Consider the following 57,671-nt stretch of genomic DNA (forward strand, 5'->3'; position numbering starts at 1 on the left):
CGGGTGCGGGGGTTCGCCGCCACGGGCTTCACCCACAACCCCCCCACCACAACCCACCGTTTGGTCGTGCTGCGCCCCTCACTGGTGCGGTGGGGGACGTCCGCTGTCCCCCTCCGCGCCACCCCCGCACCCTTCCTGACCGCGCAAAGGAGTTCGTCATGGCAGCAGCCCCCGTCGGCCTGGAACTGACTTTCCTCGGCCACCAGACCTGGCACATCACCGACGGCCTCTCCTCCGTCCTCCTCGACCCGATCCTCGCGCCCGCCTTCGGCGCCGGGAGCCTGGAGTTCGAGATCTGGCCGCCCCGCGCCGTGGACGCCCAGGGCATGCCCACCCCCAACGCGGTGATCCTCAGCCACGAGCACCTGGACCACTTCCACCTCCCCTCGCTCGACCTCCTCGCCCGCACGGTGCCCGTCTACACCGGCACCACCACCCCGGCCGCCGTCACCGACGCCATCGAAGCCCTGGGCTTCACCGTGCACCGCGTGGACCACACCCAGCCGCTGAACGTCGGAGACATCGAGATCACCCTCTACCCCGCCGGCGCCCGCACCCTCTTCTGGGAGAAGCGCGTCTCCCAGCCCCTGGTCCGCCTGTCCGGCACCACCGGCAACGACGTCTTCATCGGCGTCGACGCCGACGTCTCCGACCTCTACATCGAGCAGCTTGCCCAGGGCACCCTCACCCCGCCCCGGCTCGCCGTGGTCTCCAACAACGCCCAGACCGTCCCGTACGGAGCGCTCGGCGCGGACAACAACCTGCTGCCCGGCATGGACGGACCCCGCAACCGCACCACCGGCCTCCAGATCCTCAACGGCCTGCTCATCGACTACCTCAAACCCCTGGACGGCGTACGGGACGTCGCCCTGTGCGGCAACGGCTTCACCGCGCCCCGCAGCCCCCACGGCCCGTTCCTCTATGCCGACCACAAGGCCCTGGCCGCGACCGCGAACGAGCTCCAGCACCTCTTCCGCGTCCACGGCCCCCGCCCCGGCGACCGCCTCACCGTCCCGTCGGGCGACGGTCCTGTCACCACCTCCCGCGTCCCCTGGGTCACCCCCGACCCCGTGGCGGAGAAGTCCGCGCTCGCCGCACTCGCTGACTTCCTCGACTCCCCGCAGCGTGTCGAGCCCACCCCGGTCACCCCGGCCCTGGCCGAAGAGGAGTGGGAGAAGGCCGACGCCCTGGTGGCCGAGGAGCTGCCCCGGCTCGCCCGAGAGCTCATCGCCACCCGCACCGGCGCCCTGGCCACCAGCATCCACGACTACCTCGCCGGCCCCCTCGGAGCCCACCGCGCCGTCCTGCGCCTCCTCGACCCGCCAGGCCGCCCCGGCGAGATCGACTCCTACGCCTGGAACATCACCGGCCCCACCTGGGACAAGATCGCCACCACCAGCCGGGAAGAGGCCATGGCCGCCCACCCCTTCGGCATCGAGATCTACTTCCAGGACTTCGCCGCCGTCTTCCTCGGCCGCGCCCAGATCTGGGACGTCGTCGGAGGCTCGTACCAGGGCTGGCACATCGGCGAGAACCTCGACTCCCCGGTCTACGCCCTCTTCGCGATCTACGGCGAGCACCAGCGGCCCGACCTCGCCGCCCGCTGCTACGCCCACAGCCTGGCCACCCTGGGCATCCCCCAGGAGACCGCGGCATGACCACCGCCCCCGCCGGGCCGCTGGACGGCGCCGCCCGCACACGGCCCGACGGGTGGCTGGCCAACCCGCTCACCACCGACCCCGCCACAGCCGAGCGCCAGGCCTACGTGATCCTCGCTCGCCACCACGCGGGCGAGCCGGGACCGGTGCGCTGCCTGACCGCCCGCTACCGCACCGCCGTCTTCGCCCTCGGCGCCCCTCCCCGCCGGGTCCTGAAGCGCCACGCGGACGAGGCCGGCTACCTCGGCGAAGTCCTCGCATACGAACTCCTGGCCGACGAGAACGTCCTGCCGGACCTCCACCGCGCCTGTGACACCTCCCGCACGCTGCTGGTCGACCACCTCGACGAGGAGGTCACCCTCTCGGGCACCGACGCCTTCGACGAGCTGGTCCGCTCGGTCGCCCTCATCCACACCGCCTCCGCCCGCTGGCAGCCCGAGGTCGCCACAACCATGGCCCTCTGGCACATCACAGCCGCCCTGGAGGCCCCGTCCCCGGACTGGATCACCCGCCCCGACGACTGGCACCGACTCCTCCAGCTCGTCACCGATGCCCACGGACCCGACCACGTACCGCTCGGCCACCTGGACCTCAAGCCGGAACACGTCCGCCGCCGCGCTGACGGGCACCTCGCCCTCATCGACGCAGAAACTCTCCGCCCGGACATCACCGGCCTGCCCGACCTGATCACCCTCGCCCACATGGCTGACCAGCAAGGGCACCCGTCCCCGCGCTGGGTACGCCACGCCTACCTGCACCACGCACGCGAACTCGGCACACAGTGGAACGACCAGGAGCTCATACGCGCCCTGGCGGCGTTCGCCGCTGCCACCGGCCTCCGTTCCCTGCACGGCGCCCACGAGTGACCACCCCAGCGGTACCGTGCCACTTTCCCGACGCAAGGAGAATCCCAAGTGCGTGGTATCCGCACCGTCATGGTCTTCGTCGACGACCCCGAAGCCGCCGCCCGCTGGTGGGGCGAGATCTTCGAAACCGAGGTCAAGCTCGACATCAACGGCACCGCCGTCTACGCCTGGCTCGACCTCGACGGACTCGAGTTCGGCTTCCACCAGGCATCCCCCAAAGCCAACGCCCACGGACGAAGCACCGTCCCGTACTGGTCCGTCGAGGACCTCGACACCGAACGCAAGCGCCTCCTGAAAGCGGGCTGCACCCACCACCGCGGCCCCCTCGACGTGGAGCCCGGCCGGCGCATCTGCCAGCTCATCGACCCGTTCGGCACCGTCTTCGGACTCGACGGGCCCTGAACCCTCGGAGCCCACCCATGCGCCACTGGCCCCTCACCGCCCTACAGCTCACCACCGCCGACCTCGTCCTGCGACTCCCCTCGGACGACGATCTCGATGCGCTCGCCCAGGTGGCCGCCGACGGGGTCGTCCCCGACGGCGCCGTGTACTTCCCGCAGCCCTGGGCCTCCGCCCCGCCAGCCGAGCGGGCCAAGAACGTCGTACAGAACCACTGGTGGGCGCGAGGCGACTGGACCCGCGAGAACTGGCGCCTGCTCCTGGCCGTCTTCCACGACGGCCAGGTCATCGGCCAGCAGAACCTCTCCGCACACGACTTCGCCATCACCGGCGAGGCCCGGACCGGCTTCTGGCTCGGCCGCCGCTTCCAAGGCCAGGGCTACGGCACCCAGATGCGCGCCGCAGCCCTGGCCCTCGCCTTCGACGGCCTCGGCGCCGCCCGCGTCACCTCCACCGCCTTCGCCGACAACGCCGCCTCCCGGGCGGTCTCCCGAAAGTTCGGCTACCGCCCAAACGGCGTCCACCGAATCTCCGTCGACGGCCGCCCCTACGACGCCCACGAGGAGGCCATAGAGGCGGCCGACTGGCAGGGTTGCGCGAGCGTGGTGCCTGTCGGAATAGCCGGGCTGCCTGACTGCATCACGCTCTTCCACTGACTGGCGCGCTGGGCGTCGATACGATCTTCCGGCCCATCCCGGCCCCCCGGAGGAGTAGACGTGACGCAGCAAAGCGCTGAGGAGCGACCGGGCATCGCCGCGGCCATCGTGGTGCACGAAGGCCGCGTGCTGATGGTCCGGCGGCGGGTCAGCGAGGGCCAGCTCTCCTGGCAGTTCCCGGCCGGCGAGGTCGAGCCCAACGAAGCCCTCGAGGACGCCGCCGTACGGGAGACCCAGGAGGAGACGGGGCTTGCCGTGAAGGCGGTGAAGCTGCTCGGCGAGCGGATCCACCCGGCCACCGGCCGTCGGATGTCGTATACCGCCTGCGAGGTGGTCGGCGGTAGTGCGCACGTGGCGGACACCGACGAGCTCGTCGAGCTGGCGTGGGTCGCCCATCCAGAGATCTCGCGGTATATCCCCTACGGCCTGTTCGAGCCGGTGCAGGAACACCTCGACTCGGCGTTGAACCGCTGAAGGGGCCTGTCGACGCACAACACCTCTGGGGGCCGACGCGTCTCGGAGTTGGCCCCCAGAATGCTCATGGGGCTGGGAGTAGGAAGTGCCCGATCGAGTCGTGAGGTCGTGGACGGTAGTCCAGTTCTCGGCGATGAGCTGGAGGGCCTGCACGCGCGGAGGATGGCGTCATGCCGGTGGTGCGGTGCTCCTCAGCGCGCTGAGCCGCCTGGTCCCAGGTGTCGGCAGGTCCCGGGGCTCGTCTGTCAGGCGTCCCGTCGCTCCTCGTGCCGGGCCAGCTGCGCTCGCAGCCGTTCCGCCTCGGCCTCGGCCTGGCGAAGTCGGCGCTCCAAGACAGCGCGAGCCGGCGGCGGGTTTTCGGGCTTGGGCGCCTCATTGCGTGGAATGAGCCAGCCCACGTGCTGATACGCGACAATCGCGCGAGCGTGGGGACAGGTATGGCAACACCGTTCCGGCATTGGACGCGGCCAGCCTGCCGCCAGCATCCGGCGGGTGTGTTCACGTTCGGCTTCAGGTTGAAGCATCGGGTCTGAGGCCCAGGCCTGCTCGAATTCCTCGATCATCTGTTTCACCCTTGTGGCCTCGGCCAAGCGCGGCCCGTCATCGGGTTTCCAGTCGAGGGTTGGCGCTACGACCTCTTCGACGTGTCCGCAGGCCAGCGTTACCTTCCAGAAGGCCGACGTGTGTGCTTCATGATGGCGGATCACGGCCCACACGTCGGCTTCGGCCCATTCGGGTGGCTCCACCGGATCGGCGGGAAAGCTCACCTCTCGCCGTTCTCCCCACTCAATGATGTCGCGGTAGGGGGCATCGACGGAATCGTCGTGCCGGCAGTACACCTGTCCCTGCGGCAATGCTTCACCCTCCCCAAGGCCCCGCCACTGCCTCTCGCTCGGCGGGGTGCGGTCGTCCGGTGTCAGCAGCTCCTTGATGCAAGCGCAATCCAGCTGGACCCGCCATCGGTAGTACCGGTCCGGGTCCGGCGCGAGGAACGGCCACAGGACCGCAGGAATCCCCCTGCGGCGATCAGAGTTGAATTCCTCGTACTCGCGCAGGACGTCCATGCGCCGCTTTGCCCGGCCGGGAAGCCGGCGCGCTACAGCGGGTGGGCGCACACCTGCGGCAGGGTCGGTCACGTTCGAGTCCTCTCGCCCAGCGAAACACTGCTGCCGACGCTAGAAACTCTGAGGTCGAAACGCTGCCGAAATAGCGATCGCTTCGCCTGAACGAAGGAGACGAGGCTGTCGCTGCCCTCGTCGTCCCGTGCATGACCGCACCCGCGTCGCTGGCGAGGACGGCCGAGCGCGGCCTCAACGACGTCACGCTCCACGTGACAGAGGCCGTCACGACGCACCGACAAGCCCCCTGCGCCAGCAACGTGCGCGACTGTCGGTGGCTGTGCTTCCGTGATCAGCACCAGGGGCTGATGCTGACCGTTTGCTGACCAGAGCCCCGCCATCACGCCGCTGACCTGCGAAAACGTTCAGATGTCAGATGTAGGACTTGAACATGGTGCGCAGCAATTTGAGCTCCTAGAAAACGGCTCCCTGCCAGCTTTCTGCAGGTCAAGGGCGTTCTGCACTCTACACCGGTAGGCGTCGGGTCGGAGATCCAAAGGAAAATCCACTGCCTCGGACGAGAAGGCTCCTGGCCTGCACTTCCGCGGGCACCAGGCCGTCGTGACGCTGCCGGACCGGGCTTCGCGTCGGCCAGACTCTCCGGAACGTGGGGGACTGATGCTGACCAGATGCTGACTTATCTGACGGCAGGTCACTCAGACGTGTCGATCCCCCAGCTGCCGACCGCCAGGGCCTGCAGGACCGGTCCCTGTGCCTGCCTCCCCCTCAACCCGTACGAACGTCCCTGGCGTCTTCGCCGCCGGCGACGTCGTCGACCACACCCACCGCCAAAGCCATCACCGCAGCCGGTTCGGGCTGCGCAGCGGCCCTGGACGCCGAGCGCTGTCTCGACGCCATGAGCGACAGCAGCACGGACGCCGGCATGGCGCAGGTCAACGCCTGACTGGCTGGCCCCCGTACCAGGGTGGGGCCGACGCCGACGATGTGCGCGCTTACGCCCTTCATGCGCCCCTGCTCCCCCACGTAGCTTGCGACGTTGGCCTGTAACACCCGTACGAACGTAGGGGGAAGCAGCTTGAAGCGAGCAGACGTGCTGAGGGATCTCGCGCAGCCGTGGAACGTGGCCGTTCACTCGACATCGGACCTCGCGGGCAGCGATGCCAAGGCTGCGACCGCGGACGACAAGGCCAAGCGGGAGAAGAACCAGGCCCCTCTGCGCCGCAAACCAGAGCTTCGGCCGCTGCCCGTGAAGTCACTCGGTCTGTCGCTCCAACTGACTCCATGGGACGTACTCCACGCTCTGGGCCGGGCCAACGTCCTTGCTCGCCAAGGCGCAGGGCGAGGACTTGCCGAGCACTGGGCCAGTCTGAAGTACTGCCAGGCCCTCACCGGCAACGACGGTCGCTACATGGCACTGTCCACCGAGGGCCGTAACCCCAGGCGCCACTACGCAGCCACACAGTCGGGCGAGCTCGGCATCGGTTTCGCCCGGGCCCTCGCCCGGCGCGTACTCGCCGCTCAGTACCCGGGCCACTCGGTCTCGGTCATCGACGCCGAGATAGCCATGCGAGCCGGCTGGGAGCTGACCGGCAGGGAGGCCGGACGCAGCAGTGCCCCGCGCCGGCCGGGGTTCTTCCTGGAAGTATGGAAGCCGGGCGAGCCGTCGCGCGTCATCCCGGTCACCTGCAAGGGCACGCACGGCAACGCCGCCCAGGTCCACAAGCAACTGGCCACCGCCTCCGCCGACGTGGAAGGCATCCACATCGGCGCGTACAACGAGACACCGGCCTTCGTCTTCGGCACCACGCTCCCCAAGAAGAGCGAGAGCATCACCCTCTACCTGCTCCACACCCCAGGCGACGGCACCTTGGCGGATGCGAAGGACCTCCATCTCGACCCTTCCGTCGAGGACCGCAGCATCCGGCCCGGCATCGACGCCCCGACCGAACCGAACGAGGAACCACCGGTCGGCTACCACGTGCGTCCCGAGGAGTGCGGCTGGTTCGGCCGGGTCCTCGCCCAGGCGGATGCCGCCAGCCTGATGGCCTTCACCGGAGGTGGCGAACCCACCGCCCGCTACCTCACCAAGCGCCAGGGCAAAGGCCACTTCGAGACGTTCACCCACGCCGGCACCGGCATCGTCCAAGACGTCACCCACACCATCCACGGCAGGAAGTTCGTGGGCACCGATCATGTCTTCCGCCTCAACGGCGTCCGGGTAGAGGCCTTCTCCGGTCTGGCGGAGAACCTCTTCGACCACCTCCGGGACGGCAGGGTCGACCAGTACCGCCACGAGGCCCACGCCCTCCGCGACTCCTGGCCCACCGACCCCTGGGACGCCAAGTGGCGCGGTCCCGTCTCTCTCCACCCCGACGGCACCGTCATGGCCCTCCTGCGCGACCACAAGCTCTTCGAGACCGCTGCGGCCCGCGCAGGCGCGACAGCGATATGACCCGACCACAGTGGGTCACTACCGCCGCTTGACAACACCATTGGGGAATCAGTGGCCACGCTGAAAACGCTCACTGGATACCGCGGTGTAGGTGCGGTTGCGGGAGCCCCATGCCACCGGACTGGTATCCACCGGGGCGCCCGGCGGCTGCGAACTGCGCGCCTCGGGTGCCTTCTTCGGGTGGGTCTCGCACCCCTTCACGCCCTCCGACGAGCGGTACCTGCGGTTCAGCGTCGCCGCACTGGAGGACGCCAACTGGCGAACCGGGCGCACGATTACGGGGCCTTCGGGGAGGCGCGCGGGAGCGCATGACCCTGCGGCCGACAGTGTCCTCGCCCCCGGGAAGAGAAGGGGCCCGGCCCTCCCGAGTGGTCTCGGGAGGGCCGGGCCGTGTCATGCGCGGCCGATCGCCGCCGTTCTCACCAAGGGCTCCGCACCCTGACGCCGAGGGCCCGGACGCGGTCCTGGGCCTGCGGGTCGAGCTTCAGCAGCAGGTCCTCGCCGACGACTCCGTCGCGCCGCCAGATGGTGCAGAGGGTCTCCAGACCCGCTTCGGCGACCTCCGGCTCCGCGTCGGCCGAGGTCTGCACCAGGGCTTCGACGACCGGCCTGCCCTGCAGTCCCGCGACCGCCCGTGCCATCCGGGCCCGCTGCTCCGCAGGGACGGCCGGGTCGGCGAGCGAGCGCAGCACGTCCGCCGTGTCGCGGGCGTCCTGGCAGGGCAGCACCCACACCAGGTACACGAGCTGCGCGCCGAGCACGATCAGGTACTGCAGTGGCACGAGCAGGGCCACGGGCAGCAGCAGGACCAGAGGCAGCACGATCAGCCAGCCGCCCCGGATCCGCGAAGGACCGCCGGTCGGCGGCTCGAACCGCCGACCGGCCAGCAGGACGAGTACGACCATGGTCACGACCGTCAGGAGCGGCACCACGATCAGCCCCACTCCCAGCCCCGCGCCGAACGACGCCCAGAAGGGATCACCGCCCAGAACGGGCAGCACCAGGGCCGCGGCCACCCAGCCGAGAGCGGCGGTCATGACGTAGCGCTGTAGGCAGACCCACAGCCATCTTCCCGTACTCATAGCAGCTTCCTCAGCGCTCGCCCAGCACTTCGACGGGCTTGCCGGCCTCGGCCGCGGCTTTGAGTGCCTTCTCGCTCTCGCTCGCCGGCGCCTGGACCGTCGCGGCAGCGGCAGCCGTCGGCGCGTACCCGGGCGAGACACCCACGACGACTACCGCGCCCAGGGCGGTCGCTACGGCACGCCAAAGCCGCCGACCCCTGATTGCAGACATGATCCCCCATCACCCGCATGGCGCAGGTATCCCCGCTGCCACGCCAACCCGTGATCCAGATATTCAAGGCGTAAACGTAGGTGGCACTTCAACAGTGAGACAAGGAAATTCAGTTGGCGCATCTCAGACTGACGGGAACCCACCAGGTCGCAAACGGGACAGAGGGCGGCACGCCTTGCGATACTGAATGCCGGAATCGGCCAAATGGGCATCACGCCCTCCGTTTATCCGTGACAGTAAGTCAGGAAAGTCTGGCTCGAATTTCGGCGGAATATGGACAGAGCCCTGAGCCGGAGTCGAGTCCGTATCCAATCGGACCCGAGCGGTCCGGGTATGGGGCACGACCCCATCGGCCCGGAGGCAGGCCACGGTGCCCCAGGGGATCGGGGGCGTCGCCTCCTCCACCCTCACGGTGGAGACCCGACCGCGGTGCCATCACCCCAAACAGCGTTCTCCCAGCTCAGCCCTTCCCTCCAGACGAGCTACACCCTTCGGAGGTCGCCGCTGGCACTTGCGCTCGACAGGCAGGTTCCCGGGATGAACGCGAGCTGCGCGCCAGCTCAGGAACCCAAACGGAGCGGCGGAGACCTGCCGGCCCGTCCCAGGTGCCTCACCGACGACAGCGACGCCGCTCCCCACGCCCCTTGCCCCATCTCCGACCAAGCCGCCCCGAAGAAGCCGTCCCTGTGTCGACCTGGTTCACGCCGTGACACCGGCCTGCTTGGGCGGTGGAAGCTCGCGCGTCGTGGCTGAAGTCCGAGGGAAGCACCCAAAACGTGGCCGGCGGACCAAGGTCTCAAGCCAGGCGCCCTACCACCCGTACACCAAGACCCTGCTGTGACCAGCAGGGCAAGGGCCAAGTCTCCGGTGCAGGGCGGGAGGCCACCGACATTCACCCACTGCCGTCACCGAGGTCAGCAACGGCGGGACATGATCGGGACCGATGCTGACCATCTGCTGACCTGGACCCCGACAGAACGGCTATGACCTGCGGAAACGTCCAGATATCAGATGTAGGACTTGAACATGGTGCGCAGCAATTTGAGCTCCTAGAAAACGGCTCCCTGCCAGCTTTCTGCAGGTCAAGGGCGTTCTGCACTCTACACCGGTAGGCGTCGGGTCGGAGATCCAAAGGAAAATCCACTGCCTCGGACGAGAAGGCTCCTGGCCTGCACTTCCGCGGGCACCAGGCTGTTGTGACCCTGCCGACCAGCGTCACATCGAACACCCGCTTCGGAATGTGGGGGACCGATGCTGACCAAATGCCGACTTGCCTGACGGCACGTCACGCAGGTTGGGAGGGCTAAGGCCGACTCGCTTCCCCCGGGGGCACCGCAGACTTGCCCACTGGCCCACCGTGATCAAGCAAGCGGTCATCGCAAGGCCGGTCGCACCCTCGGCGTCCGCATTGCCGGCAAGGGAAGTTTCGCCGCATGCTTCGGGTCCGATTTGGGGAAACGGACGGATTTGTGGATGCGCTCGTGGAACACCTTGTAAGCGGATGCCAACCAAGCGGTGAAATCCATATGGCTCAGGGTGATGCGGGCGGCCGCTGCAGATCGACCGGCGGCGCCGGTCGAACAGCGCGTGACCGAGCCGGGGCACCGACGCCGCGCAGATCTCCCAGTAAGGCCCGAGGACGGCCTCCACCTGCGTCTCCCGGCGCTCCCGCCGGGACGGGTCGGCCAGCGGCCGACCGGGCGCGACGGTGACAGCGCCGGGGTCGAGCTGCAACGGGGGCAGCCGCCTCTGTGCCGGGGAGCCGACGGACCTGAGGACGCCGCTGCCCAACTCCGCGAAAGTGCTGGGGCGGCCAGTAGTCCCCCACCAACGGCCGAAGAGCGTCTGGTCGCCGATCCCCACCGCGTGGAGCCGGATCCCGAGCTCCGTGTGGAGTTCCTCCATCGTCGACACCGGGTCTTCCGGACCCACGACCGACTCGCCGCTGCGGTCCTCGCTCATCGGCGCCCAGTGCGCGCCGTCGCTCACGAGGACGATGAGCTTGTCGTCGTCGGGGACGCCGTGCCGGTGGAGCAGCTCCCCAGCCCGGTGCAGGGCCTTTCCGATGGCGGCGGGCTGGTCACCGTGTTCGAGCGGGGTTACGGCACCCCGTAACTGCTCCGGGCTCCGGTCGCCGGGAGCGGTCGTCACCTCGGCCGTGCCGTCCCGGCCGGGGAAAGGCACCGCAGTTCGTCGGCGATGGCATGGCCGATCGAGTCGGTCACCGGGTCGGGTTGCCACGCCCACTGTCCGTTGGGGTTGCACTCCAGGAAGTACCAGTCGCCGGCGGGCGTGACGGCGAAGTCGAAGGCGCCGAAGACCAGCCGGAAGGTGTTGAGGTACGCGGACACCGAGCGCGCGATCCGGGCGGGGACGGCGATCTGCGTGCACTCCATGAGGGACTGCCGTTGCCGCCAGTCCAGGTCCGGACTGTCGATGCGGACCGCGAACACCCGGCTGCCGACAGCTGTGAGTCGTACGTCGAACGCCTTCTCCACCTTGGCCTGGAACAGATGCGGGCAGACGGCCACGGCGGGCGTGATCTCGTGCGGGCGCACTTCGCGAACCCAAACCTGTTGCGCCCTGCCGTCGATCGCATAGGGCGTGTTCCACAACGGCTTGTAGACCACGGCACCGGAGTGCTGGGCGGCGAACTCGCGGGCATGTTCATGGTCGTTGGTGATCAGCGTGGACGGGACGGACAGGCCGCTGCGCTGTGCGGTGGCCAGCTGGGCCGGCTTGTACTCGGCCGCCCGGTTGCTCCACGGGTGGTTGACGTAGTGGGCTCCGGGAAGCGACGCCAGGATGCCGCCGACGCCCCACAGGGATTGAGAGGCGGCGAACCGGCGCTCTTGGCCGCCCAGTTCGGGCGGACCCTCGTAGGGGGAGGGCCGGCGCGTCCAGACGGAGCGCACCTCGGTGAGGTCGAGCTCGCGGGTCGGCGTCCGCAAGGTACCGCGTTGATCACCGGTGCGGTACGTGGCGGTGAGCGCGGCACCTGTGTGCAGGTCTGTGCCGGGGTCGAGACGGACCACCGGGACCTGGTGTTCCGCGAGGATGCGCAGGACCACGTCAGCGGTCACGTCGTGGAGGCTGGTCAGTACCAGTACCGGCCCGGTCGGGCGTGTCGTCATCAGTCGTGGTCGGAGTCCGACGAATCGTCCGAGTCATAGCTGTCGGCGCAGCTGGTACTCGTGGAGCTCGACGTGCCGCTGCCGGTCTGGTGGTGGAGCTCGACCGCCTGGCCGTGTTCGTCGATCACGACGGCGATCTGGGTCTCCGGGTCGATCACCGCGGTGAGCAGGGGAACCGGCCGCGTCTCGGCATACGGTGCCATGCGGGTGATGCCCCAGGGTGCTCCGGCGTCTCGCGTTGTCATCGTTCGTCTCCTTCGCTTTCGACTGTTCGGGGGGCTCGCTTCCTCCGCGGGGGAGGTCTCCGGGTTCGTGCTCACTCTCGGCGCATGAAGTCGATCTCGACCGACGCGAGGAACGGCTGCACGCTGACGCACTCCCAGCCGATCGGCTCCACGGCCGCGATGATCTTGTCGATCTCCTTGCGGATCGCCTTCATGGACACCCTGGCGCGGATGTCGATGTCGAACCCGGCGACGAAATGCGCGTCGCCTCTCCCATAGGCGGTTCTGGCGTCCGAAACGAGTTTCTGCATACGCCAGGCATGTAACAGCCCCATGTGGGTCCTCTTCGTTGTGGATGCAGGCGCGGCTCACACCGGTGAGCGATGGGTCCATGCTGGCAAGGGGCGTTGAAATGCGGATGAAATCCCGGTTCATCGGCCGGATGCGGCGGCGGTGCGGCAGGGGGATGCGGAACAGCCGTCCGTGACGGACGCGGGCTTACGCGAGTTCACCGGATGCGGTGCGGGAACGGGCGACGGCCCGTTCGAACCGGTCTCGCGCCTGGACGAGGTCTTCCGTCGCGGCCTGGTGCCAGCCCAACCGGTTGCGGATCTCGGCCTTCAGCCCGGCGCCGGGCCGTCCGCCGACCGCCGCGTGTGCCTCGGCGTGGGAGCGGGCCGCTCCGGCCGGGTTGCCCAGGCACTCCTCTGCGGCGGCGAGTCTGCCGAGGACCGCCGCGAAGAGGGGGGTGTCCCCCACGCGCTCGGCGAGATCGGCTGCCCTGGTCAGCGCGTCGGCGGCCTGCACGTGGTGCCCGCGGTCCAGCTGGAGCGTCCCCATGCGGAAGAGCGTCTTGCTCAGGATCCGGGGCCTGCCGATCCTCTCGGCGAGACCGACCGCTGCCGCGTAGCACTCGTGCGCCTTGTCGGTCTCTCCCACCTGATGGTGGACGGCGCCCACATTGGCCAGGTACATCACGGCGAGCCAGTCGTCCTCCACCGCCCGGGACAGGTCAGCGGACTCGGCCAGGAGCGCAATGGCCTCGGCCGGCTCCCCTGCCGCGTTCGCGAAGATGCCGAGGGAACCCAGAGCCCGTGCCTGCTCGAGGACGTCTCCGGTGCGGCGGCTGATCCGAAGCGCTTCGCCCAGCCAGCGGCGCGCCTGCCCGTAGTGCCCCTGCAGCCCGTACGCGATGCCCATGCAGGTGCGCAGTTGGGAGACCATGCGCTGGTCGGTGAGCTGCTCCGTGAGCGGCAGCACGAGCTCGACGGCGGCCCGGCACTCGTGGTACCGGCCCTGCCGGGTGAAGTAGTCGCACAATCCCTCGGCGAGCCGGCCAGCGTCGTCCACGTGGCCCACGGCCGCCGCCCGGGCGACCACGTCGACCAGTTCGCCGCCCGCCGCATCCAGCCATGCCGTCGCCTCCTCCCCGTGGGCGAAGGGCGCCGTATCGGCACTCGGGCCGGTGGGGAACGCGACGGGACCCCAGTCGCTCGCACGTCGGGCGGCGGCCACGTAGAGCCGGAAGACCCCGGCCCGCGCCGCGGCGACTTCTGCGGGGTGCTCGGCGGCGACGCGCCGGGCGTAGACCGCGACCAGGTCGTGCAGGCGGTAGCGTCCCGTGACGGCCTCCTGGACGAGACTCGCCTCGACCAGGCTCTCCAGGACGCGCTCGGCGGCGGACGGGGTGAGGCCGAGCAGGGCGGCCGGGGTCAGCCGGTCGAAACTCACGGTGGGCGAGAGGCCCAGTACGCGAAACGCCCGACGCTGCGCGTCGGGAAGCTGATCGTAGGAGACCTGGAAGGCCGCCTCCACACTGCGGTCCTCGACCGCGAGTTCGGCGAGACGGTGCTCGTCGTCGGCCAGCCGGACCACCATGCGCTCCAGCGCCCACAGCGGGCGGCCCTGCATCCGAGCGCCGACGACCCGCAGAGCCAGCGGCAGCCGGTCGCACAGGCGGGCCAGTTCGCGCACCGCGGCACGCTCCGGATCGGCCCCCGTGCCGCTGACGACACCGGTCAGCAAGGCCTCCGCCTCGTCCGTCTCCAGCGGCGCCAGCGAAATCCTGCGATCGACGTCGAGCCCGGGCAGCCGCCGGCGGCTGGTCACCAGCACGAGGCTGCCCGGACCGGCGGGCAGCAGTGGGCGCACCTGTTGCGCGGCGCGCGCGTCATCGACCACCACGATGAGCCGGAGGAAGGCGGTGGCCGCTCTCCAGGACGCCGCCAGGCCCTCGACGTCCCCCGAAGGAGCGTCGTCGAGTTCCGTGAGGTCGCCGACCGCCCGCAGCAATCGGCGCAGCACGCGCTCCGGCACGGCTGTTTCCCGTCCCGGCCGGTGACCGTTGAGGTCGACGAACAAGCAGCCGTCCGGGAAACGGTCGCGTACCGCCCGCGCGGCGCGCACCACGAGTGCGGTCTTGCCGACTCCGGCCATGCCGTCCACCGCACGGACTGTCACCGCCTGCTCGTCCATCGGCGCGAGGAGCGCGTCCAGCTCGTGGTTGCGTCCGGTGAAACCGCTGACGTCGACCGGTAGTTCGTCCCGCAGGCGCCGCCGGGGGCGCGCGGCCGGCGGCCGCCGGTCCGTCGATCGACTTGCTGGCGGGGGTGCGCCGACGAGGAGAACTTCATCAGCGCGCAGCACTGCCTCGTGCACCCGCCGCAGTTCACCGCCCGGCTCCGCTCCCTGTTCCTCCACCAGACGGCGGCGCACCTTGGCGAAGACGGACAGCGCATCGGCTTGCCGGTTGGCGGCATAGAGGGCGCGCATCAACAGGGCGGCCACGGACTCGTTGTGGGGGTGCGTCGCGGACAGAGCGAAGAGCTCGGCGACGACCTCGGCGTGCCGGCCCAGCCGCAGCTGGCACTCCACCTTGTCCCGCACCAGCACGAGCCTGTACTCCGACAGCCGTAAACGCTCCGCCTCGGCGAACGGCCCGGGGAGCGCCGACAGGGGTTCACCGTGGAACAGATTCAAAGCGGCGGACCACGCACTCACCGCGGCGGCCAGATCACCGGAATCCCGCGCGCTGTGGGCCTTATCGACGATCTCCCTCAGTCGGGCCACGTCTGTCCGGACGCTTCGCGCATCCAAGCGGTAACCACCCCGGTCGGTCACGATCACGGACCCGGAGGTACTTCCTGTTTCCGGGGCCAGACGCCGGCGCAGCTGGTGCACGTAGACCGGGATGACCTTGGCACCGGTGCCCGGCGGCTCCGAGCCCCATACACCGTCGAGCAGCTGCTGCCGGCTGACGGTGGTGCCCAGCCGCAGCAGCAGCGCCGCCAGCAAGGCCTGTTGGCGCACCGGACCGAGGTCCAGCCGCACGTCGCCGCGCCAGGCCCGGAGCGGACCGAGCACGGCGAACCGGAGCGGACTGCCGTGCGTCGACGAGTCCCCGTTGGATGGCACGCTGGGGAGTATAGGGCCGCGTTCCCCCGCTCACAGGGGCCGGACTTCATGCGGCAGCCGTCGATGGCGTCGGGCGCGACGACCGAACCGCCGCGGCGGCACCGCGTCCTCTGAACGGCCAGGTGACCGTCGGCCAACTCGGCGCGGGGGCACGGGCGATCCAGCCCCCCAACCGCTCTTCGGGGCCAACGGCTCCGGTTCCACGTGCGGCGGGTCGAGGCGTTCCTGGCTCCCTCCCCGCAGGGCCGTCCGAACCGGACCGACGGCGCCTGCTAGAATGCTTGCGGTTTCCGGAATCCCCTCCCGCGGTCCGTTCTTCGTCGGCCGCTTCGAGGAGCAGGGTGAGCGGCCATCGGACCGGCCGCGTTCCGTCTCGAAGAACCGGCTTCCCGCTCCGCCCCATCGCCTCACACCTTCGCGTATCGCTCAACACCCTTCGTATGTGGTGCGGTGCGCACACATCGCCATGCCATGTGACACCCCATCAGTGCCTGCGCTGATGGGGTGTCACTCGTTTCACCGCGAAAGGAAGCGCCGCAACCCCATGACCTCCCTCCCCCAGAAAGACGTCGGCGACCCGACGCCCGAAGCGCCGCAGGTACCGCTGCGCCGTGTTCGCGGGTTCCGCTGGTTCTGGCTGTCACGCGTGGTCTCCGGGCTGGGGTCCGCCGTCACCACGGTGGCCCTGCCGGTGCTGACCTTCCAGGAGACCGGCTCACCGCTGATGGTGTCCCTGGTGGCGGCCGCCGCGACCCTGCCCTACGTGGTCTTCGGGCTGATCGCCGGCACCGTCGCGGACCGAATGGACCGCCGCCGCCTGATGATCGTCACCGAGTGGCTCAACGCCGCCTGCATCGCCTCCGTCCCCCTCGCCTCCGCACTGGGCTTCCTGACCGGCGGGCAGGTCCTCTTCGTGGCCCTCGCCTCGGCCAGCCTCACCCTCTTCTTCGAGGCGGGCGTCTACGGCTTCGTCCCCGACGTCGTCGGCAAGGACAAGCTGACCGAAGCCAACAGCGCGGTCTACGGCGCACAGACGGTCGTGCGCATCGCCGGGAACGCGTTGGCAGGCGGCCTGATCGTCGTCTTCCGCCCTGCCGGCACACTGGCGCTCGACGCCCTGTCCTTCGCCGTGTCCGCCCTGCTCCTCAGAGCCGTCGCACGCACCGTCACCCCGCCGGAGAAGCCGGCGGCGGCGGCGAAGCGGCCCGGGTTCGGGCAGTCCGTCCGCGAGGGTCTGCGCTTCCTCCACCACCACCCGACGCTGCGGCTCATGACCGTGGTCGGCACCCTGCAGTCGTTCTCCGGCGGCGCCATCATCGGGCAGCTCGTCGTCTTCGCCGACCGGGTGCTGGGCGTCCACGGATCCGACGGACGGATCGGTCTGTTGTACATGGCGTGGAGCGCCGGAGGCATCGGCGGGTCGTTCCTGCTGCCCCGGCTGCGACGCCGCTTCGAGGCCGTCCCCCTTCTTCTGGGGGTGCTCCCGCTAGGAGCGCTGTTGGGCCTGGTGGTCGTCCTCACCTCCGACTGGCGGATCGCGCTGGTCGCGCTGACCGCGTGGGGATCGGCCTATCTCGTCGTGCTGGTGAACACGATGACGTACTCCCAGGAGGTGACGCCGTCCGAGCTGCAGGGCCGGGTCAACACGACGCGCCGGACGCTCTCCTCGGGCCTGGGCGTGCCGCTCGGCGCCCTGGTGGCGAGCACGCTCACGGTGCAGGTCGACATCCGGGCCGGGATGTCCGCGGCCGTCGTCTCGCTCGCGCTGGCGGCCGTGCTGGTCTGGGGTGTTCAAGCGCGCCGGTGGCTGCGGCCGGGAGAAGGGGGGTAGTGCGGAGATGGTGGTCCGCGTGCACGACCACACGCGCTGTCCCCCGCCCACGCCGGCCGCCTCCAACCGCCTGCCACGCCGTCAGCGCCGCCAGGGGGACGGCGGCACCCCGGGGACCTTCCGTTCGGTTGAATGGACGCCGTGACACATACTCTGCGTTTCACCGACGGGGACCTGCGCCGGCTGGCGGGGGCCCGCTCCTTCGAGCGGGGGCTCGGCTATCTGCCCGCGGTCTCACGGCTGGACATCGAGGACGACGCGATCACCGCCACGGTCGACGGCAGCGACACCTACGCAGTGGAACTGACCGCCGACGAGGACGGCGGGCTCTCCGGATGGTGCGACTGCCCGTACGGTCAAGAGGGCAACTTCTGCAAGCACTGCGTGGCGGTCGGCCTGACCGTGCTGGAGCGGGCCGAGTCCGTACCGCAGCAGCGGTCGGCCGCCGCTGCGCGCACCCGGACCGTGGACGCCTGGCTGGAGTCCCGCACCCGCGAGGAACTGCTCGCCCTGGTGCGGGAGCAGCTCGCCGACGACCGTGGCCTGCGGCGGCGCCTGAAGCTGCGCGCGGCCGCCGCCGGCGAGGACACCGGCCTCATCCGGAAGCGCGTCCTGAGCCTCCTCGACGTACGCCCCTTCGCCCGTTACGGGTTCGTGGAGCGCGCCGACGCCTGCGCCTACGGCAGGCAGGCGGAAGAGGCCGTCAGTGCGCTGCGAGCGCTGACGGCGAGCGGTCGGCCGACGGTCGCGGTGGAAGTGGCCCGAGAGGCCCTGCTGGTACTGGGGCACGCGTACGGCGAGATCGACGACTCGGACGGTCTGATCGGGGAGGCCGCCGCCGGGCTGGCCGAGGCCCATCTCGCATCCTGCCGGGCCGCCCGGCCCGACCCGGTGGAGACCGCCGAGTGGCTGGTGCCGTACCTCCTCACCGACGGGAACCTCGCCGCCGACATCGACCTCTTCGACTACCGGGAGGTGCTCGGTGCCCCCGGCTTGGCCCGGGCACACGCGTTGGTGGTGGCCGCATGGCGTGCCAATCCGAAGGGGTGGACGGAGAAGTACCTGCTGGAGCGCGTCCTGAAGGCCGCCGGCAACGACGTGGACGCACTGGTCGAGGTCCGTGCGGCAGACCTCGCCCCCAACGGCCACACCCACCTGGTGATCGCCAGGGAACTCGAGGCAGCGGGCCGTGCGGGCGAGGCCCTTGACTGGGCGGAACGCGGCCTTCGGGAGACGACGTGCGAGGGGGGACCCGACCGCGATCTGGTCGCCTTCGTCTGCGAGCGCCATGAGCGGGCCGGCCGCCTGTCCGACGTGGTCGGGGTGCGCCGGAACCTGCTGCTCTCCCGCCCCTCGCTGGCCGCCTACCAGGACCTGCGTACGGCGGCGCGGGCGGCCGGAACCTGGGAGGGCGCGGAGCGCGAGGGCGCCCTGGGTGCGCTGGGGGCAGCCGGCGAGCTCCGAAAGGGCCGCGGGTACGACGGCTCCCCGCTGGTGGACGCGCTCATCGACGACGGCGACCTCCAGGCCGCCTGGCAGGCCGCCACCGACGGATACGCCGACCGGCGGCAGTGGCTGGCCCTCGCGGACCGGATCCGCGACCGGCAACCGGCCGACGCCCTGACCGTCTACCTCCGCTGGATCGAGCCACTGCGCGGGCAGACCGGTGACCGCGCGTACGAACGCCTCACGGAGCTCCTGCTCAGCGCCCGGGCCTGCCATCGCACGCTGGGAACCGGACCCGAGTTCGACGCCTACCTGTCCGCCCTGCGGGCCGAGCAGAAGCGCAAGCGCAAGCTGATGGCCCTTCTCGACCGGCACGGGCTCTGATCGTCCCGCCCGCCGTGCCCCCGGCACCGGGGGGCTCTGCCCGCTCGCTTGCAGGTCAACGGCGCCGCTCGGGGGCCTGCGACGGTCAGCACGTCCGGTCGGATGACCGGTCGGGCGACCGGTCAGCCGACCGCTCGGGTCCTTCAGGCTGCACCGCAGCATGTCGGGACCGTCCCTGCCCCGTGCCGACGGCCCGCAGAGGTTAGAAAATGGATTATGAGCAACTATCTGGGAGAACTCCGGCGCTGGCTGCTCGGCTCCTCCACGGCCTCTCCCGCTCCCCCGCGGCGTCGCCGCGGGGGAGGCCGCCAGGAGCGCCGGGAGCACGCCCCGCCCCCCGAGGGAGGGGCGCGTGGGGCGCAGCGTCAGCGTCTGTCCTCCCTCCTGAGTGCGCGCAGCGTGGCCGGCGAGGTGTTCCTCCTCCAGCTGGCCGTCGTGGTCCTCCTCGTCGCCGCCGCGGTCGCGGCGCTCGTGGTGCAGGCCAAGAGCGCCGCCATGCTGGACGCCCGGCACCGTACGCTCGCCGCCGCAGGAACGTTCGCGGAGTCTCCGGGGATCGTCGCCGCCCTGCGCAGCGCCCGTCCCAGCGCGGTGCTGCAGCCGAGCGCCGAGGCGGCCCGAAAGATCGCCGGGGTCGACGGCATCAACGTGTACACGCTCGACGGCGTCACCCTCACCCACAGCGACCCGCGGCAGATCGGCAAGCACGTGGTCGGCCCCTTCTCCAAAGCGGCGGCCGGCACGTCCTTCACCGAGACCTTCGAAGGGTCCCTGGGGCAGTCCGTGGTCTCGGTGGTCCCCGTCAAGGACGCCGGGGGCAGGGTCATCGCCATCGTGTCCTCCCCGGTCACGGTCCAGAACGTCCAGGGCATGGTGAACAGGCAGCTGTCGGTCGTGCTCGGCAGCGCAGGCGCGGTGCTCGCGCTGTCCGCGGGGGGCACCGCTCTGGTGAGCCGCCGGCTGCTGCGCCGGACCCACGGCCTGGGACCGGCCGAGATGACGAGGATGTACGAGCACCACGACGCGGTGCTGCACGCGGTCCGGGAGGGCGTGCTGATCGTCGGCGGTGGCGGACGGCTGCTGCTGGCCAATGACGAGGCGCGTCGGCTGCTGGACCTGCCGGCGGACGCGGAAGGGCTCCCCGTCGAGGACCTGGGTTTGGAGGAGGGGATCGCCGAGCGGATCGCATCGGGCCGTTCCGCGACCGACGAGGTGCACATGGCAGCCGATCGGCTGCTGGCGGTGAACATCCGGCCCACCGCCCCCTACGGGTCGGCCGGAACAGTCGTCACGTTGCGCGACACCACAGAGCTGCGGGCGCTGTCCGGCAGGGCCGAGGTGGCCCGCGAGCGGCTGAAGCTGCTCTACGACGCGGGGGTGCGGGTGGGTACGACCCTGGACGTGGAGCGCACCGCGCAGGAACTGGCGGAGGTGGCGGTCCCGCGGTTCGCCGACGTGGTCACGGTCGACCTGCTGGATCCGGTGTTGCGCGGCGAGGAGCCGCCCGACGTGAACACCGAGATGCGCCGCACCGCCGCCGTCGGCCTGCGGGGCGACCACCCGCTCTACCCCGTCGGCAAACTGATCCGGTTCGTTCCCACCAGCCCCATGGCCGTGGGGCTGGCCAGCGGCCGTGCGGTCCTGGAGGCGGACCTGCGCACCTCCCACCGCTGGCGGACGCAGGATCCGGCCAACGCCGTACGGATCCTGGAACGCGGCATCCACTCCATGATCGCCGTTCCGCTGCGGGCCCGGGGCGTCGTACTGGGGATGGCCGGCTACTGGCGGGTGGAGGACTCCCCGCCGTTCGACGAGGAGGACGTGTCCTTCGCCGAGGAGCTGACCGCCCGGGCGGCGCTGTCCGTCGACAATGCCCGCCGGTACACCCGCGAGCACACCGTGGCCGACACGCTGCAGCGCAGTCTGCTGCCCCGGGGCGTACCGGAGCAGTCCGCCGTCGAGGTGGCGCACCGCTATCTGGCGGCGCAGGCCGGGGTGGGCGGTGACTGGTTCGATGTGATCCCGCTGCCCGGTGCCCGGGTGGCGCTGGTGGTCGGCGACGTCGTCGGCCACGGGCTGCACGCCGCCGCCACCATGGGTCGCCTGCGTACCGCCGTGTACAACTTCTCCACCCTCGACCTGCCACCGGACGAGCTGCTGAACCACCTGGACGAGCTGGTCGCCCACATCGACGCCGACGAGCAAGAGTGGCAGGGGATCACCGGAGCCACCTGCCTGTGCGCCGTCTACGATCCCGTCTCGGGGCAGGTGACGGCCGCTACCGCCGGTCACCACGGTCCTGCTCTGGTCGACCCGGGCGGCACCGTGTCCTTCCCCGAGGTGCCGGTTTCCCCACCGCTGGGCCTGGGCGCGGGCGTGCCCCGGGAGACCACGGAGCTGACCCTGCCCGAGGGATCCCTGCTGGCGCTCTTCACCGACGGGCTGATCGAGAGCCGCGACCGCGACCCGGACGCGGGTCTGGCAGCGCTGCGCGACGCCCTGGCCGGGCCCGCCCGTACTCCGGAGGAAACCTGCACCGCAGTGATCGACGCGGTGCTGCCCGCCAGGCCGAGCGACGACGTCGCGCTGCTGGTGGCCCGCACCCGCCGGCTGGACCCCGTACGGATCGCCGAGTGGGACGTGCCCGCCGATCCTGCGGAGGTGTCCCGGGTGCGCAACGCCTGCGCACGTCGGCTGGGGGAATGGGGCCTCGACGACATCGCCTTCACCACGGAACTCATCCTCAGCGAACTGTTGACCAACGCCATCCGCTACGGAACCGAACCCATCCGGGTGAGGCTGCTGCACGACCGCAGCCTGATCTGCGAGGTCTCCGACGGGTCCAGCACCTCCCCGCACCTTCGCCGGGCCGAGGCCACCGACGAGGGCGGCCGCGGCTTGTTCCTCGTCGCGCAGTTCGCCCAACGCTGGGGAACCCGCTACACCGCCCGCGGCAAGATCATTTGGAGCGAGCAGGCACTCCACGACGGAGCCGCACCGCCCGTGACGGTATCGGGGGAGGCGCTCCTGGCCGGGTGGGACGACGAGGCGCTGTGAGGGGGCGCCGGCACGCCGGACGTCCCCGGCACGGCAGGCGCGGGGCGGGCAGCGGACCCCGCCAGCTGGGACTGCGCCAGCTGGGACTGCGCCGGCTGGGACTGCGCCGGCGAGCCCACTGAACGTACGCTGGTTTCGACTGGTACACGACCGCCCGCCATGGAGCCTTCGTGCCCGCACCTCCTCTCCGGACCGCTGCCGTCGCCGTCTGCCTGGCCTGCGCAGCGGCGCCCCTCGGCGCCTGCGGGGACGAGCCCACCGCCGCGCCCAGAGCACCCGCGGTCGCCACCTCCGCCGCGGACGCCGGCGGCACGGCGGCACTGACCGCAGCGGCGAAGAAAGAGGGCACGCTCAACACGATCGCGCTCCCGGGCGACTGGGCCAACTACGGCGCGCTGATCGACGGCTTCGAGAAGAAGTACGGGATCAAGGTCGCGGTCGAGAACCCGGAAGGCACCAGCCAGGACGAGATCAACGCCCTGAAGGAGCACAGGCGCGACGGCCGCGCCCCCGACGTGATCGACGTGGGGGGCTCGTTCGCCCGGTCGGCGGCCAAGCAGGGCCTGCTCGCTCCGTACGAGGTCGCGGCGTGGGACAGCATTCCCGAGGAACAGAAGGACCCACGGGCCCGCTGGTACAACAACTACGGCGGCTACGTCTCGATCGGCTGTGACGCCAAGCGCGTCAAGACCTGCCCCTCGACCTTCGCCGATCTGCGCAAGCCCGAGTACAAGGGCAAGGTCGCGCTCAACGGCAACCCGACCAAGTCCGGCTCCGCCTTCGCCGGCGTGTACGCGGCGGCCCTGGCGAACGGTGGTTCGTTCGACGACATCCAGCCCGGTATCGACTTCTTCGCCGAGCTCAGCAAGAACGGCAACTTCATCCCGGTCGAATCCACCCCGTCCACGATCGAGAAGGGCCAGACCCCGATCAGCATCGACTGGGACTTCCTCAACCTCGGGTACGCCGAGGAATTCCGCAAGAAGGGCGCGGACGTCGACTGGCGGACCGCGATCCCCTTCGACGGCAGCTTCGCGCAGTACTACGCCCACGGCGTGAACAAGGACGCGCCGCACCCGGCGGCGGCCCGTCTGTGGCAGGAGTACGTCTTCAGTCCGGAGGGCCAGAACATCCGGCTCGGCGCCTACGCACGCCCCGTGCTGATGGACGCCATGAAGAAGGACGGCACGCTCGACGAGGCGGCCGCGGAGAACCTGCCGACGGTCGAGGGCACGCCGACGTTCCCGACGGAGGCACAGCGGGAGAAGGCGAAGGAGACCGTGAACCGCAACTGGGCCGAAGCCGTCCCGGGCTGAGGGCCCGGCGCCGCAGCGCCGGCGCACCACCGTACCGTCCGGGTCAGCGGGTGTCGGGGGTGCGCAGGGCCAGGATCGCCATGTCGTCGTGACCGTCGCTGGGGTGGCGATCGGCCAGAGTCCGGACGAAGTCCTGCAGCGGTAGCGCCGCGTGGACGGCGGCGAGTTCGGCCAGCGCGTCCAGGCATTCGTCGACCGGCCGGGCGCGGTGCTCGATGAGTCCGTCGGTGAAGAACACCATCGTGGCCCCCGCGGGCACGGAGGAGAAGTGGTCCGGGCGGTGCTGTTCGGTGCTCACCCCGAGCGGCACGCCGGGCTCCGCCTCCAGGTACTCCGCGCGCCCGTCGGAGGTGACCAGCAGCGGGGGAAGGTGGCCCGCGGTGCTCCAGTGCATCGTCCAGTCCGGTCCCTCGTACTGGATGCGGGCCAGGCAGGCCGTGGTGACGGGGTTGTCGGTGGTGGCTTCCAGGGTCCGGTCGAGCTGCGCGAGGATCCCGCTGGGTGGGGTGCGGCGGTCGTAGAGCAGGGCGCGCAGCATGCTGCGCGTCTGGGCCATGGAGGCTGCCGCCCGCAGGTCGTGGCCGACGACGTCGCCGATGACGGCGACGCAGACGCCGTCGGGCAGCATGACGGCGTCGTACCAGTCCCCGCCGATGTGGTCGGGCTCGGAGGCCGGGCGGTAGACGGCGGCGGAGGCGAGGGGGCGCAGATCGGGCAGCGTCGGCAGGAGGAGGCGCTGGAAGTGTTCGGCGCCGGCGCGGACCTGCCCGAACAGGCGGGCGTTCTCGATCGCGATGCCGACCACTCCGGCCAGTGCGACGACGATCTCTTCGTCGGCGCGGTCGAAGGGTTGGCCGTCGCGCCGCTCGGACAGGTAGAGGTCGCCGTAGATCGTGCCGCGGACCTTGACGGCGGCCCCGAGGAGGGTACGCATGTGCGGGTGGCCGGGAGGGAAGCCCACCGAGGAAGGGTGGGAGGGGATGTCCTCGACCCGCATGGGTTCGGGGTGGCGAATGAGGTGTCCCAGCACGCCCCGGCCGTGCGGGAAGTCGATCCCGGCCAGGTCCGCCCGCTCGGACTCGGACAACCCGGCGGTGATGAACTGGTCGAGGTGGTCACCGGATTCGTGCAGCACGCCCAGCGCTCCGTACCGAGCGCCCACCAGGCCCATGGCAGTGGTGACGATACGGTGCAGCACCTCGGGGAGTTCCAGTTCCTGAGTGATGACCAACACCGCGTCCAGCAGACCTTGCAGCTGGTCCTTGGCCCTGGCCGACTGCCGCAGCTGTTCGTCGATCCGCTCCAGTTCGGCTTCCAGGCGTTGGTTCAGCCCGCGGCTGCGCCGGGGCCGGGGGTGCTCGGAGTGCTCCGCCATCACCGCCGCCCGGCGACCCGTGTCCGCGGTGACCCGGCCGGAGCCGCGCAACGGTCGCGGCGGATCCGCTCGTGGGACCACCTCCGCGAGCGGTGCACCCTGCCCCCTGACACGAGCCGCGATCGACAGGACCCCAGCAGCGTCACACGGCCGTCCCCCCGACCCGTCGATTGCTCCGTGCGCGGCATGTCGCACCCGGGCGGAGACCGTGTGCCCCCGCGGCCGGCGCGTGGGACGGCGCGGGTCATCGCCGTTCGGGGCACGGCGGGTCGAAGGGCAGGTGCGGAACGTACGCGTGCCAGAGCGCGGGTGTCAGCAGGTTCCCCGTCGCCCGGCACACGTAGCCGGTGGCGGTCCCGGTCGACAGCGGCAGGATGCGCACCGTGAGCTCGCCGACGCCGAGGAAGAGGAAGCGGCCGTCCGGAGAGAACGCCACCGCGTTGACGTAACTGAGGATGCCGGTCACGGGCAGTCCGTGGGCCCGCGCCCGGCCGCCGCCGCGAACGTCCCACAGCCGCACGGTGGCGTCGAAACTCCCGCTGGCGAGGGTGCGGCCGTCGGGGCTGAAGGCGAGGGTGTAGACGTTCTGCGTGTGGCCGGTCAGGGGCGGGCCCGTCGAGGTCGGACGGGTGCGGTCGGTGAGGTCCCACAGTCTGATCTTGCCGTCGCCGCCGGGGGCGGCGACGGTGCGGCCGTCGGGGCTGAACACGACCGACGTGAGCGCCTCGGCACTGGCGCGCAGCGGTGCGGCCAGCGCCGTGGGGCGTGCGGGCGTCGAGACGTCCCACAGGTGGAGTGTGCCGTTCCCCGCCGCGGCGGCGAGCGTGCGGCCGTCCTCGCTGATGGCGAGACGGATGATCGGGCCTGCGTGCAGGTCCAGGGGCGCTCCGCGGGGTGCGGGCCGTGACGGATCGGACACGTCCCACAGGTGGACCGTGCCGTCGTTGTTGCCGGCTGCCAGGGTGCGCCCGTCCGGGGTGAACGCGACGCCCCGGAAGTTCGCCTCCGGGTGCTGGAGCGGCTGGCTCAGCGTCCTGGGTCTGGCCGGCACGGTGACGTTCCACAGTTGGACGGTCCGTCCGGCGGCGACGGCCAGGGCGGTGCCGTCGGGGCTGAAGGCGACCCAGTTGACGTAGGGGGTGCGGCCGCGGATCGAGGCGCTGACCGGGCGGGGAGCAGCCGGATCCCTGACGTCCCAGAGGCGGACGGTGTTGTCCTGGGAGCCGGAGGCGAGTAGACGTCCGTCGGGGCTCACGGCCACGGTGTCGACGTAACCGGTGTGTCCGCTGAGGATCGTGCGCGGGACCGTCCAGAGCCGGACGGTGTGGTCCGCGCCCGCACTGGCCAGCACGGTGCCCTCCGGGTCGAAGTCCAGCGCCAGTACGTGTCCGGCGTGGCCCTCCAGGGGTGGTGTCAGGTGCCAGGCCTCCTCCTCCCGGGCCCGCATGTTTTCGAGCCGGATGCTGTTGTCATCGCCGCCGTGGGCCATGAGGTGCCCGCTGCCGGAGAAGGCGACGGTGTTGACGACGTTGTTGCTGTTCCGGTCGGTGAGCGGGGTCGGCCCGGCGGGTCGCGTGACGTCCCACAGGTGGGCCTTCTGGTCGCTCCCGGCCACGGCCAACGTGCGGCCGTCGGGGCTGAAGGCGACGGCCCGGACGTGACCGGGGACTCCGGCCCGGTAGGGGATGCGGTCGGGAGCCCGGCCGAGGGCCGAGGGGCGTCGCCGGTCCGCCACCTGCCACAGCCGTACGGTCGCGTCGTTCCCGCCGGACGCCAGCAGGTTGCCGTCCGGGCTGAAGGCGATCCCGTTCACCTCGCCCGCGGAGCCGCGGAACGGCTTGGTGAAGGGCCGGGGGTGCCCGGGGTCGGTGGTGTCCCACAGGTGGATGCGGCCGGCGTGGCCCGCTGCGGCCAGGGTGTGTCCGTCCGGGCTGAAGACGAGGGTGTTCAGGGCGCCGGCAGCGCCGCGGACGGGAGCACTGCGGGCTGCCGGGTGGAGGGGATCCCGGACGTCCCACAGGTGGACCGTGCCGTCGTCGCCCGTACCGGCGAGGAGGTGTCCGCCGGGGCTGAAGGCGAGCGCCCGCACTGCGCCCCGGGAGCCGCGCAGGGCGGCCCCCAGCTGGGTCGGGGGCCGGGCCGCGGTGTTCCAGAGGCGGATCGTGCCGTCGCTGCCCGCGCTGGCGAGGAGGCGTCCGGCGGGGCTGAAGTCCACGGCGTTCACCCGGTCCGTGTGACCCGTCAGTGTGGTGGCCAGCGGTATGTTCTGGGCGCTCAGCAGGTTGGTTTCCGTCGACGTGGCCGGGGACATCCGGTGGGCCACCAGATCGAGCTGGGCGGCCAACGACGGATCGGTCGGGCGAACCCGGTCGGCCACGGCCCGGATCTGGCCGAGGACCGCCGTGTTGCGTTCGTCTCGTGCCGTGTTGCGCTGGTGGATCGCGAAGACTGCGGAGGCCGTGGCGAGTACGGCCAGCGCAGCGAGTCCGGCGATGACGCCCCGGCGGATCCGGCGCGCGCGGAGCTTCTGCCGTACCGAGGCCGCCAGGAACTCGGACACGACCGGTTCCCGCGTTTGCGTGAGCTCGTCGTCGTCCAGGGTGCGGGCCTCGTCCAGTCTGCCGCCCCGGTACAGCAGGCCCGGGTCACGGCCGGCCTGCTGCCAGGCGGTGGCCGCCTCCTCCAGCCGCTGGCGGACCGTGTACCGGGCGCGGTGGGCGTCGATCCACTGCCGCAGGCGCGGCCAGGCCCGTAGCAGCACCTCGTGGGTGATGGTGACCGTGTCCTCGTCGCGGGTCAGCAGCCGTCCCCGGGTGAACGTCTCGATGGCTTCGGCCGCAGCGACGGCCTGTTCCCCTCGGCCCAGCAGGTCGGCGTACCGCACCGGACGACGGGTGTCCTCGGTGCCGTCGCCGAACGTGACCAGCCGCAGGAACACGGACGGCGCCGTCCGCTGGGCCTGCGGAGGGAGCCGGTCGAAGCAGCGGTCTGCTTCGACCGTCACGCTGTGCGCGATGCCTCCGGTGGACTCGTAACCGTCCACGGTGAGCACGTGTCCCGCCCGGCACAGCCAGGTGGCCCTCAGCGCGTGGGCGAGGAGGGGGAGCCGACCGGTCTCGTAGGCGCCGACCTCGTCCGTGCCCGCGTCCGCGTCACCCGGCCGATGTGCACCGAGGTCACGCAGCAGGACCTGCACGAGCCCCGGTTCGACGTCGAGCCCGACCGCGCGGGCGGGGTGGAGGATCGCCTCCCGCACCCCGGTTCGAGACAGGGGGCCCACGATCACCTGGTTGCGTTCCACGGCGTCGAGGAGCCCCGGATGGCCGGCGCACTGGGTGTAGAAGTCCGAGCGCAGGCCCAGGACGACCGAGACGACGGCCGGTTCGCCGTCGGTGCCCGCATCCGCGATGCGCAGCACGGTGTCCAGGAACCGCCGCCTCTCCCCTTCGTCGGGGCACAGGGTGAACAGTTCCTCCAACTGGTCCACGACCAGCACCATGTGGCATTCCTCGCCGGTCCTGCCGCCGCCCTCCACGAGCGCCCGACGCAGGAGGGCCGGCCGCCACACCGGACCGTCCGGACCGTCGCCGGGCACTTCCCCGCTCCCGCGCACCACCTCCGACAGGAGGCCGCCCAGCGCCGCCATCGGATGCGCAGTGGGGGTCAGCCACAGACGGGGCCACCGCGCCGAGCCCGGCAGGGCGCCCCGGGCGACCTCGGGCAGGAGCCCCGCCCGGAGCAGCGAGGACTTTCCGGCCCCGGAGGGGGCGACGACGACCAGGGCCCCGCCCTCCGCAAGGCCGGCGTCCATCCGGACCAGTAGCTTGGCCACCAGTGCGTCCCGGCCGAAGAACCACTGGGCCTGCTCGGCGCCGAACGCGGCCAGGCCGGGGTAGGGGCATTCCCGGGAGGCCCCGGCGGTCACCACTCGACGGGCTTCACGTATGCCGTCCGCGTAGTGCAGGTGCAGGTCCCGTTCCGACAGGTACAGGTCCCGGCGCGCCTGGTAGATCCTGGCCCGATCCGAGGCGTGGGCTTCCAGGTGGACCTCTTCTGCGTCCGGGGGCCGTCCGTCGGGGGGGTTCATGACCCGGAGACGTTCTGGTCCCGTCCGGCCTGGTACACCCGGCCGTGGCCGGAGGCCTTGGCCCGGAGCTCCTGCCCTCCGGTCCGGACTGTGGTCGCACGGCCCAGCAGCGGGGCGATGTCTTCGTCGACCAGCCGCCGCAGCTCCCCGGCCAAGGCTGCGTCCTCCCACAGCAGATCGGTCAACCGGGCCTCCCAGGCCGCGATGAGGTGCGGTTCCGCGTCCTCGTCACGGCGGGCCGTCAGCAGGCGGTCCCGGGATTGCGCGAGCGCCACGTCCACCCGGTCCGCCTGCTGCGGACGTACGCGACGCCACCAGGCCACGACGGCCGCCCGTACCTGCTGCCAGGCGTCGGTGGTCATCGCCCCCACCAGGGCAGTGGCCGCGGACGCCGCAATCGCATCCATTGCCATCGGACTCACCGCTCTCCCTGTCGTGCCGGTTCGGTGCCGGTGCTCAGGTGACCGCCGACAGGTCGATCCGGAACATTCCGCGGCCGTGCGTCACGCAGACGAGGACCTCGTCCATCCAGAACAGGTCGTCGACCGAGCAGTTGGTCGGGCCCTCGTTGGTCGGCGACCAGCTCGCCCCGGCGTTCTCGCTGGCGAACAGTCCGACCTCGGTGCCGCAGTACAGCAGCTCCGTCCGCCGCGGGTGCACCGCCAGGGCCCGGATCGGAGCGGGAGGCAGCGCGGTGGCGAGGTCGGTCCAGCTCGCGCCGCGGTCCTTGGTCACCCACAGGTTGCCGCGCTCGTACCCTCCGAACGCGACGTAGACGGTGTCCGGGTCCGCCGGATCCACCGTGATGCAGGTGCAGTAGCGCCGCGGGGTCAACGGGTTCGGGCCCGTCGCGCCGACGCGCTGCCAGGTGGGCGTCGGTGCGGTGCCGTTGGCGGTGCGGAAGACCATGCCGTCCTCGTGGCCCACCCATACCGCGTCCGAGTCACCGCGTGCGACCGCGATCGCGCTGATCAGCGTGCCGGCGCCGGGCTTGACCACCTTCCAGGTCGGCCCGTCGGCGCTGGTGTTCGGCTGCTTGGCATCGTCCGTCCGCCACAGGGACACCCCGCCGGCCAGGATCCGGTTCTCGTTGTTGGGATCGAGTACGAACGGTGCGATGAACAGCGCGTTCTCGTTCTTCGCGTCCGTGATGCGGAAGGGCGCCCGCTTCCAGTCCCAGTCACGGGTCCCGAAGTTGAAGAACTGGCCGCTGATGTAGCGGTCGCCCTGGGTGTCGTCGGTCGTGGCGCCATCGGTGTTGCGGTGGATGTTCAGGAAGACGTATTCGCCGTAGAAGACGTCGGGGTCGGTGGGGTCGGAGGCGCACCAGCCGCCGTCGCCGCCGAAGAACTGCCGCCAGTTCTGGCTGCCGAGGGTGGGGTCGAAGACGATCGAGCCGTTGTCCTGCGCACCGCCGATGATCTTCCCGCTGCCGGGGTGGCCCGCTCCCGCGTAGAACTGGGTCACCCCGTAGTTGTTCACCAGTTCGGTCCAGCCGTTCACGAACGGGGGCTCCGGTTCGGTGCCGACGTCCGCCAGGTCGTCCGCCTTGAACACTCCGCCGTCGTTGCCGAAGAACACCGTCCGGTTGGTGAGCCCGTCGTAGGCGGGGTGCGGGACGATGGCGTGCTGGTCGGCGTGGACGGAGCGGGGATCCCACCAGGTGCTGATCTCGGTGAGGTGGTCGCCGCCGTCCGTGCTGCGGTACAGGTTGATGCCGCCGGCCAGCACCAGGTCCGCGTCGGTGGGGTCCCCGGCCCAGATGGTGTTGTCGTACCAGCCCTGCCCGCCCAGGTAGTCCGAGGGGCGACCGTCCGGGGCCAGTGTCTTGCGTTTCCGGTAGTTGGCCCCGCCGTCCTGCGACCGCCAGATCTGGCCGGTGGTCATCTGGACGGACGCGTAGACGACGTCCGGGTCCTGTTCGGCGTACGCGAGCTCGACCCGGCCGGTCCACGGGCCGCCGACGGCCAGGTCCCAGGTGAGACCGCCGTCCCGGCTGAACCAGGCCGCACCGTCCTGGAGCGATCCGGCGACCGCGTTGCTGCTGTCCCGGGGGGCGAACCTGACGTCGCCGAGGGGGTTGTCCAGGACCTGGGTCCAGACGGCCCGTGCGGGATCGGTGCTGCGGAAGAGGCCGGTGGCGGTGGCGGCGAGGACGACTTCCCCGGACTGCGACACGGCGATCCGGCTCACGAACTGGAAGTCCGGGGTCTGGGTGGCTCTGAGGGGGGTCCAGTTGACCGCGTCGGTGGTGGTGAAGATTCCGTTGCCCCTGATGGCGTCGAGGTTCTGGAAGGCCTCGCCGGTTCCCACGTACATCGTCGACGGGTCGGACGGGTCACTCGCGATGCAGGCGCACGCGAGGTTCTCCAGGAAGTCGTCGACCGGGTCCCATTGGATGCCGCCGTCCCGGGTGTGCCACACGCCGCCGCCGGCGCTCACGGCCCACATCCTGTCGGGCTGCGCCGGGTGGATCACGAGGCCGCGCGTGCGCCCACCGATGTTCCCGGGGCCGAGCCACACCCAGTCGGCCCGCCGCAGACCGCTCGTCGGGGCCGGTCGTCCCCCGGTCCTCCGGCCGTTCGGTCCGGTCGGTACGCCCGCGGTCGCCGGTGGCGCCTCACGGCTCAGCAGGGCCTTCGTCTGTTCGTAGGCCGTGCCCAGGGCGTGCGGCCGGACGCTCCCGTCGTCGCTGCGTTCCTGCTTGAGGCGGAAGAGCCCCCGGGCGGTGGGCAGGTCGGGGAAGTCGAGGCGGAGCAGGGCGCGCCGCACCGCGGCTTCGGGCAGGGCTTCCAGGGCCTCGTTCGTCGTTCCCCGGCTCCGGCACAGCAACTGCACCTGCGCCACGCTGATGTTCTTCAACCGGGCGAGCTCTTCGTCCGAGATGGCCATGATGTGCCCCCGATCGGGATGAGAGGGTGCGGGGCGCGGCTAGGGCGGCAGCTTGGGCGCCCGCCGCGGGGACGCGGGGTCCAGTTCCACCTCCCACGAAACGGTGCCGGTGGGGGGATCCACCGCCCTCAGGGCGATGGCCCCGGTACCGGCACGGCGGGTGAGTTCCACGCGCATGCCGCCGATCGTGCTCCGGTCCAACACCTCGGCGGCCGAGCCGGGGTCCGGTCGTGCCTCCGCCTCCGTTGCCGTGTCCGTGTCCGTGTCCGTGTCCGTGTCCGTGTCCGTGTCCGCTGCCGATTCTGCTCCCGGCAGCACTTCCACCCGGGGGACCGCCGGCTCGACCCGCAGGGCGCCGTGCGCCTCGCGCCGGGCTTCCTCCAGGACCCGTGCGCTGGGTGCGGCACCGCCGCGGTACCGGGACCGGGCGACCCAGTGCATCACCACGGCGTCTTCGCCGGTCTCGGTGCGCAGGGTGAAGTCGCGGGTGTCGTTGAGGGTGCAACGAGCCCAGGGCGGCAACTCGACCGGCTCCGCCGTCCAGCGGTCCGCCCCGGTCGCGGCGTCGAGCACGACGACCACCAGCATCGGCAACGGGCTGATCCGCAGGGCCACGACCGAGCCGGCGGCCAGGGCGCACGGCCGCAGAGCGGGCCCGTGGCGCCACAGGAGCTCGCCGCTCTCCAGGTCCAATGCCATCAGAGCGCCTTCGCTGTCGTGCACGACGGCTTGCCGGCCGCGCGCATCGACCACGCCGCGCGGGACTCTTGCCATCCGGCCCCCAGGTGGGACACCAAGGAACGGGTCGCGGGACGGGCGCGTACGGACCTTCCACGGAGGGAGACGTCCGGCGCCGGTCGTGGGCCGCAACTCCCTTTCATCGTCCCTCCGCCCGAGGGGTGCGGCAACCGGCACCCTTCTCCGGGTCTGCCGAGCCGAGGAAAGCGGAGGGGAAGGGGGAAGGCGGAAGGCGGAAGGCGGAAAAGCAAAAGGCAAGGAGGTTGCCCACTCCTTGCCACTCTCAACGTATAGCGCACTGGGGGCCTTGCGGCAAGACCCTGGTCGTGCTGCAAAATCTCCGACCGACGCCGGAACCTGCCGAAAAGCAGGATCCGCGGAGTGCGTGCCGTTGAGGCACGCAGCGTTGCCGAATGGGGGATTTCATGTTCGATGTGATCATTGCCGGTGGTGGACCGACCGGCCTGATGCTGGCCGCCGAATTGCGACTGCACGGCGTACGCGTGGTCGTACTGGAGAGGGACACGGAGCCGACCCGGGTGGTCCGTGCGCTCGGCCTGCATGCGCGCAGCGTCGAGGTACTGGACCAGCGCGGTCTGCTGGAGCGGTTCCTTCCCCTGGGGCAGCGGTTCGCGGTCGGTGGCTTCTTCGCCGGCATCGACAGGCCGTGGCCCGCCGATCTGGACACCGCGCACTCGTACGTCCTCGCGATCCAGCAGCCCGTCACCGACCGGCTGCTGACCGAGCGCGCCGTCGAGCTCGGCGTCGAGATCCGGCGCGGCCGGGCACTGGTCGGGCTGAGCCAGGACGGGGAAGGGGTGACCGCCGAGCTGGCCGACGGCAGTCGGCTGCGCTCGCGCTACCTCGTCGGCTGCGACGGCGGCCGCAGCACCGTGCGCAAGTTGCTCGGTGTCGGCTTCCCCGGCGAGCCGGCCAGGTCCGAGACCCTGCTGGGCGAGATGGAGGTGGCCGTGCCGCAGGAGACGCTGATCGCCTCGGTGGCCGAGGTCCGCAAGACCCAGGTCCGGTTCGGCGCCGTGCCCCTCGGCGAGGGAGTGTACCGCCTGGTCGTGCCTGCCGAGGGGGTGTCCGAGGACCGCACGGTCCCGCCGACCTTGGAGGAGTTCAAACAGCGGCTGCGGGTGTTCGCAGGCACCGACTTCGGTGTGCATTCGCCGCGTTGGCTCTCCCGCTTCGGCGATGCGACCCGGCAGGCCGAGCGCTACCGGGTGGGCCGGGTGCTGCTGGCGGGCGATGCGGCGCACGTCCACCCACCGGCCGGCGGCCAGGGGCTCAACCTGGGCCTCCAGGACGCGTTCAACCTGGGCTGGAAGCTGGCCGCGGAGGTGGGCGGTTGGGCGCCGGAGGGGCTGCTGGACAGTTACCAGGCGGAACGGCACCCGGTGGCCGCCGACGTGCTGGCCAACACCCGTGCGCAGATGGAGCTGATGTCCACCGAGCCCGGCCCGCAGGCCGTGCGTCGGCTGCTGACGGAACTGATGGCCTTCGAGGAGGTGAACCGGCACCTGATCGAGAAGATCACCGCGATCGGGGTCCGCTACGACTTCGGCGACGGACACGACCTGATCGGCCGGCGGCTGCGGGACCTGACCCTGAAGCGGGGGCGCCTCTACGAGCTGATGCACCGCGGCCGCGGGCTGTTGCTCGACCAGACGGGCCGGCTCTCGGTGGCGGGCTGGGAGGACCGGGTCGACCACGTGGTCGACGTCAGCGAGGAACTGGACGTGCCTGCGGTACTGCTGCGGCCCGACGGCCACGTGGCGTGGGTCGGCGAGGACCAGCAGGACCTGCTCGGCCGGCTGCCCACGTGGTTCGGCACCGCCGCCGGCTGAGCGCGCGCCCGGGCCGGCGCCGTGCAGCCGACGGCCCGGCCGTGATGCGGAACGTCTGCGACGGGCGGGGCGCTGCCCGGCGCAACGGCGGTGCGTACGTCCGGGACGCCCCCTCCGGGGGTCGTCCCGGGCGGGGACCCGTCAGAAGTCGGCGTGGACGCGGGCGTCGGCCCGACCCACTGATTCGAGTCCGTACGTGCGGCAGTAGAGGCTGCGGATGTACTCGATGTCGCGGTCGCGGGCGCGGGATTCGGCGACCGGGTAGAGGACGGTGAGTTCGTAGGACTTCTCGCGGTTGATGTCGCCGTCCTTGTCGCGCCACTGGCCCCGGGCCTCTTGAAGGGTGAGGCCGGAAGGGAAGCGAGGAGTGATCACGTCCGCGACGAACTTCATGAACTCCTCGTCGGGAATGGGCGGTTGGCCGCCGTGCCGGCCCGTTCCGAAGTAGAGGTGGGTCGAGACGTACGCAAGGCCGCGTTCCGCGCCGGCCGCCTCCTGGCGTGCGGCCGGGGCGGCGTACGGGACCTGGCTGCCGGAGGCGACGAAGAACGCGGCCGAGACGAGCACGGCGACGGCCGCGGACATCGGTATCCGGATCTGGCGCATGAACGGGGTTCCTATCTGTCTGGTGGGGGTGTGGGGGTGGTGCGGCGCGGGCCGGCGGGCAGCACGGCCCGGAGGTGGACGGCCGCGTCCCGCAGGCTCGGGGGGACCCCGGGGGCGTGGCAGAGGACCGCGGCCGTCCGGCCGAGGGTTTCGGTGGTGCGGGCCGAGCCGATGCCGGCGGCCCGGGGGGCGAGGCCGGCGATCAGCTGCTCGGCCTCGTGCCAGGCGCCGGCGCCGGCCAGCGCGGACAGCAGCTGCGCCGTGAACAGGTGCCGGTACGAGGGGCCGGGCGCGGTCGCCGCCCGCTGCAGCAGCGGGATGGCGCGGTCCCAGCGGCCCAGCCTGGCCAGCACCCAGCCGTGGTGGCCGATCAGCTCGGTCTCGTCGATCCACCAGGCCCAGTGCGGGTCGTGGCGGGAGACCCCGTCGAGGAAGCGGCTGCGGGCCCGGTCGATGAGGCCCAGTGGTTCACGGCGGGCCCCCAGCAGTGCAGTGGCGTGGGCCCGGCGGATCAGGGTCAGGCTGTGCACCCGGGCGGGCAGCGGGTGCACGCCGGGCACCCGGGAGACGGTGTCGAGGGCGGCTCGGGCCCGGCCGGTGTGGGTCTGGAGCATGGCGTGGTTGAGGTGGACGAGGCGGGCGGTCCAGTGGTCCCCGGCGAGGTGGGCGAGGTGCAGTGCCCGCCGGTTGGCGGCGTGGGCGGGCGCGTGGCGGCCGGCGTCGAAGAGGATCCAGCCGATGACCTCGCACAGTTCGGCGAGGGCGGCCAGCCGGTCACGGTCGCGGCGCCGGGCGGGCAGACTGCCGGGGTCGGCGGTGAGTTCGGGGAATTCGCGTACGGCGGCCCGGGCGGCGGGGACCGCGGCCGCAGCGCCGTGCTCCGCGTCCAGGGCCACGAGCCGCTCGACCGCACGGAGGGCGGCGCGGGTCACCGGGCCACGGTCCGCGAACCGGTGCCGGCGCCCGGGCCGGAGCCGTCCCCCGTGCGGGCGCGGAGCGCGCCGGTCCTGCCGAGCGCGCGGAAGGCGGCGGCCACGTCGGTCAGCCGGGCGACCTCGGCGCGGAAGTCCTCGTACGGGGGCCGGGCCGGGAGGTCGGAGGGCTCGGACGGCTCGGTCCGCGGGGTGGGTGCGACGGCCGCGCCGTCCATGGCGGCCCGCAGTTGCAGGGCCTCGCCGAGGGGGGTGGTCGGGTCCTCGGGCAGGCCGAGGGCGCGGGCGGCCCGGGTGAACTCGGTCTGGGAGAGGCAGGCGCGCAGCATGAGTTGGCCGTCGCGGATCTCGACCACGCGGCGGTAGAGGCTGTAATGCGGGTCTCGGGGCGGCAGGAGGTCGCGCGGCCAGGAGCGGGGCGGGTCGAGGGCGATGTCGGGTGTGGCCCGGTGCAGGGCCTGCCACAGGGGCCGGAGCCGCAGGTAGGCGCGGTAGCTGCGGATCCAGGCGCGGCCGCGGGTGAGCTGGATGCCCCAGGAGGGGATGGTCCAGCCGGTGACCTGGAGCAGGGCGCCGACGCTGCCGCAGGTCCACTGCACGGGGTCGAGGGCGGCTCCGTCGAAGTGCAGCCGGGTGCCGGCGATCTGGATGCCGCGGGTGACGCAGTAGACCAGGATGAGGCCGGCGCCGACGGTGACCGTGCGCATGCCGACGACGAGCCACTGGCGGTTGGCGACCCGGGTGAAGCGCAGGGACAGCCGTACCGTCTCCCACTGTCCGATGGCGCAGATCAGCAGGTAGCCGGACATGTAGAGGGCGTATCCGCCGTCCTGGATGCTGAGCAGGATCGTCGAGGTGGCCGTCTCGGACTTGGCGACCGGGCCGACGTGGAAGGAGGCGGTGATGAGGGCGGCGAGTGCCGCGGCGTAGAACAGCACCCGGCGCCGGCTCCGGCGGCGGGCCTCGGCGGGCGGCGCCGACCAGTGGACGAGCACGACCTGCTGGGCGGCGGTGAGGACCACGACCGCGACCTGGGTGATGAGGGAGGTGATGTTCGGCAGGCCGAGTAAGGCGGAGATCTTCAGCCGGATCAGGTCCAGGTCGACGAGGAAGCTGATGCCGGAGCAGAGGAAGTAGACGCACAGCGCCCACAGGGCGGTGTCGCGGGGCCGGCGCCGCAGGTCGGGCAGCCGGTAGGCGAACGCGGCGAGGCCGACGAAGGTGCAGATCCACGCCAGGGCCGTGTAGAGCGCCGTCACGACTGGTCCGTGCGGCCGAGGCCGAGTTCGATCCGCGCCACGACGTCGGCGGCTTCGGCGGGAGCGCTCCAGGCGGGCTCCACCCAGCGCTGGCTGGCGCGGGACAGCAGCAGCGACGCCAGGGTCTCCGCCTCCTGTTCCTCGTCGTCGCTGTAGCGGGAACGCTTCAGCAGGCCGCGCACTTCCGCCGGGTCGACGCCGGTCAGCAGCCGGCTCGAATCTCCTTGGCTCAGCTGTACGGGGCCCTGGTGGTCGAAAGCGATGTGGGCGAGTTCGTGGGCGATGATGTGTTCCTTGTGCGCCGGGGAGGCCGACTTCTCGAAGGCGACGATGTCGAATTCGTCCAGCTTCAGCCAGATGCCGAACAGATGGCGGTCCGGGAATGAAGTGGGAACCAGATGGATCGGGCGTCCGCGCCGTGCGCACAAATACCGGTGGAGTTCGTCGATGCCGAATCCCTGCTCCATGCCCCACTCCGCGATCCGCGCCTCGCACGTGCGGCGGACCTGCTTGAGCCGGCGTCTGAGCAGTCTGCCCTCCGAGTCCGGTAAGCCTGCGCCAGGTATCTTCATCCCCATCTCCGAGCAGACGACGCGACCATAATGCCACAGCGGCAACTCGCCTCCGTGCGGGGCGAGTTCGATTCGGCCACGGGAACTTCGGGCGGTACGGGCGGAATTCCCACCCCCCTGTGCCGGATTTCCGGCACGGGGACAGTACGTCCGACAAAAGCCCGGCGGGTCCGCCGAGGCGGCAGGGGTGGCGGCGACGCCGGCGGCGGGCCGGGCGCAGGCACCCACGGTCGGACGGATCGGCCGGATTGGCCGGATCACCGCGGACGGTGCGCGGCGGACACCCGGCAACTACCGGCGAATTCCCGGGCGGGTGTCGCGTACGTGCGGGGCGGACGGGGACCGCAGGAGCCCCACCGCATTGCCCGGGGCAGGCGTTGTGCGTTACCGTACACATCGATTATACGGTGCCGTATAGAAGGGGGTGCGTCCGTGCCGGGACGTACGAGGACCGCCCACGGCGGGAAGCGGCTGGTCCGCTGGGCGAGCGGGATCCTGATCGGGTTGGGGGTGGGGCACCTGTCCCTGCTGGCGTTCGCCGCCCGGGAGGACATCGCCGGGTGGGCCGACCGGGGCGTCTGGGCGGCCGTTCCGCTCGCCCTCACGGACGGGGCTGCCGACCCGACGGTGGAGTCCCTGCAGAACGGGGTCACCTTCTGGGCCGGTCCGGGGAGCTTCGCCGTGCCCCTGGTCCTCCTGGGCTGCCTGATGTGGCACCTGGCCGGGCGCGGGGTGGCGGTGCCCGCCGGGATCGGCTGGGGCCTCGCCGCCTGGTGCACCGTGGGCGGCGTCCTCCTGGTGCCGTCCCCCTACTTCGCCGGGACGGTGGCCGGGGCGCTCGTCGTCCTCGCGGCACGGCGCGGGGTGGACCGGCCGGAGACCCGCCCGGACTCCGTCCCGGGCTGACCCGAGGGGTGAGCCCGGGGCGGGCGGCGGCGCGTCGTCGGGGTGCACGGGGCGACCTGCGCGGAGGATGGGGCCCCCGAGCGGCTGGAGGTGCCGTGGAGATCAGCGAAGGGACCGTGCCCTTCAGGGGCCGACGCACCTGGTACCGGATCGCCGGCCCCTGGCCCGCCGACCCGGGCCGGCCGCCGCTGTTGGTGCTGCACGGCGGCCCCGGGCTACCGCACGGCTACCTCACCGACCTGGACGACATGACCTCCTCCGGCCGCACCGTCGTCTACTACGACCAGACGGGCTGCGGGCGGTCGGACCCCCTCGACGACCCGGCCGAGTGGAACCCGGAGACCTTCACCGAGGAGGTCGACGCCGTCCGCGGGGGGATCGGGCTCGACCGGGTCCACCTCTTCGGCCACTCCTGGGGCGGCATGCTGGCCCTCCAGTACGCACTCCGGCGCCCGCCGGGGCTGGCGAGCCTGACCCTCGCCGGGACCAGCGCGAGCGTCCCGCTGCTCGCCTCGGAAGTACGGCGCCTGATGGACCGCCTGCCGGCCGGGGTGCGCGAGACCCTCGCCCGTCACGAGGCCGCCGGAACCACCGACAGCCCGGAGTACGAGGAGGCGGCGGGCGCCTTCTTCCGGCTGTGGATCTGCCGCATCACGCCGCTCCCGGAGCATGTGGCGCAGGCCGCCGCCGCCGTCAACACGGAGCTGTACCGGGCCATGTTCGGCGCCGAGTGGAACGTCACGGGGACGCTCAAGGACTGGGACGTCACCGCACGCCTCGGCGAGCTCGACCTTCCGGTGCTGGTCACGACGGGCCGGTACGACGAGATCACACCGGCGGCCGTGCAGCCCCTGGTGGAGGGGATCCGCGGGGCCCAGTGGATGGTCTTCGAGGAGAGCGCGCACCTGTCGATGGTCGAGGAGCCCGAGCGGTACCGGGCCGGGTTGGACTCGTTCCTCTCCCGCGTGGAGAGCGACGCACAGCACCCGTAGGCGGGACCACCAGCGCAGCGCGTGACCGGCCGCGGGGCGGCCTGCTCAGGGGGACGGGTGACCCGCATGCGGGGCGGAACCCTGGGCGGACCCTTGGCCGGGGCTCTCGGCGGGCCCCGGCGTGGAGCCGGCGCCGTGGGCGGCGCCGGATTCGAGGGTGCCGCCCAGCCGGTCGCGCAGGGGGCCGAGGGCCTCGGGGGTGGCGGCCGTGACCACCCAGCGGGGTCCGACGAGGTAGGTGCCCCCGTACACGCGGGCCTCCGTCAGCCAGGCGCTGCGGCCCTCCTCGGTGGAGAAGGTGGCCATCCGGTAGGCCTGCGGGCCCGTGCCGCACGCCCCCTCGCGGATCTCCTCCGCATCGACCGTGATCTCGGGGGTGCAGCCGAGTACGGCGGCGATGTCCTGGAAGGAGTCGGGGCGGGCGGCCGGACTCGCGGACGGTGCCGTGGACGCGCCGGCGGCGGGACCGGAACCCTGCGGGACGGCCGTGCCCCCGCCGGCGCAGCCCCCGCACAGGAGCAGCACCGGCAGGACGGCGCAGGCGGCGAGGTGGCGGAAGGTCGGGGGCACGGCTGCCTCACAGGGTTCTGGTGGGGGGCGGGGGACTACCGGGGCGCCGTCAGGCGGCCTTCTTGCCGGTCTCGGTGACGGCGAACCACAGGTTCTGCTTCTTGTGGCCGTTCGTCTGGCCGGGCTCGGTGTCCCCGGTGAAGGTGTAAACGGGCCAGCAGTCGATCGTCAGCTGCTCGCTCCCGTCCGGCCGCTTGACCGTCCCGATGAGTTCGGGCTTGATACCGGTCGTCTTCGTCTTGTCGACGGGCGCGGCCGGCTTCCAGGTGTCCGTGCAGGAGCCGACGCATCCGATCTTCATGGGCCACGCACTGTCCTTGTCGAAGCGGTAGAGCGTTCGCCACTGCCCGTCCACGAGAATCTTTCCGAGTTTTTCGTTCGCCGCCACGGAGAGCTCCGTTTCCGTCTTGCCCGGCTGGTCGCCGGAGCCGGACCCGTACCCGGACCCGTATCCGGATCCCATTCCCGAGCCCGTTCCCGACCCCATTTCCATTCCGGAACCCCCTGCCTTCTGTTTCTTGTCGACCGCCTTCTTGCCGTCCGGCGCCAGTGCGTGCCACGTGCCTCCGACGCCTTCGCCGTTCGCCTCACCCGCTTTCGTGTCCTTGGCGTACCGGTAGACCGGCCAGCCCGCCAGGGTGAGCTGCTTGGTGCCGTCGGTGCGGGTCACTGCCCCGAGGAGCCCCGCCTCGATGCCGGCCGAAGCCGACGCGTCGTCCGCGGGGACCGGGGGCCATGCGGTGGCGCAGTCCCCGTCGCAGGTGGACTTGGGGGGCTGCGGGGTGTCCTTGTCGAAGCGGTAGAGGGTGGCGCCGGCGCTGTCGGTGACCACGCTGCCGACGTTCGCGATCTCCCGTACGGCGAGCTGGCCCGCCGCCCCGCCCTTGCCGGCAGCGGCATCCGCCCCGGCGCCCGAGCCGCTCAACTGCCCGGGGTTCGCCCCGTACCCGCCCGTCCCGTTTCCAGAGCCGTACGTGTCCGCCAAGGCCTTTCCCGCGCCCGCGGGCTGTACGGAATTCCCGCCGCTCGCGGCGTTTCCGCCGCTGCCGCAGCCGGCCGCCAGCAACAGGACGGCGGCCACTGAACCGGCAGTTGTCACGCGGCGCATCTTCTTCACGGTCACTCCTTCGGGTTGGTCCCGGGGGCGTTGCCTTGCTGAGTAATTCATAAACCTTGCGGGGGTCATGGAATTGAAATGACCTGGAATTTATCAGATCCCGCTAATCGCTGAACTCCGGTCGACGGAGCACCGGTTGTGGCGGACTCATTCCTGGATGCGCAGCGCGAGCGCGGGGCAGCGGCGCACCGCCCGCGCGGCCTTCGGTCGCAGGCGACCCGGGAGCGGCATGACGGCCTGGGCCGGGTAGCCGTCGACGTCGAGGCGCACGACCTCCGGCAGGAGGTCGACGCACAGGCCGTGACCCCTGCACAGGGTCCAGTCCACGACGAGCTGTTCGGGGCTCTCGTCGTCGTCGGGCAGCGCCAGGCACCCGACGACACGGCGTCCGCAGCCGCTGCCGAGGGCGTGGTCGCGCAGTTCGTCGGGGAAGGTGGCGAGCGCGGAGGCGACGAAGTTCGCGGTGCCGTCCGGATGGCTGCAGGCGCCGCGCTTGCGCACCGCCTGCATGCGCAGCTCGATCGCGTCCAAGGCGGCGCGACCTCCCCCGGTGGCCACGTCCTCCAGGGCCGAGGCGAGCGAGGGCAGCCCCCGGAAGCACGGCCCGCACTGGCCGGCGGTTTCGTCGGCCATCCAGCGGGCCACCCGGGCGATCTCCCCCGCCGGGCAGGTGTCCTCCGGCAGGGGCAGCACCGCCCCGGCCCCGAGGACGGCCTTGACCGTGGCCAGGGACTGCCGTGACAGCAACACGTTCCGGGCCGCCTGGGCGCTCAGCCACCGGCCGTGGTAGCCGCCGATCAGGACGCCCTGGCCGGGTGAGGAGCCGCACAGCTCCAGGACGTACGCGAGCGAGGTCCCGAGCGGCACTTCGAGGACCGTGTTGCCGGCAACCGTGAGCAGGGTCGTGCCCGGCTCGGTCGGGAGGCCTGCGGTGCGGTAGCCGCCGGCGCCCATCCGGGCGGCGATGGCGAGTTGGGCGTAGGTCTCGGTGTTGGACAGCAGGGTCGGCAGGCCCCCGAGGCCCCGGTCGCTGGTCCGTACCTTCTGCCCGGACGGGAGCGTGGGGCCGCCCTCGATGCCGTTGATCATGGACGTGCCCTCGCCGGTGACGAAGCGCTCGGGCAGCATGGCGACCCGCACCAGGCCCCCCGCCCCCCGTTCGGCGATGGCGGTGCGCACGGACCGCTCGACGTCCTCCCGGGTCACGCCGAAGACGACGTCCTCGGCGCCGATGGCCGAGGCGGCGAGCAGGGCTCCGTCGATGACCAGGTGCGGGGAGTTGAGCAGGATGGCCTTGTCCTTGAGGCAACTGGGCTCGCCCTCGCTGCCGTTGATGACGAGGGCGGTGCGGCCGTCGCGCGCGCGGGCGCTGCGCATGACGGCGCGCATCTTGCGCGCGAACGGGAATCCCGCTCCCCCGCGGCCGCGCAGGTCGATGTCCTCGGCGAGCTCCACGAGTCCCTCCGGCCCGTACGAGGGCACGGGCCCGTGTACGGCGAGGTGGTCTTCCCGGTCCAGGCGCGGGAGGGCGTCGAGCCCTGCGAGCACCCGGGGCTGGCCCACGCAGCCGAGGGCCGGGGTCACCGTCACGACGGCCTCCGTGCGCCGCCCGCGGGCCGGCCGCCGGGCCGGTCGGTGGAGACGTCGAGCCGGCTGGTGACGAACGCCGAGCCCGCACCGTACGGCGGGCTCGCGGGGACGGGTGACAGGGGCGGCCGTTGCGGGGGAACCGTCCGTGCGGTGGCGGAGGTGAACAACGGGTCCTGGAGCGGCTCGGCGTAGGAGCCGGGGTACGCGCCCACGGGCGGGTCGGCGAGCGGGCCGGGCCGCGGGTCGGCGGTGCTGCCGTCCGCCTGCCGCGCGAGCCGTGCGGTCAGGCGCTCGGCGGCCCACTCCGCGGGCCGCCGCAGGAACCGGTCGCCCGACCGCGGCCGGTCCGGTCCGGCGCCGCCCCGGCCTGCGGCCTGCGCCTGTGCGGCGACCGGCCTGTCGCGTTCCGCGCGCAGCCTCCTGCGGAGCCGTACGAGGAGCACCGAGGCGACCCCGACGATGCACATCCCGTACGCGACGGTGACCCAGCCGCTCGCGGCGCGGCCGGACTGGAGGCCGTGCACCAGCGACGCGCCCCAGGCCGGGTAGGCGCCGACGTGCAGGGCCCGCCACCACAGGGAGCGCCCTTTGGTGGCGAACGCGCTGCGGACCGCGCCGGAGACGGCGACGCTGACGAAGAAGTAGCCGGCCAGGCTTCCGAGTCCGATCAGTACGGGCTGGTCCTGGTCCGTGAAGGGAATGATGGCGTTGACGACGCCGGTCCGCGACTCGGCGATCTTGATCCAGATGTGCAGGGCGAGGAAGCCGAGTCCGGAGACGGCGAGCCCGCGGTGCACGCCCTGGGCGACGATCCTGAGCCCGGAGGTGAACAGGAGGCGGTCGGTGGCGGCGAGGCCCCACAGGACCGCCGAGGTGAGGGAGACGAGCGAGAGGACGCCCGCCCCGTAGTCGAGGAAGTCCCACAGGTTGGTGAGCGCGCCGGCCCGGGCGGCCACTCCCAGGACGAGCAGGGCGGCGAGGGCGACGGCGGCCAGGGCGGCGGGGTGCAGGCCTCCGGCCGCGGACAGCATGAGCGGACGGCGCACGGCCCGCCGGCCGGCGGCTGCGGCCGCATCGGCACGGCGTCTGGTGCTGCGGGCCCGGTGAGAGCGGGGCGCGCGGGTCTGGGACAGGGGCATCGGGTTCTCCCATACGCCCGGGCCCGAGGCTCTCCACTTCGCACTCGGCGCCCGGGGTAGTCGACGGAACTGCTCCGCGGCGGGCCGGAGATGAGGTCCGCGCCGGCCGGGAGCGGGGGCCGGAGTGCAGAAGCATCGTGGACCTTCGCAACGCCTCCACAGGATTTATCGAATCGTGACAAGTTCTCGTGCGTGTGGCATCGTCCTGGCGATCAGCCCCGGAAGATTCCGTTCCAACGGTGTGGTGGGAACCGGGATGACGCCTTGTCCGCCACCACACCTCCCCGTCGGCAAAATCGAGGCAAAGCCGCGGGACCGCAAGTGGTTGACCCTCTCTTGGAGGGTGTACGAGGAGCTCAACTCCCCTGTCTGCACAGGAGCCGACGAGGGACGGGGGCTGCTCGACGGGCCTGCCACACCCCCATGGGACGGGCCGTACCCCGGCATGAACGAGGTAACAATGTGCGAACTGCTGAACCGTATCTGGGCCCGCCCCCGCGGCGAGTGGACCCGGGTCCTGCGCAGGGAACTGCCCGCGCTGGCGTCCGGGATGGTGGAGGAGCTGAGGGACGGGATCCCCGGCTTCGCAGCACTGGTCGACGACCTCGACGACGAGGTGGTCAGAGCGCAGTTCGAGGCGGCCTTGCTCACCGCACTCGGATACCGCGAGCCGGTGACACAGGATCAAGCTCCGCGGGCGGAACACGACACCGCGCCCGACCAGCGGCCCGGAGCGGCCCGGGGTGCGGGCGCGTACGACGCCGCCGGGCATCCGGACCTCGATGACGACGGCCCCGTGGCCGGCGACGAGTACGAAGACCCGGACGCGGACCGGTACGCGGACCCGGACGAGGGCCTGCTGGGCGAGATCCGCGGCCGGATTCCGCAACAGAGCCGCAGGAGGGCCTCGGCCCCGCTGACCGTCGTGTCCTCCGACGGCACGGGCAGTAGCTCCGAACGGGCGCGGCGCGAGCTGTTTTCCGCCCTCACGTCTGACATGCCCATGGCTGAAATCGCCCTGTCGGAGCTGGCCCGCGCCGCCGGCTGGCCCCTGCCCCCCGAGATACGCGCCATCGCCCTCACCACGCCGGGCGAGGCGCAGCAGCTCGCGGCCGCCCTGGACGACGCACTCGCCGGCATGGTCGGAGGCCAGCCGTGCCTGCTCGTCCCCAGCCCGGAGGACCCGGAGGCCCGCACCGCCCTGGAGGCCCTGCTGCGGGGTCGGTTCGCCGCCGTCGGCCACCCCGTCGTCCCCCGCGACACCTACCACTCCCTGCGCTGGGCCCTGCGGCTGCTGGCGCTCACCCCGAGCCGCCCCGGCATGGACGGGCGGCCCCTCTTCGTCGACGACCACCTGTCCACCCTGCTCCTCCTGCAGGACGAGCCGCTGGCGCACGCACTGGCCGCGCGCTGGCTGCGGCCGCTGGCCAATCTGACACCCCGACAGAGCGAGCGGCTCGAAGTGACCCTGCTCGCCTGGCTGGAGGGCGGCGGAGCACCCGAGGCCGCGAAGGCGCTGAGCGTGCACCCGCAGACCGTGCGCTACCGCATGCGTCAGCTGGAGAAGCTCTTCGGCCCCGGACTGCGCGACCCCCGCACCCGCTTCGAGCTGGAGATGGCACTGCGCAGCCGCCGCCTCATGGCCCAGGTGCGGCGCCAGTACTCGCGGGTGGGACGCAAGGCCCGCGCCGCCGCGACCGACTTCCGTCCCCTGGGTGTGGGGCGCATGGCCCGCGTGAACGGCCTGTAGCGGCCGCGGCCGTGCCCGGGGCGGAACCTCCTCCCCCGCGCCCCGCGCACGGCCCGGCCCCGCGCCCCCCTTCGGCCCCGGCCCCCTCACCGCCCACGCGGCGCGGGGGGCCGGGGCCGCGGCGTCTCAGCCGCCGGCCGGCACGGGCGGAGCAGCGGGGCACAGCGCGGCATGCAGGTCGAGGAGTTCGGCGTACGCCCGCGCACAGGACCGGCACACCGCCAGGTGGCGGGTCAGGTCCCGGCCGCGGGTCGTCCCCCGGCGCCGGACGGCCGCCCCGAGCACACTCCCGTACCGGCGGCAGCGGGCGTCGGCGACGCCGGTGTCGAGATGGGCCCGCAGGTACGCCTCGCGCAGTCCTTCCCGTGCCCGGAAGGCCAGGGAGGTCACGGCGCTCGGGGTGATGCCCAGCAGCAGGGGGACGGGGTGCGGGCAGTCGTCCTCCACGAGGGTGTGCCACAGCACGGCCTTCCACCGCTCGGGCAGCGTGTGGAAGGAGCGGGCGACGAGCCGGCGGTCCTCGCGCTCCAGCAGCCGGCGCTGCGGGTCGTCCCCGCCCGGCCCCGGCGGGCACCACGGCTCGACGTCGGGTGTCAGGACGGTCCGCCCGGCCCCGGCCCGCCACTCGATGGCCGTGTGGCGGACCACCGCCAGCAGGTACGGGCGCCAGTGGTCGCGCGGTCCGGCGCCCGAGCGGACGGCCTGGAGGGTGCGGATGAAGGCCTCGGATGCGAGGTCCTCGGCGTCCTGCGGGGCGCGGCAGCAGCGGCGCGCACAGGCGAGGGCGACGGCACCGTGCCGCCGGTGGAGGAGCTCGCAGACCTCGGGGGCGCGCGTGCCGGACGCGTACGCCTGCCGGAGCCGCCGGATCAGGTCCCCGTCGGACGGCTCGCACCGCCCGGCCGCGGGGTCGCCGGGACGGAGCTCGGCGTCAAACCCGGATACGGCCCCGGCCTCGAACCCGGACTCGGACTCGGCCTCGGACTCGGCCTCGGGCTGGGACTCGGGCTGGGACTCGGACCCGGACTCGGGCTCGGACTCGGGCTGGGACTCGGACTCGGACTCGGGCTCGGACTCGGGCTCGGGCTCGGACTCAGGCTGGCACGGGGGTATGGACCCGGCCCCGGGCTCGGATACGGCCCCGGGGCCGGAGGGGGTGCCGGGTACCGAACCGGATCCGGACCGGCGCGCTAACCGGGGTGGGGATCCGGATTCGGCAGCGGATTGGCGGGCGGAAAGCGAAACGGGCCCCTCCGTGCGGTACGGACGGGCCGGGGGACGGCGGGAGCCGGACATGCGGGCACTCCTGGGTGTGTTCCAGGGGCCCTCGGGCCCCTGCGGGCGACGGCACGAGCACGTGCGCGGTGCCGGCCCGAAGTCGGCTTCGGGCCGGCACCGCTCTCGGGGCGACGCAAGGGGAGGGGGAGGGGGTGTGCGCCGCCTCCGAGGGACCGGGGATCAGCGGCAGGCGCGCCCCTCGTTGATGCAGCCCACCGCGCGCCGCATCAGGCCGTCCGACATCACGTTGATGAAGTCGCCGTGGTCGGTCGCCGGCTTGTGCAACTGCTCGGGGAAGCTGTCCACGGCGAAGCGCGAACCGGCCGGCACGCTGTACACGATGCGCTGCACCAGCTGCGGAATGGCCTTGAAGCCGGGCTTGCAGGAGCCGTCCTTCTTCGCGAAGTCCACGTGGGTGCGGTGGTTGGCGCTGTCGATGTTCTTCCCGTCCCAGCAGCTCTGGAAGTTGAACGTCCGGACCACGTCACTGCCCTTGGGGCACACCGGGTACTTGTCCTTCAGCTGGCGGTTCTCGAAGCCGGTGCAGCTCCACGAGGCGTTGGCGTTGCCGTTGCCGTTGGTCAGGGCCTTGGCGTCGCCCGTGATGATCCGCATGAAGCGGGGCATGGCCTCGACCTTGGAGACCGGGCTGCCCTTGAACTCGATCGTGACCTGCTTGGGCTTCAGGATGGTGCCGACGTTCAGGTCCTGCCCGCCGCCGGGGGCCTTGGCGTCGCGTTCGGCCCGGCCGTCCCGCAGGCGCAGCACCGGCCAGTAGTAGGTGGACTGGTCGCCGTTGGTGCAGGTGGTCCCGGAGGCCGCGAGGCTGTTGTTGGTGGAGAAGGCGTCGGTGGTCAGGTTGCCGACGTAGTCGTGCATGTGGTGGGCGCCGTTGCTGACGCCCGGCGCGACGATGACGTTGTCGGGGTTGAAGTGGCCGTTCTCGTTGCGGCCGCAGTTCACCGAGAAGGACCCCCGGGACGCGGCCGAACGGGCTGCCGGCTTGTTGACGTTCGGCTTGACCGAGCCGATGGCGACGAAGTCGCTCTTGGCCGGTCCGCCCTTGGCCTGCTGGGCACCGCCGCCCTGCGCGGCGGCGCCCTGTTGGGCGGCGGCGGCCGGGTCGTCCTTCGGGTCGGCCGCCGCGGTCTTCGTCATCTGGCAGCCGCTGAGACCCTCCAGCCCCTGCTGGCGGGCGCCGGCCTTGCCCAGCGCGTCGCCGATGGCGGAGATGGTGCCGCTGCGCTGCTGCTTCAGCCCGCTGAGCAGCGCGTCGCCCTTGGCGCGGCCCGAGGCGAGCTGCGCGTACGCGTTGGCGACCTGGGTGTCGAGCTGCGCGAGGTTCTTGTCGACCTCGCCCCTGGCCTGCTCGGGCACGTTGTTCAGCTTGTCGCCCACGTCGGGGCAGTCGATGGTGGCGGTCACCGGTGCGCGGCCGTCCTGACCGGCGAAGGCGCCCTGCGACACGAACAGGACCCCGCCGCCGCCCATGGCCAGGGCGGACACCATGACGAGGACCTTGTGCGACGTCCGCAGACGGCGCTTGTGGCCCTTTTGACTCATGCGATCACTTCACTTCGTCGGTCGGGAAAGGGTGGAGGAGGCGGGGAGGGGCACCGGGACGACCCCGGAGCCGGTGCCGGTGCCGGTGCCGGTGCCGGTGCCCGAAGCCGGGCGGGACCCGGCGGGCGGGGTGTCCGCGAGCCCGTCGAAGTCGACGAGTCCGGTGGCCTCCAGCACGGAAATGTGGTCCAGGACGGTCGTGTTGGCGTCGTTGGCCAGCTGCCTCACCATCGAGTTGCGGGTCTGCGCGCGCACTTGCGCCACCACGGCGAACACCTTCCCGTGCGCCCGGCGCAGCAACTGCGCGAACAGCTGCTCGTACTGGGGGCCCTGGGCCGCGGCGAGCTGGGCCAGCCACTCCTGCTGCTGGGCACTGGGCTGGTTCGGCAGTTCCATGCCGAGGGCCTGACCCACCTCCAGGACCCGGCGGTCCAGTTCGGTGTGGCCCTCGATGAGGTGCTCGCCGGCGGTACGGACCGTGGGGCGCTTGCCGCGCTGGAGCGCCTCCTTTCCTGCGGGCAGTTCCCACAGCCCGGCGAGCCGCACCTTGCGGACGAAGTCGCGGTCCTGGGCGGTCAGCGGCCCGAAGGCCGTGCTCATGGTGCCGAGGCCGTCGTCGTCGCCCGTGGCGGACGCGGTCGCCGCGGCGGATCTGCCGCCGAAGCTCTGCACGGGGATCAGCAACGCGATCAGGGTGAAGGCGAGGGCGCCGATCACGGCGCCCGTGCCCAGCACGTGTTTCGAAGCGACCGACAAACTGCCGACGGCCGACCGGCGGAATGACAGCACTGTGCCTCCTTGCTGCGAGGGGCCGGGAGGGGCAGCAGGGGCGGTAGGCCGCGGCAGTAGTGCCGTCGAGCACCCGCGCTCCCCGGGTGTCAAGGGACGCTAGTGCCAGTTGTGGTGTCCGTTCGGAAGGACCATCACGAATGGACAAACATCCGGGCAACACCCCGGGGGGCTGGTACTGTGCCCCGGCGTCGGCTCCCCGCGCGCCGCCCTGTGCGCCGTCCGCGCGCCTGCCGTGCGCCCGTCCGTGCACGCCCCCGCTAGAGCGGCCGGGCCCGTGCGATGAGGAGGGCGACGTCGTCGCGGTCGTCCGGCCGGCGCAGCCTGCCCAGCAGCAGGTCGCAGGTCTCCTCCAGGGGGCGATCCGGATCGTCGAGGAGTGCGGTGAGGGCCTGGAGGCGGGTGTCGATGTCCTGGTCCCGGGTCTCGACGAGCCCGTCGGTGTACAGGACCAGTTCGTCGCCCACCCCCAGGTCGAGCGCGGTGGCCTCGAAGGGCACGCCACCGACGCCCAGAGGCGCACCCGTCGGCAGGTCGAGCAGCTCGGGCGGGCGGCCCGGGCCGGTCCGTACGGGCGGGAGGTGGCCGGCGGTGGCGATGCGGCACGTGCCGCGGTGCGGGTCGTAGACGGCGATGACGCAGGTGGCCATGGTGTGGCCGACGCCAGTGGCGGTGTGGTCCAGCCGGGTCAGGACGGTGGCGGGGTCGAGGTCGAGCTCGGCGAGCGTGCGGGCGGCGGTCCGCAGCTGCCCCATGGCCGCTGCCGCGTTGATGCCGCTGCCCATGACGTCCCCGACGACGAGGGCGGTCTTGTCGTCGGGCAGCGGGACGACGTCGAACCAGTCCCCGCCGACCTCGGCGGCGCTCCCGGCGGGCTGGTAGCGGTACGCGATCTCCAGGCCCGGCGAGCGCCCCCGGTGGTGCGGCAGCAGGTGGCGCTGGAGCGTCAGGGCGGTGCGGCGCTGCTTCTGGTACCAGCGGGCGTTGTCGATGCAGACGGCCGCGCGGGCCGCCAGTTCACCGGCGAGCAGGACGTCGTCCTCGTCGAACGGCAGCGGGTGGGAGGTGCGCTGGAGGCCGAGGGCGCCGATGACCTCGCCGCGGGCGATGAGCGGCACGGCGAGGTACGAGTGGAGCCCGGCCTCGGCGAGCAGCTCGGCGGCCCCGGCGTCACGTGCGACGCGGTCGAGGTCCTGCCGCGACGCGTGCGCCAGCAGGACGGGGCGGCCGGTCCGTACGCACTGCGTGACCAGTCGGGTGGCGTCGTAGCGCGCGAGCGAGCCCACCGGGTCCGCCGCCCGGACGGCGGGGGTCGGCCGGTCCGCCGTGACGGCGAGGGCCCGGAACTGCACGGGCCCGCCGGCCGCGACGTCGGGCGGATGGTCGCCCGTGAGGACCTCGTCGATGACGTCGACCGTGGCCACGTCGGCGAGCTGCGGCACGGCGATGTCGCCCAGCTCGCGGGCGGTCACGCCGAGGTCGAGGGTGGTGCCGATGCGCACGGAGGCGTCGGCGATCAGGGCGAGCCGCTGCCGGGCCTGGGCCACGGCCTTGGAGGTCTTGTACTGCTCGGTGACGTCGACGATGGAGGCGGCGATCCCGATGGGCCGCCCGCCCGGGTCGTCGAGCCGGTAGAAGGAGACCGACCAGGCGTGGTCCTGGTCGGGGTCGGCGGGGGTACGGCCGGTGGTGAACTGGTCCAGCAGGGGCACGCCGCTGCGCAGGACCTCGGCCATGGCCGCTTCGATGACCGCGGAGTCGATGTGGGGCAGGGCCTCGTGGACCTTGAGGCCCAGGTGCTCCGCGGCCGGCAGGCCGTTGATCCGTTCGAGTGCCGGGTTGACCAGGACGTAGCGCAGTTCCGTGTCCAGGACGGCCAGGCCGATCGGGGACTGGGCGACGAGCCGCATCGAGAGGGCGAGGTCGCGCTCCAGACGGCGCAGGGTGGCCTGGTCGGAGGCGATCCCCAGCGCGTAGAGCCGGCCGTCCTGGTCCTCCAGGCGCATGTTGCGGAACTCGGCCAGGCGGGTGGTGCCGTCCTTGCGCAGGACGGGGAACACCCCGGCCCAGGGCTTCCCGCTCCCCATGACCTTCTCGAAGAGGGCGAGGACCACGCCCAGGTGCTCCCGGTCCACGAGCAGGCGGGCCGCGGGCCTGCCCAGGGCCTCCTGGGCGGTGTAGCCGAACAGGTCCTCGGCCTGCGGGCTCCACAGGGCGATCCGCCCCTGCTCGTCGAGGACCACCGCCGCGACGCCGAGGACGTCGAGCAGGCCCCGCCCGCTGGAGGGGCCGACGGGTTCGGTGGCTGCACCGGGGCCGGCCGGGAGGTCGTTCGCCGCGTTCATGCCGACCACTCCTTCCCGTCCGCCGCCGAGGGAGCGGTGCGCCGGCCCGCTCGTGGTGCTCCGGGCTCCGACCCCCGGGTGCCTCCATCCTCCCCCCACCGCCCCCGCCCGGCAGCCGCAGCCGCGCACGACTCGGCCGTACGGGGCCCGGGGCCACGGGGGCGGACGGGTGCCCGGCGCGGGCGGCGGGCGTATCGACCGTCCGGGTGGGGCAGCGGGTACGGCGCCGGGGACCGCCCTGCGCCGTGCCGCTGTCGCCGCTCCCCTCCTTCCCCCTCCTTCCCTGTCCCTTTCCGTCCTCTCCCGTCCTCCCCAAGTCGTACGTCCGCCGGCCCATGCCGGCGGCACCGGTCGGACCCGCGCTGAGCGGCCGTGACGCGACCGGCCGCACCGCGGCGCGGACAGGCCGGTGACGGCCGGCACCAAGTCCTGTGGCGTGTCGGCCAGTTGTCCGGATATCCACTCGTTCGGGAGGAGCATACGAGTCGGGCCTTCGGGCGGATTCCACCCGACCGTGGCGTGCAACAGGGTGGGGACGCCACCGACTTCACGGGAAGGGAACCGCTCTTCGTGAACATCACACGCCTCGGGCCGACGCTCGCCGCCGCAGGTCTCCTCGCCACCACCGTCCCCCTGCTGTCCGCCACACAGGCCTCGGCCGCCCCTGCAGCGGAGTTCACCCCGCAGAAGCCGGCGTGGGCGAGGTGCAGCACCGACCTGCCCGCCTCGTACGAGTGCGCCACCCTCAAGGTGCCGCTCGACTACCGGCGGCCCCAGGGGCGCACCATCGACGTCGCCATATCCCGGATCAAGAGCGAGAACCCGGCCAAGCGGCGGGGCGCGCTGCTCTTCAACCCGGGCGGTCCGGGCGGCCCCGGCCTCGACATGCCGCTGATGGCCCAGGAGTTGATGCCGAAGGAGGTCCGCGAACAGTACGACCTGATCGGCTTCGACCCGCGCGGCACCGGGGCCAGCAGCCCGATCACCTGCGGGATGACCGACGAGGAGCAGAACATCGTCCGGCCGTACCGGGAGGAGACCTTCCCGGCTGACGTGGAGTGGGCGCGCGCGGTCGCCGACAAGTGCCGTGAGAAGTCCGGGTCGGTGCTGCCGTTCATCACGACCCGCAACACCGCCCGCGACATGGACGCGATACGCGTGGCCCTCGGCGAGAAGAAGATCAGCTACGTGGGCTACTCGTACGGGACCTACCTCGGCGCGGTCTACACGCAGATGTTCCCGAACCGCACGGACCGCTTCGTCCTCGACAGCGGCGTCGACCCGCAGCGCGCCTGGCGCGGCATGATCCAGGTCTGGGCGACCGAGGCGGAGCCCGCCTTCAAGCGGTGGACGCAGTGGACGGCCGAGCGCAACGCCGAGTTCGGGCTGGGCGCCACCCCGGACGCGGTGTCGAAGACCTTCTGGGACCTGGTCGCCCGGGCCGACCGGGAGCCGATCGAGCTGGAGGGGCAGAAGTACTCGGGCGATGACATCCGCGCCGGGCGGGCCGTGTTCTTCTACCCGGCGCAGGCGGCACCGGCCGTCAAGGCGCTGAAGGACGCGGCCGAGGGCAGGCCCGCCACGCTCCCCGCGGAGCAGCGCCGGCTGCTGAAGCCGGCGGCGGAGCCCTCCTCCGACACCGGTACGGCCGTGTTCTGGTCCGTGGTGTGCGGGGACGTGGAATGGCCGCGCTACCCCGAGCAGTACGCGAAGGAGGCCGCGGCGGACAAGGCGAAGTACCCGCTGTACGGCGACTTCGCGTCCAACATCAAGCCGTGCGCGTACTGGCAGCGGCCCATCGAGCCGCCGACGAAGATGAACACCAGGGCGAACGTCCTGACCGTGCAGAACGAGTGGGACTCCCAGACCCCCCTCACCAGCGGCGAGGGCCTGCACCGGGCCCTGAAGGGGTCGCGGATGCTCCTGGTCCGGGGCGGTGAGGGCCACGGCGTGTACCTCACCGATCCCAAGTCCTGTGCGGACGCCGCCGTCAACTCGTACCTCAGCACCGGCAAGCTGCCGGCCGAGGACGTGACCTGCCAGGCCGCTCCGACCGGCAACGAGCGCCGGGCGGACCTCGTGCCGTCGTCGCCGCAGCGCTTCCCGGGCGCCGCACCCAACCGGTTCTGAACCGGTACCGGCCCGCCGCCCGGCTCCGCGGGCGGCGGGCCGGCCGGTCCGGCTAGCGGCGCTGGCGGGCGCGGGCCGACGGCCCGTACACGGCCCGGTCGGTCACGGCCCGGCCGCCGCCGCGGAGCGGGGTCAGCAGCCCTGCGACCACGATGAGCAGGCAGAACGCCCCGGCTGCCACGCTGACGGCGGGAACGCCGTGCCGGGCGGCCAGGACGGTCAGCGCGGCCGCGCCCACCGGGCCCGAGGCGTTGTGGACGGTCCAGAAGGCCGAGGTGACCCGGCCGAGCAGCCGGTCCGGGGTGACCTCCTGGCGCAGGGTCATGGAGACGACCCCGCCGAGGGTCGTCCCGAACATGAACACGGCCGCCAGGGCGGCGACCACCGGCACGCTCCGGCTGACTCCGACGCCCGCCACGGCCAGCCCGATCAGGGCGGCCGAGCCGAGCCAGCACGCGCCGGTGCCGAAGACGCGGCGGAGCGTCCCGGCGGCCAGGGCCGCGGCGACCACTCCGAGCCCGCTGACGGCGATGACGTAGCCGAGGGTGGCCGCGTCCTGGCCGAGGTCGTGCCGGATCCGGTAGATGAGCAGGTCGGTGGCGCCCATGGTGACGAAGGTCAGCAGGGTGAGGAGCACGGTCAGCGGGCGCAGCAGCGGATGCGCCCACAAGAAGCGGAAGCCGACGACGAACAGTTCCCGCACCCGCCCGCCGCCGGAACCCGAACGGGAGCCCGCACCCGAACCCGAACCGGAGCCCGCGCCCTTGCCCACGCCCGCGCCTGCGCCCGCGCCCGCGCCCGCGCCACCGTCCGCCGCGGCGCGACCGGCCCCGCCGGCGCTCCCGTACCGGTCGAAGGCGACCCAGCGCAGGCTCACGGCGGAGACGAGGAAGGTCGCCCCGTCCACCCCGAGGGCCCAGTCGGCGCCCACCGCGGCCGTGAGGAACCCCGCCGCCACCGGCCCGCCCAGGGTTCCGACGGCGAAGGTGCCCATGAGCCGTGCGTTGGCGGCGGTCAGGTCCCGCGGCGGCACCAGGTTCGGCACGGAGCTCACGTACGCCACGTCGAACAGCGTCTTCAGGGCGGTGACCAGGGCCGCCAGCAGGTACAGCACCCAGATGCGCGGCCCGGCCAGCCAGACGGCCGGGACCGCCCCCAGCAGCACGGCCCGCGCGAGATCGCACGTGATCATCAGGCGGCGGCGGTCCGTCCGGTCCACCACGTACCCGGCGAACACCCCCGTCGCGATGCCGGTGACGCCGGAGATCACCGTGATGACGCCCATCTGCACGAGGGACCCGGTGGCGTCGAGGACGAGCAGCGGCAGCGCGAGCAGGGAGATCGATCCGCCGAGGACGGACAGCGCCTGGCCGAGCCAGAAGACGTTGAAGTCCCGGTTCCGCCACAGGGGGGCGGGCTCCGGCGCCCCACTCAACCCAGCAGGGCGTACACGGTCGAGGCCGTCGCGGCGGGCTCCTGCCCCCCGTCCGGGGTCATGGTGATGTCGGCGAAGGCCATCCGCTTGCCGAGCTTGGTGACCCGCACCTCGATCAGCACGTCCGTGCCGGTCACGGGCCGCTGAAAGCTGGTCGACTGCTGGACGGTGGTCATCGGCCCGTACGCGCCGCGCGCCGCGCTGATCGCGATGACGGTGGCGGTGTCGGCGGCTGCCATCAGGGCCTGCCCGGACAGGCCGCCGCCGTCCCGGGCCAGGGCGCCGGACCAGGGCAGCCGGAGCACGGCGTGCCGGTCGCCGGTCTCCTCGACGGTCAGTCCCAGGTCGAGGACCCAGGGGGCGAAGTTGTCCTTGAGGACCTTGTCTGCATCTGCCGGTGTCAGGGTCACCCGAGCGATTGTGGCGGCCCGGCGGGGCCGCCACAACACCCTTGATCCCTCTGTGATCTGCCGGCGCGCGCCGTCAGAGCGCGGCGGCCAGCTCGGTGCCCTGGCGGATCGCCCGCTTGGCGTCCAGTTCGGCGGCGACGTCGGCGCCGCCGATCAGGTGCGCCTCGATGCCGGCCGCGCGCAGCGCCTCGTACAGGTCGCGGCGCGGCTCCTGGCCGGTGCACAGGACGACCGTGTCGGCCGGGACGAGCCGCTGTTCGCCGCCGACGGTGATGTGCAGGCCTTCGTCGTCGATCCGGTCGTACGAGGCGCCGGCGACGGAGACGACCCCGCGGTGCTTGAGTTCGGCGCGGTGGATCCAGCCGGTGGTGGTGCCGAGGCCCGCGCCGACCTTGGTGGTCTTGCGCTGCAGGAGGTGGACCTGGCGGGGGGAGGCCGGCCGCTCGGGGGCGGTGAGGCCGCCGGGGCCCTCGTAGGCGGTGTCGACGCCCCAGTGGCGGAAGTAGACGGCGGGGTCCTGGGAGGCGCCCTCGCCGCTGTCGGTGAGGTATTCGGCGACGTCGAAGCCGATGCCGCCGGCGCCGACGACGGCGACGCGCTCGCCGACGGGGGCGCCGTCGCGCAGCACGTCGAGGTAGCTGACGACGGCGGCGTGGTCGATGCCCTCGATGTCGGGGGTGCGCGGGGTGACGCCGGTGGCGACGACGACCTCGTCGTAACCCCGCAGGGTGTCGGTGTCCGCGACGGTGTCCAGGCGGAGCTCGACGCCGACCTCGGCGAGGCGGTTGCCGAAGTAGCGGATGGTCTCCTCGAACTCCTCCTTGCCCGGGATGCGGCGGGCGACGTCGAGCTGTCCGCCGATGTGGCCGGAGGCCTCGAAGAGGGTGACCCGGTGGCCGCGTTCGGCGGCGGTGACGGCGCAGGCGAGGCCCGCGGGGCCGGCGCCGACGACGGCGACGCTCTTGGTGAGGCGCGTGGGCGACAGGACGAGCTCGGTCTCGTGGCAGGCGCGGGGGTTGACCAGGCAGCTGGTGATCTTGCCGCTGAAGGTGTGGTCGAGGCAGGCCTGGTTGCAGCCGATGCAGGTGTTGATGGACTCGGGACGGCCGGCGGCGGCCTTGGCGACGAAGTCGGCGTCGGCGAGGAAGGGGCGGGCCAGGGAGACCAGGTCGGCGCGGCCCTCGGCGAGGACCTCCTCGGCCTTCTCGGGGGTGTTGATGCGGTTGCTGGTGACGAGGGGCACGGAGACCGCGCCCATCAGCCGCTGGGTGACCCAGGTGTACGCGCCGCGCGGGACGGAGGTGGCGATGGTGGGGATGCGGGCCTCGTGCCAGCCGATGCCGGTGTTGATGATGGTGGCGCCGGCCGCCTCGATCTCCTTGGCGAGGTGGACGACCTCGTCGAAGGTGGAGCCGCCGGGGACCAGGTCGAGCATGGACAGGCGGTAGATCAGGATGAAGTCGGTGCCCACGGCCTCGCGGGTGCGGCGGACGATCTCCAGGGGGAAGCGGACCCGGTTCTCGTACGAGCCTCCCCAGCGGTCCTCGCGGCGGTTGGTGGCGGCGGCGATGAACTCGTTGATCAGGTAGCCCTCGGAGCCCATGATCTCGACGCCGTCGTAGCCGGCGAGCTTGGCGAGGCGGGCGGCGCGGACGAAGTC

General features: G+C 72.1%; 42 protein-coding genes and 1 pseudogene (1 of these 43 running past the window's edge). 16 read left to right on the plus strand and 27 right to left on the minus strand.

Annotated elements, in window-relative coordinates:
* Positions 1-158 precede the first annotated feature (158 nt).
* The 5 genes from ACFV7Q_RS13070 to ACFV7Q_RS13090 are packed head-to-tail and all read left to right on the plus strand — an operon-like array spanning position 159 to position 4,053.
* Positions 159-1,658: an MBL fold metallo-hydrolase gene (locus ACFV7Q_RS13070; protein WP_385427625.1), complete on the plus strand. Its 1,500-nt coding sequence runs from the start codon at positions 159-161 to the stop codon at positions 1,656-1,658.
* Positions 1,655-2,524: a hypothetical protein gene (locus ACFV7Q_RS13075; protein WP_385427628.1), complete on the plus strand. Its 870-nt coding sequence runs from the start codon at positions 1,655-1,657 to the stop codon at positions 2,522-2,524. The genes ACFV7Q_RS13070 and ACFV7Q_RS13075 overlap by 4 nt, the downstream gene beginning before the upstream one ends.
* A gap of 48 nt (positions 2,525-2,572) precedes the next feature.
* Positions 2,573-2,926 carry a VOC family protein gene (locus ACFV7Q_RS13080; RefSeq protein WP_385427630.1) on the plus strand — a complete coding sequence of 118 codons (354 nt, stop codon included), beginning with the start codon at positions 2,573-2,575 and terminating at the stop codon, positions 2,924-2,926.
* Between the two features lie 17 nt (positions 2,927-2,943).
* Positions 2,944-3,579, plus strand: a complete 636-nt coding sequence (locus ACFV7Q_RS13085) for a GNAT family N-acetyltransferase (protein WP_385427633.1) — start codon at positions 2,944-2,946, stop codon at positions 3,577-3,579.
* Positions 3,580-3,639: 60 nt separating this feature from the next.
* Positions 3,640-4,053 carry an NUDIX hydrolase gene (locus ACFV7Q_RS13090; protein ID WP_385427636.1) on the plus strand — a complete coding sequence of 138 codons (414 nt, stop codon included), beginning with the start codon at positions 3,640-3,642 and terminating at the stop codon, positions 4,051-4,053.
* Positions 4,054-4,298: 245 nt separating this feature from the next.
* On the opposite strand, the gene ACFV7Q_RS13095 is transcribed toward ACFV7Q_RS13090, so the two are convergent.
* Positions 4,299-5,189 carry a hypothetical protein gene (locus ACFV7Q_RS13095; protein ID WP_385427638.1) on the minus strand — a complete coding sequence of 297 codons (891 nt, stop codon included), beginning with the start codon at positions 5,187-5,189 and terminating at the stop codon, positions 4,299-4,301.
* A 702-nt stretch (positions 5,190-5,891) separates the two neighbouring features.
* Here ACFV7Q_RS13095 and ACFV7Q_RS13100 point away from each other — a divergent pair.
* Both ACFV7Q_RS13100 and ACFV7Q_RS13105 read left to right on the plus strand, forming a co-directional pair.
* Positions 5,892-6,075: pseudogene (locus ACFV7Q_RS13100) on the plus strand (thioredoxin-disulfide reductase); the annotation flags it as partial.
* Positions 6,076-6,207: 132 nt separating this feature from the next.
* Positions 6,208-7,584, plus strand: coding sequence for a hypothetical protein (locus ACFV7Q_RS13105; protein WP_385427641.1), 1,377 nt, complete (start codon positions 6,208-6,210; stop codon positions 7,582-7,584).
* A 419-nt stretch (positions 7,585-8,003) separates the two neighbouring features.
* Here the strand turns inward: ACFV7Q_RS13105 and ACFV7Q_RS13110 are convergent, their stop codons facing one another.
* From ACFV7Q_RS13110 to ACFV7Q_RS13135, 6 genes are all read right to left on the minus strand, one after another.
* A complete protein-coding gene (locus ACFV7Q_RS13110) occupies positions 8,004-8,666 on the minus strand; it encodes a hypothetical protein (protein ID WP_385427644.1) in 663 nt (220 codons plus the stop codon).
* A gap of 10 nt (positions 8,667-8,676) precedes the next feature.
* Positions 8,677-8,811, minus strand: coding sequence for a hypothetical protein (locus tag ACFV7Q_RS13115; protein ID WP_385427646.1), 135 nt, complete (start codon positions 8,809-8,811; stop codon positions 8,677-8,679).
* A 2,213-nt stretch (positions 8,812-11,024) separates the two neighbouring features.
* Positions 11,025-12,011 carry an ATP-grasp ribosomal peptide maturase gene (tgmB, locus tag ACFV7Q_RS13120; RefSeq protein ID WP_385427649.1) on the minus strand — a complete coding sequence of 329 codons (987 nt, stop codon included), beginning with the start codon at positions 12,009-12,011 and terminating at the stop codon, positions 11,025-11,027.
* Positions 12,011-12,256, minus strand: coding sequence for a putative ATP-grasp-modified RiPP (tgmA, locus tag ACFV7Q_RS13125; protein WP_385427652.1), 246 nt, complete (start codon positions 12,254-12,256; stop codon positions 12,011-12,013). Before tgmA ends, tgmB begins: the two co-directional genes overlap by 1 nt.
* 71 nt (positions 12,257-12,327) lie before the next feature.
* The gene (locus tag ACFV7Q_RS13130) at positions 12,328-12,546 is read right to left on the minus strand and encodes a hypothetical protein (RefSeq protein ID WP_385427655.1); all 219 of its coding nucleotides are present in this window, start codon (positions 12,544-12,546) and stop codon (positions 12,328-12,330) included.
* A 187-nt stretch (positions 12,547-12,733) separates the two neighbouring features.
* Positions 12,734-15,649: a BTAD domain-containing putative transcriptional regulator gene (locus tag ACFV7Q_RS13135; protein ID WP_385427658.1), complete on the minus strand. Its 2,916-nt coding sequence runs from the start codon at positions 15,647-15,649 to the stop codon at positions 12,734-12,736.
* Between the two features lie 544 nt (positions 15,650-16,193).
* Between ACFV7Q_RS13135 and ACFV7Q_RS13140 the strand changes: the two genes are divergently transcribed.
* From ACFV7Q_RS13140 to ACFV7Q_RS13155, 4 genes are all read left to right on the plus strand, one after another.
* Positions 16,194-17,480 (plus strand): MFS transporter, encoded by a 1,287-nt coding sequence (locus ACFV7Q_RS13140; protein ID WP_385427660.1) that lies wholly within the window; start codon positions 16,194-16,196, stop codon positions 17,478-17,480.
* A gap of 132 nt (positions 17,481-17,612) precedes the next feature.
* On the plus strand, positions 17,613-19,310 hold the full coding sequence (locus ACFV7Q_RS13145) for an SWIM zinc finger domain-containing protein (protein ID WP_385427663.1): 1,698 nt from the start codon (positions 17,613-17,615) through the stop codon (positions 19,308-19,310).
* A 216-nt stretch (positions 19,311-19,526) separates the two neighbouring features.
* Positions 19,527-22,367 (plus strand): SpoIIE family protein phosphatase, encoded by a 2,841-nt coding sequence (locus ACFV7Q_RS13150; RefSeq protein ID WP_385427666.1) that lies wholly within the window; start codon positions 19,527-19,529, stop codon positions 22,365-22,367.
* Positions 22,368-22,537: 170 nt separating this feature from the next.
* Positions 22,538-23,683, plus strand: a complete 1,146-nt coding sequence (locus tag ACFV7Q_RS13155; RefSeq protein WP_385427669.1) for an ABC transporter substrate-binding protein — start codon at positions 22,538-22,540, stop codon at positions 23,681-23,683.
* Positions 23,684-23,726: 43 nt separating this feature from the next.
* Here ACFV7Q_RS13155 and ACFV7Q_RS13160 read toward each other — a convergent pair whose 3' ends face one another.
* The 5 genes from ACFV7Q_RS13160 to ACFV7Q_RS13180 all read right to left on the minus strand — a co-directional run bounded on the left by ACFV7Q_RS13160 (position 23,727) and on the right by ACFV7Q_RS13180 (position 32,736).
* Positions 23,727-25,058 carry a PP2C family protein-serine/threonine phosphatase gene (locus tag ACFV7Q_RS13160; RefSeq protein WP_385427672.1) on the minus strand — a complete coding sequence of 444 codons (1,332 nt, stop codon included), beginning with the start codon at positions 25,056-25,058 and terminating at the stop codon, positions 23,727-23,729.
* A gap of 244 nt (positions 25,059-25,302) precedes the next feature.
* Entirely contained in the window at positions 25,303-29,145 is a 3,843-nt protein-coding gene (locus tag ACFV7Q_RS13165; protein WP_385427675.1) for a hypothetical protein, read from the minus strand.
* Positions 29,142-29,558, minus strand: coding sequence for a hypothetical protein (locus ACFV7Q_RS13170; protein WP_385427677.1), 417 nt, complete (start codon positions 29,556-29,558; stop codon positions 29,142-29,144). The genes ACFV7Q_RS13165 and ACFV7Q_RS13170 overlap by 4 nt, the downstream gene beginning before the upstream one ends.
* 43 nt (positions 29,559-29,601) lie before the next feature.
* Positions 29,602-32,037 carry a WD40/YVTN/BNR-like repeat-containing protein gene (locus ACFV7Q_RS13175; RefSeq protein WP_385427680.1) on the minus strand — a complete coding sequence of 812 codons (2,436 nt, stop codon included), beginning with the start codon at positions 32,035-32,037 and terminating at the stop codon, positions 29,602-29,604.
* A gap of 39 nt (positions 32,038-32,076) precedes the next feature.
* Positions 32,077-32,736: a hypothetical protein gene (locus tag ACFV7Q_RS13180; protein WP_385427683.1), complete on the minus strand. Its 660-nt coding sequence runs from the start codon at positions 32,734-32,736 to the stop codon at positions 32,077-32,079.
* Positions 32,737-33,200: 464 nt separating this feature from the next.
* Between ACFV7Q_RS13180 and rox the strand changes: the two genes are divergently transcribed.
* Positions 33,201-34,628, plus strand: a complete 1,428-nt coding sequence (gene rox, locus ACFV7Q_RS13185; protein WP_385427686.1) for a rifampin monooxygenase — start codon at positions 33,201-33,203, stop codon at positions 34,626-34,628.
* 141 nt (positions 34,629-34,769) lie between these two features.
* Here the strand turns inward: rox and ACFV7Q_RS13190 are convergent, their stop codons facing one another.
* Genes ACFV7Q_RS13190 through ACFV7Q_RS13205 form a run of 4 tightly spaced genes read right to left on the minus strand, consistent with a single transcriptional unit; the run spans position 34,770 to position 37,997 of the window.
* Positions 34,770-35,234 (minus strand): DUF3574 domain-containing protein, encoded by a 465-nt coding sequence (locus ACFV7Q_RS13190; RefSeq protein ID WP_385427689.1) that lies wholly within the window; start codon positions 35,232-35,234, stop codon positions 34,770-34,772.
* Positions 35,235-35,245: 11 nt separating this feature from the next.
* Positions 35,246-36,166, minus strand: coding sequence for a DNA-binding protein (locus tag ACFV7Q_RS13195; RefSeq protein ID WP_385427691.1), 921 nt, complete (start codon positions 36,164-36,166; stop codon positions 35,246-35,248).
* Positions 36,163-37,425, minus strand: coding sequence for an MAB_1171c family putative transporter (locus ACFV7Q_RS13200; protein ID WP_385427693.1), 1,263 nt, complete (start codon positions 37,423-37,425; stop codon positions 36,163-36,165). The genes ACFV7Q_RS13195 and ACFV7Q_RS13200 overlap by 4 nt, the downstream gene beginning before the upstream one ends.
* Positions 37,422-37,997 carry a toxin gene (locus ACFV7Q_RS13205; RefSeq protein ID WP_385427696.1) on the minus strand — a complete coding sequence of 192 codons (576 nt, stop codon included), beginning with the start codon at positions 37,995-37,997 and terminating at the stop codon, positions 37,422-37,424. The genes ACFV7Q_RS13200 and ACFV7Q_RS13205 overlap by 4 nt, the downstream gene beginning before the upstream one ends.
* 432 nt (positions 37,998-38,429) lie before the next feature.
* On the opposite strand from ACFV7Q_RS13205, the gene ACFV7Q_RS13210 reads away from it, so the two are divergent.
* Positions 38,430-38,903, plus strand: a complete 474-nt coding sequence (locus tag ACFV7Q_RS13210) for a hypothetical protein (RefSeq protein WP_385427698.1) — start codon at positions 38,430-38,432, stop codon at positions 38,901-38,903.
* A 95-nt stretch (positions 38,904-38,998) separates the two neighbouring features.
* Positions 38,999-39,895 carry a proline iminopeptidase-family hydrolase gene (locus ACFV7Q_RS13215; protein ID WP_385427701.1) on the plus strand — a complete coding sequence of 299 codons (897 nt, stop codon included), beginning with the start codon at positions 38,999-39,001 and terminating at the stop codon, positions 39,893-39,895.
* A gap of 45 nt (positions 39,896-39,940) precedes the next feature.
* Here ACFV7Q_RS13215 and ACFV7Q_RS13220 read toward each other — a convergent pair whose 3' ends face one another.
* The 4 genes from ACFV7Q_RS13220 to ACFV7Q_RS13235 all read right to left on the minus strand — a co-directional run bounded on the left by ACFV7Q_RS13220 (position 39,941) and on the right by ACFV7Q_RS13235 (position 44,311).
* Positions 39,941-40,465: a hypothetical protein gene (locus tag ACFV7Q_RS13220; RefSeq protein WP_385427704.1), complete on the minus strand. Its 525-nt coding sequence runs from the start codon at positions 40,463-40,465 to the stop codon at positions 39,941-39,943.
* A 49-nt stretch (positions 40,466-40,514) separates the two neighbouring features.
* Complete coding sequence (locus tag ACFV7Q_RS13225) at positions 40,515-41,573, minus strand: SCO0930 family lipoprotein (protein ID WP_385427756.1); 1,059 nt, start codon at positions 41,571-41,573, stop codon at positions 40,515-40,517.
* Positions 41,574-41,729: 156 nt separating this feature from the next.
* Positions 41,730-43,172, minus strand: coding sequence for an NADH-ubiquinone oxidoreductase-F iron-sulfur binding region domain-containing protein (locus ACFV7Q_RS13230; RefSeq protein ID WP_385427706.1), 1,443 nt, complete (start codon positions 43,170-43,172; stop codon positions 41,730-41,732).
* Positions 43,169-44,311: a hypothetical protein gene (locus ACFV7Q_RS13235; protein WP_385427709.1), complete on the minus strand. Its 1,143-nt coding sequence runs from the start codon at positions 44,309-44,311 to the stop codon at positions 43,169-43,171. The genes ACFV7Q_RS13230 and ACFV7Q_RS13235 overlap by 4 nt, the downstream gene beginning before the upstream one ends.
* 445 nt (positions 44,312-44,756) lie before the next feature.
* Between ACFV7Q_RS13235 and ACFV7Q_RS13240 the strand changes: the two genes are divergently transcribed.
* On the plus strand, positions 44,757-46,061 hold the full coding sequence (locus ACFV7Q_RS13240) for a PucR family transcriptional regulator (RefSeq protein WP_385427712.1): 1,305 nt from the start codon (positions 44,757-44,759) through the stop codon (positions 46,059-46,061).
* Between the two features lie 126 nt (positions 46,062-46,187).
* On the opposite strand, the gene ACFV7Q_RS13245 is transcribed toward ACFV7Q_RS13240, so the two are convergent.
* From ACFV7Q_RS13245 to ACFV7Q_RS13260, 4 genes are all read right to left on the minus strand, one after another.
* The gene (locus ACFV7Q_RS13245; protein WP_385427715.1) at positions 46,188-47,357 is read right to left on the minus strand and encodes an RNA polymerase sigma factor; all 1,170 of its coding nucleotides are present in this window, start codon (positions 47,355-47,357) and stop codon (positions 46,188-46,190) included.
* A 162-nt stretch (positions 47,358-47,519) separates the two neighbouring features.
* Positions 47,520-48,902 (minus strand): DUF1996 domain-containing protein, encoded by a 1,383-nt coding sequence (locus ACFV7Q_RS13250; RefSeq protein ID WP_385427717.1) that lies wholly within the window; start codon positions 48,900-48,902, stop codon positions 47,520-47,522.
* A 9-nt stretch (positions 48,903-48,911) separates the two neighbouring features.
* Positions 48,912-49,691: a DUF4142 domain-containing protein gene (locus ACFV7Q_RS13255; RefSeq protein ID WP_385427720.1), complete on the minus strand. Its 780-nt coding sequence runs from the start codon at positions 49,689-49,691 to the stop codon at positions 48,912-48,914.
* Between the two features lie 260 nt (positions 49,692-49,951).
* Complete coding sequence (locus ACFV7Q_RS13260; RefSeq protein ID WP_385427722.1) at positions 49,952-52,036, minus strand: SpoIIE family protein phosphatase; 2,085 nt, start codon at positions 52,034-52,036, stop codon at positions 49,952-49,954.
* 570 nt (positions 52,037-52,606) lie between these two features.
* Between ACFV7Q_RS13260 and ACFV7Q_RS13265 the strand changes: the two genes are divergently transcribed.
* Entirely contained in the window at positions 52,607-54,166 is a 1,560-nt protein-coding gene (locus ACFV7Q_RS13265) for an alpha/beta hydrolase (protein ID WP_385427725.1), read from the plus strand.
* A gap of 52 nt (positions 54,167-54,218) precedes the next feature.
* Here ACFV7Q_RS13265 and ACFV7Q_RS13270 read toward each other — a convergent pair whose 3' ends face one another.
* The 3 genes from ACFV7Q_RS13270 to ACFV7Q_RS13280 form a co-directional block, all read right to left on the minus strand.
* Positions 54,219-55,601 carry an MFS transporter gene (locus tag ACFV7Q_RS13270; protein WP_385427727.1) on the minus strand — a complete coding sequence of 461 codons (1,383 nt, stop codon included), beginning with the start codon at positions 55,599-55,601 and terminating at the stop codon, positions 54,219-54,221.
* A complete protein-coding gene (locus ACFV7Q_RS13275) occupies positions 55,598-56,011 on the minus strand; it encodes a PaaI family thioesterase (RefSeq protein ID WP_385427729.1) in 414 nt (137 codons plus the stop codon). Before ACFV7Q_RS13275 ends, ACFV7Q_RS13270 begins: the two co-directional genes overlap by 4 nt.
* A 73-nt stretch (positions 56,012-56,084) precedes the next feature.
* Positions 56,085-57,671, minus strand: partial view of an FAD-dependent oxidoreductase gene (locus tag ACFV7Q_RS13280; protein WP_385427731.1) — the 3' portion only. The gene runs 438 nt beyond the window's last position; only the last 1,587 of its 2,025 coding nucleotides appear in the window; its start codon lies off the right edge, out of view; it ends in the stop codon at positions 56,085-56,087.

The organism is Streptomyces sp. NPDC059851 (assembly GCF_042732005.1).
Classification (GTDB): Bacteria; Actinomycetota; Actinomycetes; order Streptomycetales; family Streptomycetaceae; genus Streptomyces.

What these genes read in the sequence shown, in the direction of transcription:
- ACFV7Q_RS13070 (WP_385427625.1), top strand. Translation starts at nt 159, where the DNA reads ATGGCAGCAGCCCCCGTCGGCCTGGAACTGACTTTCCTCGGCCACCAG.
- ACFV7Q_RS13240 (WP_385427712.1), top strand. Translation starts at nt 44,757, where the DNA reads ATGAACGAGGTAACAATGTGCGAACTGCTGAACCGTATCTGGGCCCGC.
- ACFV7Q_RS13250 (WP_385427717.1), bottom strand. Translation starts at nt 48,902, where the DNA reads ATGAGTCAAAAGGGCCACAAGCGCCGTCTGCGGACGTCGCACAAGGTC.
- ACFV7Q_RS13140 (WP_385427660.1), top strand. Translation starts at nt 16,194, where the DNA reads ATGACCTCCCTCCCCCAGAAAGACGTCGGCGACCCGACGCCCGAAGCG.
- ACFV7Q_RS13165 (WP_385427675.1), bottom strand. Translation starts at nt 29,145, where the DNA reads ATGAACCCCCCCGACGGACGGCCCCCGGACGCAGAAGAGGTCCACCTG.
- ACFV7Q_RS13235 (WP_385427709.1), bottom strand. Translation starts at nt 44,311, where the DNA reads ATGCCCCTGTCCCAGACCCGCGCGCCCCGCTCTCACCGGGCCCGCAGC.
- ACFV7Q_RS13145 (WP_385427663.1), top strand. Translation starts at nt 17,613, where the DNA reads ATGGACGCCGTGACACATACTCTGCGTTTCACCGACGGGGACCTGCGC.
- ACFV7Q_RS13205 (WP_385427696.1), bottom strand. Translation starts at nt 37,997, where the DNA reads ATGAAGATACCTGGCGCAGGCTTACCGGACTCGGAGGGCAGACTGCTC.
- ACFV7Q_RS13175 (WP_385427680.1), bottom strand. Translation starts at nt 32,037, where the DNA reads ATGGCCATCTCGGACGAAGAGCTCGCCCGGTTGAAGAACATCAGCGTG.
- ACFV7Q_RS13225 (WP_385427756.1), bottom strand. Translation starts at nt 41,573, where the DNA reads ATGCGCCGCGTGACAACTGCCGGTTCAGTGGCCGCCGTCCTGTTGCTG.
- ACFV7Q_RS13110 (WP_385427644.1), bottom strand. Translation starts at nt 8,666, where the DNA reads ATGAGTACGGGAAGATGGCTGTGGGTCTGCCTACAGCGCTACGTCATG.
- ACFV7Q_RS13150 (WP_385427666.1), top strand. Translation starts at nt 19,527, where the DNA reads ATGAGCAACTATCTGGGAGAACTCCGGCGCTGGCTGCTCGGCTCCTCC.
- ACFV7Q_RS13245 (WP_385427715.1), bottom strand. Translation starts at nt 47,357, where the DNA reads ATGTCCGGCTCCCGCCGTCCCCCGGCCCGTCCGTACCGCACGGAGGGG.
- ACFV7Q_RS13190 (WP_385427689.1), bottom strand. Translation starts at nt 35,234, where the DNA reads ATGCGCCAGATCCGGATACCGATGTCCGCGGCCGTCGCCGTGCTCGTC.
- ACFV7Q_RS13260 (WP_385427722.1), bottom strand. Translation starts at nt 52,036, where the DNA reads ATGAACGCGGCGAACGACCTCCCGGCCGGCCCCGGTGCAGCCACCGAA.
- ACFV7Q_RS13075 (WP_385427628.1), top strand. Translation starts at nt 1,655, where the DNA reads ATGACCACCGCCCCCGCCGGGCCGCTGGACGGCGCCGCCCGCACACGG.
- ACFV7Q_RS13180 (WP_385427683.1), bottom strand. Translation starts at nt 32,736, where the DNA reads ATGGCATTGGACCTGGAGAGCGGCGAGCTCCTGTGGCGCCACGGGCCC.
- ACFV7Q_RS13130 (WP_385427655.1), bottom strand. Translation starts at nt 12,546, where the DNA reads ATGCAGAAACTCGTTTCGGACGCCAGAACCGCCTATGGGAGAGGCGAC.
- tgmB (WP_385427649.1), bottom strand. Translation starts at nt 12,011, where the DNA reads ATGACGACACGCCCGACCGGGCCGGTACTGGTACTGACCAGCCTCCAC.
- tgmA (WP_385427652.1), bottom strand. Translation starts at nt 12,256, where the DNA reads ATGACAACGCGAGACGCCGGAGCACCCTGGGGCATCACCCGCATGGCA.
- ACFV7Q_RS13170 (WP_385427677.1), bottom strand. Translation starts at nt 29,558, where the DNA reads ATGGCAATGGATGCGATTGCGGCGTCCGCGGCCACTGCCCTGGTGGGG.
- rox (WP_385427686.1), top strand. Translation starts at nt 33,201, where the DNA reads ATGTTCGATGTGATCATTGCCGGTGGTGGACCGACCGGCCTGATGCTG.
- ACFV7Q_RS13160 (WP_385427672.1), bottom strand. Translation starts at nt 25,058, where the DNA reads ATGGCGGAGCACTCCGAGCACCCCCGGCCCCGGCGCAGCCGCGGGCTG.
- ACFV7Q_RS13085 (WP_385427633.1), top strand. Translation starts at nt 2,944, where the DNA reads ATGCGCCACTGGCCCCTCACCGCCCTACAGCTCACCACCGCCGACCTC.